Annotated in this window: 42 protein-coding genes, 5 tRNA genes and 2 pseudogenes; 29 read left to right on the top strand and 20 right to left on the bottom strand. The window is 74.1% G+C overall.

The window, feature by feature from the left end:
- Nucleotides 1-47: 47 nt before the first annotated feature.
- Complete coding sequence (locus tag ACIGZJ_RS32460; protein ID WP_396460642.1) at nt 48-1,226, top strand: HAD-IA family hydrolase; 1,179 nt, start codon at nt 48-50, stop codon at nt 1,224-1,226.
- 70 nt (nt 1,227-1,296) lie between these two features.
- Here ACIGZJ_RS32460 and ACIGZJ_RS32455 read toward each other — a convergent pair whose 3' ends face one another.
- Nucleotides 1,297-2,070 carry a GNAT family N-acetyltransferase gene (locus tag ACIGZJ_RS32455; RefSeq protein ID WP_396460641.1) on the bottom strand — a complete coding sequence of 258 codons (774 nt, stop codon included), beginning with the start codon at nt 2,068-2,070 and terminating at the stop codon, nt 1,297-1,299.
- Between the two features lie 989 nt (nt 2,071-3,059).
- Between ACIGZJ_RS32455 and ACIGZJ_RS32450 the strand changes: the two are divergent.
- The 5 genes and pseudogenes from ACIGZJ_RS32450 to ACIGZJ_RS32430 all read left to right on the top strand — a co-directional run.
- Nucleotides 3,060-4,055: pseudogene (locus ACIGZJ_RS32450) on the top strand (helix-turn-helix domain-containing protein); the annotation flags it as partial.
- Nucleotides 4,056-4,864: 809 nt separating this feature from the next.
- Nucleotides 4,865-5,467 carry an oligoribonuclease gene (orn, locus tag ACIGZJ_RS32445; protein WP_392938980.1) on the top strand — a complete coding sequence of 201 codons (603 nt, stop codon included), beginning with the start codon at nt 4,865-4,867 and terminating at the stop codon, nt 5,465-5,467.
- A gap of 174 nt (nt 5,468-5,641) precedes the next feature.
- Nucleotides 5,642-5,717: transfer RNA gene (locus ACIGZJ_RS32440), tRNA-His, on the top strand.
- Between the two features lie 199 nt (nt 5,718-5,916).
- Entirely contained in the window at nt 5,917-6,363 is a 447-nt protein-coding gene (locus ACIGZJ_RS32435; protein WP_392938978.1) for a DUF4442 domain-containing protein, read from the top strand.
- A gap of 181 nt (nt 6,364-6,544) precedes the next feature.
- Entirely contained in the window at nt 6,545-7,522 is a 978-nt protein-coding gene (locus tag ACIGZJ_RS32430) for a hypothetical protein (protein WP_396460640.1), read from the top strand.
- 52 nt (nt 7,523-7,574) lie between these two features.
- Here the strand turns inward: ACIGZJ_RS32430 and ACIGZJ_RS32425 are convergent, their stop codons facing one another.
- Nucleotides 7,575-8,504 (bottom strand): spermidine synthase, encoded by a 930-nt coding sequence (locus tag ACIGZJ_RS32425; RefSeq protein WP_396460639.1) that lies wholly within the window; start codon nt 8,502-8,504, stop codon nt 7,575-7,577.
- 73 nt (nt 8,505-8,577) lie between these two features.
- Nucleotides 8,578-9,084: a hypothetical protein gene (locus ACIGZJ_RS32420; RefSeq protein WP_396460638.1), complete on the bottom strand. Its 507-nt coding sequence runs from the start codon at nt 9,082-9,084 to the stop codon at nt 8,578-8,580.
- Nucleotides 9,085-9,528: 444 nt separating this feature from the next.
- Between ACIGZJ_RS32420 and ACIGZJ_RS32415 the strand changes: the two genes are divergently transcribed.
- Complete coding sequence (locus ACIGZJ_RS32415; RefSeq protein WP_396460637.1) at nt 9,529-11,139, top strand: tetratricopeptide repeat protein; 1,611 nt, start codon at nt 9,529-9,531, stop codon at nt 11,137-11,139.
- 41 nt (nt 11,140-11,180) lie between these two features.
- On the opposite strand, the gene ACIGZJ_RS32410 is transcribed toward ACIGZJ_RS32415, so the two are convergent.
- Nucleotides 11,181-11,831: a histidine phosphatase family protein gene (locus ACIGZJ_RS32410; protein WP_392938970.1), complete on the bottom strand. Its 651-nt coding sequence runs from the start codon at nt 11,829-11,831 to the stop codon at nt 11,181-11,183.
- Between the two features lie 254 nt (nt 11,832-12,085).
- Between ACIGZJ_RS32410 and ACIGZJ_RS32405 the strand changes: the two genes are divergently transcribed.
- The 6 genes from ACIGZJ_RS32405 to ACIGZJ_RS32380 all read left to right on the top strand — a co-directional run bounded on the left by ACIGZJ_RS32405 (nt 12,086) and on the right by ACIGZJ_RS32380 (nt 17,827).
- A complete protein-coding gene (locus tag ACIGZJ_RS32405) occupies nt 12,086-13,342 on the top strand; it encodes a hypothetical protein (RefSeq protein ID WP_396460636.1) in 1,257 nt (418 codons plus the stop codon).
- On the top strand, nt 13,339-14,934 hold the full coding sequence (locus ACIGZJ_RS32400; RefSeq protein ID WP_396460635.1) for a hypothetical protein: 1,596 nt from the start codon (nt 13,339-13,341) through the stop codon (nt 14,932-14,934). The genes ACIGZJ_RS32405 and ACIGZJ_RS32400 overlap by 4 nt, the downstream gene beginning before the upstream one ends.
- A gap of 8 nt (nt 14,935-14,942) precedes the next feature.
- A complete protein-coding gene (locus ACIGZJ_RS32395) occupies nt 14,943-16,292 on the top strand; it encodes an AAA domain-containing protein (protein WP_396460656.1) in 1,350 nt (449 codons plus the stop codon).
- A gap of 213 nt (nt 16,293-16,505) precedes the next feature.
- Complete coding sequence (locus tag ACIGZJ_RS32390; RefSeq protein WP_392938964.1) at nt 16,506-16,916, top strand: hypothetical protein; 411 nt, start codon at nt 16,506-16,508, stop codon at nt 16,914-16,916.
- Nucleotides 16,917-17,115: 199 nt separating this feature from the next.
- Nucleotides 17,116-17,667, top strand: coding sequence for a bifunctional DNA primase/polymerase (locus tag ACIGZJ_RS32385; protein ID WP_396460634.1), 552 nt, complete (start codon nt 17,116-17,118; stop codon nt 17,665-17,667).
- An 86-nt stretch (nt 17,668-17,753) separates the two neighbouring features.
- Nucleotides 17,754-17,827: transfer RNA gene (locus tag ACIGZJ_RS32380), tRNA-Lys, on the top strand.
- A 135-nt stretch (nt 17,828-17,962) separates the two neighbouring features.
- On the opposite strand, the gene pgi is transcribed toward ACIGZJ_RS32380, so the two are convergent.
- Both pgi and ACIGZJ_RS32370 read right to left on the bottom strand, forming a co-directional pair.
- Nucleotides 17,963-19,624 carry a glucose-6-phosphate isomerase gene (gene pgi, locus ACIGZJ_RS32375; RefSeq protein WP_396460633.1) on the bottom strand — a complete coding sequence of 554 codons (1,662 nt, stop codon included), beginning with the start codon at nt 19,622-19,624 and terminating at the stop codon, nt 17,963-17,965.
- 201 nt (nt 19,625-19,825) lie between these two features.
- Nucleotides 19,826-21,409, bottom strand: a complete 1,584-nt coding sequence (locus ACIGZJ_RS32370; RefSeq protein ID WP_396460632.1) for a Na+/H+ antiporter — start codon at nt 21,407-21,409, stop codon at nt 19,826-19,828.
- 185 nt (nt 21,410-21,594) lie between these two features.
- Here ACIGZJ_RS32370 and ACIGZJ_RS32365 point away from each other — a divergent pair, with 185 nt between their 5' ends.
- Both ACIGZJ_RS32365 and ACIGZJ_RS32360 read left to right on the top strand, forming a co-directional pair.
- Nucleotides 21,595-22,503, top strand: a complete 909-nt coding sequence (locus ACIGZJ_RS32365) for an NADP-dependent oxidoreductase (RefSeq protein ID WP_396460631.1) — start codon at nt 21,595-21,597, stop codon at nt 22,501-22,503.
- A 70-nt stretch (nt 22,504-22,573) separates the two neighbouring features.
- Nucleotides 22,574-22,647 (top strand) — tRNA-Lys (locus tag ACIGZJ_RS32360).
- Between the two features lie 85 nt (nt 22,648-22,732).
- Here ACIGZJ_RS32360 and hemC read toward each other — a convergent pair.
- The gene (gene hemC / locus ACIGZJ_RS32355) at nt 22,733-23,668 is read right to left on the bottom strand and encodes a hydroxymethylbilane synthase (protein ID WP_396460630.1); all 936 of its coding nucleotides are present in this window, start codon (nt 23,666-23,668) and stop codon (nt 22,733-22,735) included.
- A 99-nt stretch (nt 23,669-23,767) separates the two neighbouring features.
- On the bottom strand, nt 23,768-24,964 hold the full coding sequence (locus tag ACIGZJ_RS32350) for an MFS transporter (protein ID WP_396460629.1): 1,197 nt from the start codon (nt 24,962-24,964) through the stop codon (nt 23,768-23,770).
- A gap of 65 nt (nt 24,965-25,029) precedes the next feature.
- On the opposite strand from ACIGZJ_RS32350, the gene ACIGZJ_RS32345 reads away from it, so the two are divergent.
- Entirely contained in the window at nt 25,030-25,392 is a 363-nt protein-coding gene (locus ACIGZJ_RS32345; RefSeq protein ID WP_396460628.1) for a MerR family transcriptional regulator, read from the top strand.
- 63 nt (nt 25,393-25,455) lie between these two features.
- Here the strand turns inward: ACIGZJ_RS32345 and ACIGZJ_RS32340 are convergent, their stop codons facing one another.
- On the bottom strand, nt 25,456-27,063 hold the full coding sequence (locus ACIGZJ_RS32340) for a chitinase (protein WP_396460655.1): 1,608 nt from the start codon (nt 27,061-27,063) through the stop codon (nt 25,456-25,458).
- A gap of 332 nt (nt 27,064-27,395) precedes the next feature.
- Here ACIGZJ_RS32340 and ACIGZJ_RS32335 point away from each other — a divergent pair, with 332 nt between their 5' ends.
- Entirely contained in the window at nt 27,396-30,614 is a 3,219-nt protein-coding gene (locus ACIGZJ_RS32335) for a S41 family peptidase (protein ID WP_396460627.1), read from the top strand.
- Between the two features lie 83 nt (nt 30,615-30,697).
- Here the strand turns inward: ACIGZJ_RS32335 and ACIGZJ_RS32330 are convergent, their stop codons facing one another.
- From ACIGZJ_RS32330 to snpA, 4 genes are all read right to left on the bottom strand, one after another.
- Nucleotides 30,698-30,964 (bottom strand): hypothetical protein, encoded by a 267-nt coding sequence (locus ACIGZJ_RS32330; protein ID WP_392938949.1) that lies wholly within the window; start codon nt 30,962-30,964, stop codon nt 30,698-30,700.
- A 185-nt stretch (nt 30,965-31,149) separates the two neighbouring features.
- On the bottom strand, nt 31,150-33,228 hold the full coding sequence (locus tag ACIGZJ_RS32325; protein WP_396460626.1) for a phosphocholine-specific phospholipase C: 2,079 nt from the start codon (nt 33,226-33,228) through the stop codon (nt 31,150-31,152).
- A gap of 190 nt (nt 33,229-33,418) precedes the next feature.
- Nucleotides 33,419-34,078 (bottom strand): pentapeptide repeat-containing protein, encoded by a 660-nt coding sequence (locus ACIGZJ_RS32320; RefSeq protein ID WP_396460625.1) that lies wholly within the window; start codon nt 34,076-34,078, stop codon nt 33,419-33,421.
- A 116-nt stretch (nt 34,079-34,194) separates the two neighbouring features.
- Complete coding sequence (snpA, locus tag ACIGZJ_RS32315; RefSeq protein WP_392938945.1) at nt 34,195-34,812, bottom strand: snapalysin; 618 nt, start codon at nt 34,810-34,812, stop codon at nt 34,195-34,197.
- A 196-nt stretch (nt 34,813-35,008) separates the two neighbouring features.
- Here snpA and ACIGZJ_RS32310 point away from each other — a divergent pair.
- A pseudogene (locus tag ACIGZJ_RS32310) lies at nt 35,009-35,860 on the top strand (LysR family transcriptional regulator); the annotation flags it as partial.
- 251 nt (nt 35,861-36,111) lie between these two features.
- On the opposite strand, the gene ACIGZJ_RS32305 reads toward ACIGZJ_RS32310, so the two are convergent.
- Entirely contained in the window at nt 36,112-37,305 is a 1,194-nt protein-coding gene (locus tag ACIGZJ_RS32305; protein WP_396460624.1) for a low temperature requirement protein A, read from the bottom strand.
- Nucleotides 37,306-37,833: 528 nt separating this feature from the next.
- Nucleotides 37,834-39,540: an ABC transporter family substrate-binding protein gene (locus tag ACIGZJ_RS32300; RefSeq protein ID WP_396460623.1), complete on the bottom strand. Its 1,707-nt coding sequence runs from the start codon at nt 39,538-39,540 to the stop codon at nt 37,834-37,836.
- A gap of 339 nt (nt 39,541-39,879) precedes the next feature.
- Between ACIGZJ_RS32300 and ACIGZJ_RS32295 the strand changes: the two genes are divergently transcribed.
- The 5 genes from ACIGZJ_RS32295 (at nt 39,880) to ACIGZJ_RS32275 (ending at nt 44,953) form a co-directional block, all read left to right on the top strand.
- Nucleotides 39,880-40,863, top strand: a complete 984-nt coding sequence (locus tag ACIGZJ_RS32295; protein ID WP_396460622.1) for an ABC transporter permease — start codon at nt 39,880-39,882, stop codon at nt 40,861-40,863.
- A gap of 67 nt (nt 40,864-40,930) precedes the next feature.
- Nucleotides 40,931-41,866, top strand: a complete 936-nt coding sequence (locus tag ACIGZJ_RS32290; protein ID WP_396460621.1) for an ABC transporter permease — start codon at nt 40,931-40,933, stop codon at nt 41,864-41,866.
- Nucleotides 41,863-43,962: a dipeptide ABC transporter ATP-binding protein gene (locus ACIGZJ_RS32285; RefSeq protein ID WP_396460620.1), complete on the top strand. Its 2,100-nt coding sequence runs from the start codon at nt 41,863-41,865 to the stop codon at nt 43,960-43,962. Before ACIGZJ_RS32290 ends, ACIGZJ_RS32285 begins: the two co-directional genes overlap by 4 nt.
- Nucleotides 43,963-44,098: 136 nt before the next feature.
- Nucleotides 44,099-44,172 (top strand) — tRNA-Lys (locus tag ACIGZJ_RS32280).
- A gap of 139 nt (nt 44,173-44,311) precedes the next feature.
- Nucleotides 44,312-44,953 carry a GPP34 family phosphoprotein gene (locus tag ACIGZJ_RS32275; protein WP_396460619.1) on the top strand — a complete coding sequence of 214 codons (642 nt, stop codon included), beginning with the start codon at nt 44,312-44,314 and terminating at the stop codon, nt 44,951-44,953.
- Between the two features lie 63 nt (nt 44,954-45,016).
- Here ACIGZJ_RS32275 and ACIGZJ_RS32270 read toward each other — a convergent pair whose 3' ends face one another.
- Together ACIGZJ_RS32270 and ACIGZJ_RS32265 are read right to left on the bottom strand one after the other, a co-directional pair.
- Nucleotides 45,017-45,871: an alpha/beta fold hydrolase gene (locus ACIGZJ_RS32270; protein ID WP_396460618.1), complete on the bottom strand. Its 855-nt coding sequence runs from the start codon at nt 45,869-45,871 to the stop codon at nt 45,017-45,019.
- Entirely contained in the window at nt 45,868-46,185 is a 318-nt protein-coding gene (locus ACIGZJ_RS32265) for a hypothetical protein (RefSeq protein WP_396460617.1), read from the bottom strand. The genes ACIGZJ_RS32270 and ACIGZJ_RS32265 overlap by 4 nt, the downstream gene beginning before the upstream one ends.
- Before the next feature lie 123 nt (nt 46,186-46,308).
- Between ACIGZJ_RS32265 and ACIGZJ_RS32260 the strand changes: the two genes are divergently transcribed.
- The 3 genes from ACIGZJ_RS32260 (at nt 46,309) to ACIGZJ_RS32250 (ending at nt 50,462) form a co-directional block, all read left to right on the top strand.
- Nucleotides 46,309-46,382 (top strand) — tRNA-Lys (locus tag ACIGZJ_RS32260).
- Nucleotides 46,383-46,643: 261 nt separating this feature from the next.
- Nucleotides 46,644-49,127: a transglycosylase domain-containing protein gene (locus tag ACIGZJ_RS32255; RefSeq protein WP_396460616.1), complete on the top strand. Its 2,484-nt coding sequence runs from the start codon at nt 46,644-46,646 to the stop codon at nt 49,125-49,127.
- Nucleotides 49,128-49,340: 213 nt separating this feature from the next.
- Nucleotides 49,341-50,462, top strand: a complete 1,122-nt coding sequence (locus tag ACIGZJ_RS32250; RefSeq protein WP_396460615.1) for an EamA family transporter — start codon at nt 49,341-49,343, stop codon at nt 50,460-50,462.
- Here ACIGZJ_RS32250 and lepB read toward each other — a convergent pair.
- A complete protein-coding gene (gene lepB, locus ACIGZJ_RS32245; RefSeq protein WP_396460614.1) occupies nt 50,425-51,033 on the bottom strand; it encodes a signal peptidase I in 609 nt (202 codons plus the stop codon). The genes ACIGZJ_RS32250 and lepB overlap by 38 nt on opposite strands.
- A gap of 542 nt (nt 51,034-51,575) precedes the next feature.
- A complete protein-coding gene (locus tag ACIGZJ_RS32240) occupies nt 51,576-51,911 on the bottom strand; it encodes a chorismate mutase (protein WP_387946456.1) in 336 nt (111 codons plus the stop codon).
- A 316-nt stretch (nt 51,912-52,227) separates the two neighbouring features.
- On the opposite strand from ACIGZJ_RS32240, the gene ACIGZJ_RS32235 reads away from it, so the two are divergent.
- A complete protein-coding gene (locus ACIGZJ_RS32235) occupies nt 52,228-52,653 on the top strand; it encodes an OsmC family protein (RefSeq protein ID WP_396460613.1) in 426 nt (141 codons plus the stop codon).
- Between the two features lie 374 nt (nt 52,654-53,027).
- The gene (locus ACIGZJ_RS32230; RefSeq protein WP_396460612.1) at nt 53,028-55,238 is read left to right on the top strand and encodes a putative bifunctional diguanylate cyclase/phosphodiesterase; all 2,211 of its coding nucleotides are present in this window, start codon (nt 53,028-53,030) and stop codon (nt 55,236-55,238) included.
- Between the two features lie 115 nt (nt 55,239-55,353).
- Here ACIGZJ_RS32230 and ACIGZJ_RS32225 read toward each other — a convergent pair whose 3' ends face one another.
- The gene (locus ACIGZJ_RS32225) at nt 55,354-56,454 is read right to left on the bottom strand and encodes an LLM class flavin-dependent oxidoreductase (RefSeq protein ID WP_396460611.1); all 1,101 of its coding nucleotides are present in this window, start codon (nt 56,452-56,454) and stop codon (nt 55,354-55,356) included.
- Between the two features lie 526 nt (nt 56,455-56,980).
- Between ACIGZJ_RS32225 and ACIGZJ_RS32220 the strand changes: the two genes are divergently transcribed.
- Entirely contained in the window at nt 56,981-57,580 is a 600-nt protein-coding gene (locus ACIGZJ_RS32220; protein ID WP_396460610.1) for a DedA family protein, read from the top strand.
- Nucleotides 57,581-57,671 lie beyond the last annotated feature (91 nt).

Below are 57,671 nucleotides of genomic sequence, written 5' to 3'. Positions count from 1 at the left end.
TGGCATTTGCCAGATGCATAGGCGCGGCCGCTGGCACCATGCTCGGCATGCCCCTGCTCCTGATGGACCTCGACAACACGCTGCTCCCCAGGGATGCCGCTTTCCGGGCCTGGGCTCAGGATTTTCTGGCCGAACGAAGGCTGCCGCCCGGCGACCTCGACTGGCTCGTCACCATCGACGGCGGCGGCTACGTGCCGCGCAGCACCGTACTGTCCGCCGCCCAGCGCCGCTACGGGTTGGACGAGTCCATGGAGTTCCTGATCGCGCACTACCGACGCGGCATCAACTCCCACATCCACTGCCCCTCCCGACACATCGACGCGCTGCGGGCGGCGCGGGCCGCCGGCTGGACGCTCGGCATCGTCAGCAACGGCAGCACCCGGCCGCAGTTGGAGAAGATCCGGCGCACCGGACTCGGCCCGCTGGTCGACGGCTGGGTGATCTCGGAGGAGGCCGAGTGCCTCAAGCCCGACCCCCTGATCTTCGAGATCGCCGCCCAGCGCTGCGGCGTCGCGCCCACCGGAGACTGGACCTCGCACACCTGGATGGTCGGGGACCACGCCCCCGCCGACATCGCGGGCGCGGAGCTGGCCGGCCTGCGCAGCGTCTGGCTGCACCACGGGCGGCCCTGGGCCGAGCCGGGCTATCGGCCGACCCTGAAGGCGGCCGGGCTGCCCGAGGCCGTCGGACAGGTGCTCTCCGCTCGCAATGCCCCCGGCCCCCGCCCAGGGGTCCGGGCAGGCGGGCCGCTCCAGCGCAGGGCGGCCTGTGCCATGCCGGCCGGCCCCTGGAGCAGGAGCGGCGCGGCGGCGCCCGGCAGCGCACGTCCCAGCGCGCGGATCGCGCTGTCCGCCCCGGACGGCCCGCGCGCGCCTTCACCCGCGCAGGGGCCAGGCGGCGGTGCACCCGGTGCCTCGACAAGATCCGCTGTCCGAAACCGGTCCGGCGAAGTTGCCGAGTCGGGCGACGGGCCACCCGCGGGGAGCATCCGGTCCGCCACTCCGCCCGCACCCGAACACCCCGAGCACTCTGAACGCCCTGCACACCCCGAGCGTCCTGCACACCCTGCACGCCCCGAGTACCTCGAGTACCCCGAGTTGCCGGGGTACCCCGCGCGCACCCGGTTCGCCATGCCTCCCACGTCACCGGTGTCGCCGGCGCGTCCGGGCCCGGTCCTGCGCCCGGCCGTGCCCGCACCGATCGTCGGAGCGGCGGCGGCCGGTTAGCCGGGCTCAGCCAGGGCCGGCCCCACCAGCCCCGCCAGCCCCACCGATCCAATTCCGCCAGGGCGCCCGATCAGCGGGTCCACCACGTGGTGCGCCCCTGCTCGGTGAAGCCGAGCTTGAGGTAGAGCGGCTCACCGATCGCGGTGGCGACCAGGGTCGCCGGGCGGTCGGGGTGCGCCGCGGCCAGCGCCGCCTCCAGGACGGCACGCGCCACACCCCGGGAGCGGTGGTCGGGGAGCGTCGCGACCCAGTACACCCCGGTGGCGTGGCCGTCGTCGTACGTCAGGCAGGCCCCGGCGGTCACGCCGTCGATGCGGCCGCGCCAGGCGCGCAGGCCCGGTTGGCGCAGCAGCGGCTCCGGCAGCATCACGCCCCTGCTCCAGGGCCGGCGGGCCGGGATCGGGAAGCCCTCGACCACCGCCCGCTCGACCTCGGCGAACCCGTCCCCGTCCAGCACCTCATCGACCGTCAGGGAGCGGTCGCCGCGGTCGGCCTCCCCCCGTGCGCGGTCGTCGAGCGGGCCGGGCTCGCGGACCATGACCGCCATCGCCGGGCCGTGGGTGCAGCCGAACCGCTCCAGGTCGAGCCCGCCGTACGGGTCCTCAACGGTGAGTCCGGCGGTGGACCACTCCTTGAACAGGGCCGCCAACTCATCTTCCAGCACGGCAGGTTCGCCGTACGGGCCGGTGACCACGACGCGGTGGGAGTCGGTCGGGGTGCGGGCGCAGCGAGCGGCGGTGAACCCGGGGCGGACGAGTTGCCGCCAGCCGTGCGCTCGGGACTGGGCGAGCCAGAACGCGGCGGCGTTGTCGTTGGCCAGTTCGAGCCGGCTGCGAGTGTTCACAGCAGGACGGTAGCGCGCCGGACCGACAGCCGGTCACCGGCCGCGGCACTGGCCGGATGAAGCCAGGGCGGCGCACACTTCGCCCGCGTGCGCCCTCCCGTGCACCGCCGATTTTCGGTCAATCTCGCGCGGCTCCCTCGCCCTTGGGCAAACCCGCAGCCCAGACGCGCCGGCCGGGTCCGCCGAAGCCGGGCGCCCCAGGACCAGTCCCGCGACAACCAGCCACCGTTGTACCGGCCCCCTTCCCAGAAGGGTCGACGGGTGCCACGCTTCGTGATCGAATGCATCACGCCAAATTGCCATGTCGACATAGCGTCGGATGGTGAACTTGTCACAACGGCAACGGTCCACCCGATAGATTCGATCTTGGCCAGCAGTGCCGCACCACCACACCACACCACCGAGGGGGCTTGAGCGCCTTGAGCAGGGTGAGCAGGAGCGACGCGGGTCCTGACAGCGGCCAGGCCGCGACCGGCATCACGGGTCGTCCCGCGAGAAGCACCGGCGCCCCGGCCATCGCTGCCACCCCCCGCACCTCCGGCAACTCCAGCGCCGCCTCTTACACCTCTGCGGCACCATCCGTCCCATCCGTCACAGGGGTTCCCGGCGGCTTCGGGGCGTCCTCATTCTCCGGCTCTCCGGAACACGGCGGACGGCCCGTCAACCGACCATTCGTCAATCCCGGATCCGGCCAGGGAGTCGGTGCGGGGCCGGGCGGCGGTCCGTCGGTTACCGGCCAACCTGTGGCGCACGCGGGACCGGGCGCGGGCTACCCGGCCTTCGCCGGCGGTCCGGTCGGCGCCTCGGCGCTCGGCACTCCGTCCGTCGGCGTGACGGCCGGCGGCGTCCCGGCGAATCCGCTCGGGCTCGGCGCCCCCGGACTCGGCACCCCCGGCCACAACCCGACCGGCCACGGCGCAACGGGTCACGGCGCAGCGGGCCATAGCGCGACGGCCGGCTCCGGCGCGAACGGCCCGTCCGCCCCCGTGATGGCGGCCGCGCCCCGGAAGCTCTCGGGCCGGCGCCGACGGGAGACCGTCGCGGTGCTGATCTTCGGCGGTGCCCCGATCTTCGAGAGCTCGATCCCGCTCTCCGTCTTCGGCGTCGACCGCCAGGACGCCGGAGTGCCGCGCTACCGCCTGCTGGTCTGCGCCGGGGAGGAGGGCCCGCTGGCCACCACCGGCGGCCTCACCCTCTCCGCCCCGTACGGGCTGGAGGCGCTCGCCCGGGCCGGCACCATCGTCGTCCCGGCCTGGCGCTCGATCTCGCAGCCGCCGCCGGTCGAGGCCATCACCGCCCTGCGCAAGGCCCACCACGAGGGCGCGCGGATCATCGGGCTCTGTACCGGTGCGTTCGTGCTCGCCGCCGCCGGCCTGCTGGACGGACGCCCGGCGACCACGCACTGGATGTACGCGCCGACCCTCGCCAAGCGCTACCCCCGGGTCCACGTCGACCCCCGGGAGCTGTTCGTCGACGACGGCGACGTCCTGACCTCGGCCGGCACCGCTGCCGGGATCGACCTCTGCCTGCACGTGGTGCGCAGCGACCACGGCGCCGAGGCCGCCAACGCGCTGGCCCGCCGGCTCGTGGTGCCCAGCCGCCGCAGCGGCGGAGGACAGGCCCAGTACATCGATCAGTCTTTACCTGAGGAGATCGGCAACGACCCGCTGGCCGAGGTGGTCACCTGGGCGCTGGAGAACCTCAACCAGCAGTTCGACGTCGAGGTGCTGGCGGCCCGCGCCTACATGAGCCGGCGCACCTTCGACCGGCGGTTCCGCACGCTCACCGGCAGCGCCCCGCTGCAGTGGCTGATCACCCAGCGGGTGCTCCAGGCACAGCGGCTGCTGGAGACCTCGGAACTGTCGGTGGACGATGTCGCCCGCCGCTGCGGCTTCCGGTCCCCGGTGGCGCTGCGCGGGCACTTCCGGCGCCAGCTCGGGGTCTCGCCGGCCGCGTACCGGACCAGCTACCGGGCACGTCGCCCCGGGCCGCAGACCGCGGCCCCGGCGGCGTACCCCGGTGACCTCCGGTTGGCGGGCGCGGTGCCGCAGTCGGCCGGTTCGCACGCGGCGGCCGCCGCGGCGGGTGGAGCAGTGCCCGGCCAGTCCGGGCATCCGGGGTACCCGGGGCCGGGCGGGCAGCACGGCCAGCACGCGCTCCAGCCGCCGTCCGGCAACCCCGCGCACGCCGGCCAGCAGCCCTCGCAGGCGTTCCACGCCCGCGCGGCGCAGCCGTACCCGCACCAGCCGGCGGCGCACCAGCCGCACCCCGGCCAGCCGGGATCGGGCCGCGGTCCGGCCCGGCCGCCGCTGGTCCCGGCGCAGGCCGGTCCGGGAGCCGGGCGTCCGCCGCGCACGGCGGAGCACGCCGCGGCGGAGGACGGCCATCCGCAGCCGGGTGCGCGCGGCCAGGGCCAGGGGCACCGCAGTACGCCCGAGCGCCCGGTGGACGAACCCGGTTCCGGTGGTGCGGCCAACGGCGGCGGCCGCGGGCACGGTGCGCCCGGCGCCCGCTTGCCGGCCCCGTCGTCCCCCGCGACCCCGGAGGGCCGGGCCCGTCAGGGCCGCGGCGCCCAGGTCCGCCCGCAGGGCGGCCGTACCGGGGCCCCGGAGACCGCCCGGGAGGCCCGGGACGGCCGGTCCGCGCGGGACGGCCACCCGGTCCGCGCGCCGCACGAGGGCCACGAGGCGGAGGGGCACGACCAGGACGAGCACGCGCCGGAGAGCCGTACCGCGACACCTCGCTCGGCTCCACCGGTGCCCGCGGCGCGTGATCGCGCCGTAGGGTGAGTGGCGTGAATGACCGTTTGGTATGGATCGACTGTGAAATGACAGGCCTCGACCTCGACCGGGACGCCCTGGTCGAGGTCGCGGCACTGGTGACGGACTCCGAGCTGAACATCCTCGGCGAGGGTGTCGACGTCATCATCCGACCGCCCGCCGAGGCGCTGGAGAACATGCCCGAGGTGGTGCGCGCGATGCACACCTCCTCCGGTCTGCTCGACGAGCTGGAGCACGGTGTGACGCTCGCCGAGGCCGAGGCGCTGGTGCTCGCCTACATCCGCGAGCAGGTGCCGGAGGCCGGCAAGACGCCGCTGTGCGGGAACTCGGTGGCCACCGACCGCGGCTTCCTCGCCCGGGACATGCCGGCCCTGGAGGGCCACCTGCACTACCGGATCGTGGACGTCTCCTCGATCAAGGAGCTGGCCCGCCGCTGGTACCCGAGGGCGTACTACAACAGCCCGCAGAAGGGCGGCAACCACCGGGCGCTCGCGGACATCCGCGAGAGCATCGACGAACTGCGGTACTACCGCGAGGCGGTGTTCGTCGCCCAGCCGGGCCCGGACACCGACACCGCGCGGGCGATCGCCGAGAAGTACCAGGCGCCGACGGACTGACCCCTCCAGCCGCCCTGCCCGGGCTCGTCCGGAGCCGTCCGGACGGGCCCGGGCAGGGCGGCTGAGCCTCCTCGCCCGCCCGATCGAAACCCTGGCGCGAGCACCCTCTCGGATCCTGTAGAGTTCTTCCTGTCGGAACGGGAACGCGAAGAGCGGGAACGGACCAGACACATGGTGGGTGTAGCTCAGTTGGTAGAGCACCTGGTTGTGGTCCAGGTGGCCGCGGGTTCAAGTCCCGTCACTCACCCCAGAGCCTGAGGGGCCGATCTCTTCAAGAGATCGGCCCCTCAGGCGTTTCGGCGTTCCCTCAGATCCCGGCGGCCCACGGGCCCGCCCGGCCCCGAGTCCGGCTTCGGGTCGGCTTCGGGCCGGCCCCGGTTCGGGCCCGGTTCGGGCGGGGGACTCCGAGGAGGTTCCCTCGGAAGCTACCCACTAGTAACATCGTTGCCATGACCACACCTTCGATCGGCCAGCTGCTCGACTCGACCGTGCCGATGGCGCGCACGCTCAAGCTGCAGTACCTGGAGACCACCCCGGAGCGGGCCGTCCTGCAGCTGCCCGACCAGCCCGAGTACCACAACCACGTCGGCGGACCGCACGCCGGCGCGATGTTCACGCTCGCCGAGTCGGCCAGTGGCTGCATCGTCCTGAGCGCCTTCGGCGACCAGCTCTCGCGCGCCGTGCCGCTCGCGGTGAGCGCCGAGATCTCGTACAAGAAGCTGGCGATGGGCGTGGTCACCGCGACCGCCGTGCTGGGCCGCCCGGCCGCCGACATCGTCGCGGAGCTGGACAAGGGCGAGCGCCCGGAGTTCCCCGTCACGGTCGAGATCACCCGCGCCGACGGCGCTGTGACCGGCGTCATGACCGTCATCTGGACGCTGCGCCCCAACTCCTGATCACCCGGGGGCCCGCAGGACCGGAGCCGGGCCGGGCGGCCGCGGATCGACGCCGCCCCCGGCCCGCCTCCCCCGGGCTTTCCGATGCGCCGCGCCCCGACCCTCGGTGCGGCTCCCCGTGTCGCGACAGTCCGAGGCGGCGGCCGTGACCTCGGGTACCGTCCGCTCGTTCTCAACTCACGTGCGAGCCAATCACGCGACCAAGGCCCTGGAAGCCGCCCGACGCGGTGTCGGCGGTACGAGCGGCGCGAGCGGGACCAGGCGTGCGGCCGGGCGGTGGCTGCCCCACCCGCACACCCTCGCGGTCGGCGGGGCACTGCTCGCACAGCTCTGGGGCTTGGGGGCGGCCGGGGCGTACGCGGCGGCGACCGACCCGCTCCCGGAGCCGGTGAGCCGTGCCGTCGGCCGCACCCTGGGCAGCGGGCGTCCCCTCGACGGCGAATCGGCCGAACGCGTCGGCGCAGCGGGCGGCCACGGATCCTCGGCCCCGGCGAGCCCCGCCGGACAACCGCCCTCGACCGCCCCCGGCCAGGCCGGCGCCCCCGGACTGCTCGGGCAGCTGACCGACTCCGCGACCGGCGCCTCCCCCGCTGCCGTCCCCGTCCCCGGCCTGGAGGACGCGACCGCGCCGGTGGACGACCTGCTGCAGGACCGGATCCGGGCGGGCGGGCTCCCGCTGCCCGGCCAACGGGCCGCCGTCCCGGACGCGTTCGCGATCGCCTCCGGACTGTTGGGCACCACTGCGGACCAGGCCCGCGGCACGGAGCCCCGTGCCTCCCGGGACGACGACCCGAGCGGAGCGCCCGAGGCCCCTGGGCGGACCGGCCCCGGCCCGGCTCGACCCGCTCCCTCCCCCGGTGGACAGCGCGGCCCGGCCGCTCCGCCGCCCGTCCAGGAGGCCGCCGACCGAACGGGCCGCACCGCCGACGGGCGCCCTGCCCCGGGCGGTTCCCGCGGCCCGGGCCCGGGGGCGGCACCGAACCGTCCGGCGGCGCCGGAGGACCTCACGCTCACCGGCGCAGCGGCCGTCGCGGCCACCGCGACGGCCGCACACGGCACTTCGGGCACCGGCACGGCCGTCCTCGCCCCCATCGCGGCCGGCCTGCTGCTCACCGGCGCCGCGATGTGCAAGCACCGGGGCCTGCCCCGCGGACACTGAGCCGATCGGACGCTGAGCAGGCCGGACACCGAGAACTCCAGGCTTGGGACCCCTACCGGAAGGTACCCGGGGGCGGGGTCGGGGAGGGGGCCGCGCCGGCGTCCGTGGCGGGGGTAGCGCCGGCGGCGAAGTCGGCCAGGGCGCGGCCGTGTTCGACCCGGCCGAGGGCGGCGTCGGTGGCCACCTTGCGACCCAGGTCGGCCAGCGGGAACGGGGTGTGGGCGCCCGCCAGGATGAGGTTGCCGAAGCGCTTGCCGCGCAGCACGGCCGGGTCCGCGACCAGGCACAGCTCGGGGAAGACCGCACCGAGGGTGGCGATCTGCGAACGGGCGAACGGCAGGGCCGCACCGTCGGCGATGTTCACCGCGTACCAGCCGCCGGGAGCGAGGGCCCGGTCGGCCAGCGCCGTGAACTCGACGGTCGTGCAGTGGGCCGGCACCCGGGCGCCGGAGAAGACGTCGGTGATCACCAGGTCGACGCTGCCCTCGGGGGTCCGCTCCAGGACGCTGCGGGCGTCGGAGCCGCGGACCTTGATCTGCCAGCCGCGCTCCAACGGGAGTTCGGTGCGGACGAGTTCGGTGAGCGCGGTGTCGATCTCGGCGACCTGCTGGCGGGAGCGGGGCCGCGTGGCCGCGACGTAGCGGGCCAGCGTGAGGGCGCCGCCGCCGAGGTGCAGCACGGTCAGGGGCCGGCCGGCCGGGGCGACCAGGTCGACCAGGTGGCCGAGGCGGCGCTGGTACTCGAAGCCCAGGTGGGTCGGGTCGGCGAGGTCGACCATCGACTGCGGGGCGCCGTCGACCAGCAGCGACCAGGCGCCGGGCCGGTCGCGGTCGGGGCGCAGCTCCGCCAGTCCGGACTCGACGGGGTGGGTGAGCGGGCCCTGCGCGTGCGTGCGGCCGCCGGGACCGGTGAGCGCGGATGGCGGTTCCGCGGTCGTACGTGCTCGGTCCGCGCCGCGATCGGCTCTGCTCTTCCGTCCCATACCGACCATTATCGCCGCAGGCCGCGAAGGCCCTCTCGGCTCGGCCGGGGTGGCGCGGAGGCCGGGGCGGGGCTCAGAACGGGCCGAGGCCGCCTGCGGTCAGGGTGCAGGCGGCCTCGCAGAGGGCCGAGCGGAGGACCCAGGAGTCGGTGGGGCGGACCGCGAGCCCGGCTCCGGTGGGGGGCATCACCCAGCGCGGGTCGGTGGCGGGCGGCATCAGGGCGCCCGCGGTACAGGAGCTGCCGGGCAGGTGCCAGCTCTCGAAGGTGCCGGCCGGGACGAGGAAGGAGACGGTGCTGCCGTTCCTGCTCTGCAGCACCGCCCCGCAGGCCCGGCGCAGCCGCAGGATGTCGACCGCCTCCAGGCCGTGCCGCAGCGCGACCGTGACCGTGTCGTAGGCGGCCACGACCCCGCCGGCGTCACCGGGCGCCGGCAGCCCGGCAGCCCCGCCGGGGCGGCGGACCGCGCCGCCGCCGCACGGGGAGCGGTCGTCGGCGGACTCGGGCAGGAGGGCCGGAACGGCGGCGGCGAGCACCCCTCCGGCGACCAGGCGGTGGTACTGCGGCACTCCGGTGGCCATCACAGGCACTCCTGTCACCTCGTCGGATCGGAAGCGGGGCCGCCCCGGCGGTGGGGGCGCCGCGACGGGCGGCAGGCCTGGGCGACGACGGGGGCTTCCACGTATCAGGACAACGCGGCGACCACTCCACAGGCCACGGGGCGCCTTACAGCAAGGCATGGCATTTCATGGCAGATCCCGGCAACAGCGCCCGGTTTGCACCGAATTGACAGCACATCCACCAAGAACAGGCTGCGGCCGGACGGTGACTGCGGGTACTGTCGGTGGCGCATCCGGAGCCCCATCCGGCCCCATCGGACGCACCCGTGGCCCGGTACGCACCCCACTCCCCCGGACCGCGTCGGCCCCACCCGCACCACGCAGCACCCGCCCCCACGCCAGCACCACCCGACACCCGCACCGCACCGCACCCCGCAGCACCCCCGCACGACCACGGAGCGCACCATGGCAGCCACCCCACCGGCCGAGCCGAACCGCCCGTCACCCAACACCGTGATGCGCGCCCTGCGCGGCGACCGCTCGCCGGGCGAGTTCGCCCTGGCCGTCCGCCGGGCCGCCCGCGAGATCGGCGAGCACGTGTCCTGCGACGCCCGCTACGTCGGCCGGGTCGAGGCCGGCGAGATCCGCTGCCCCAACTACGCCTACGAGCGCGTCTTCCGGCATATGTGGCCAGATCGCTCGCTCGCCGACCTGGGCTTCGCCCCCCGCACCGCCGTCCGCCGCCGCCCGGCGGAGGGCGGCCCGGACGCCCCGACACCCCTGCTCCACCCGCAGTTCCCGTCCCTGCCCGCCCCGCGCTCACCGTTCTCCACGCAACTCCCGTACGCTGCCTCGCCGTACGCGGAACCGCCCCCACCCGGCGGGCCACCCCCGCCGAGGCCCGTGGCGCCCCGGGGGCCCGACGGATCGCACCATTTCGACGAGGAGAACGACGACGTGCGTCGCCGTACGTTCCTGGCCGGCGGCTCGGCCGCGCTGGCCACCGTGATCGGCATCGACCGGTCGGCCGAGGCCGCCGAGCGGCCCGCCCCGAGCGGGCTCATCCCGGCCCAACCCGGCACCTTGGCACACCGGTTCGGACCGGGCGCCACCCTGTTCGACCCGGGGACGGCCTTCGTGCCCGGTCGGCCCGGGCCGGTGCCGCCACCCCGCCGCATCGGCACCGCCGAGGTGCTCGGCGTCGAGCAGGCCGTCCGGGACATCCGGCTGGCCGACGACGCACGCGGCGCCGACGCGCTGTTCGAGCGGGCCGGACAGTCGCTGCGCACCGCCTACGTGCTGCTCGACGAGGGCGAGTACAGCACCGAGACCGAGCGCAGGCTCCAGGCCGGCGCCGGTGAACTGGCCATCTCGGTCGGCTGGTTGGCACACGACTCGAACCGGCTGGCGGAGGCCCGCTCGCTCTACGCCGAGGCGCTCGCCACCGCCCGGATGGCGGGCGACGCCGCCCTGGAGGCGCACGTCTTCTGCAACAGCGCCTTCCTCGCCCGGGACGCCGGCCGCCCCCGCGAGGCCCTGCGGGCCGCCCAGGCGGGGCAGGCCGCCGCCCGGGGGCTCGACTCCGAACGGCTGCTCTCGCTGCTCGCCATGCGCGAGGCCGGCGGCTGGGCGCTGCTGCAGGACCGCACCGCCTGCGAGCGGGCACTCGCCCGTGCGTACCGGCTGTTCGACCACGGCCCGTCCGAGGCGGACCCGGAGTGGATGTCCTTCTTCGGCCGGGCGGAGATCGCCGGGCTGGAGTCGCAGTGCTGGTCCGCCCTCGGGGACTGGGACCGCGCCAGCGAACGGGCCGGGCTGGCCATAGCGCTCCAGGAGCCGCACTTCGTCCGCAACCGGGTGCTCTACACCGCCGAGTTGGCCCACGACCGGCTCGGCCGGGGGGACCTGGCCGGCGCGGCGGGCCACGGCGCGGCCGCCGTCGCCCTGTTCGGCGAGGTCCGCTCGGCCCGGATCCGGAGCATGCTCGCGGACACCGCCGAGCGGCTGCGCGGCCACGCCGCCGTGCCGGAGGTCGGCCGGTTCCTGGCCGAGTACGACCTGGCGGCGGCCGCCTGAGCGGTCGGCCCCGACACCCGGGTACCGGGGCCGACCGGCCGTCAGTGCTTCAGGCCCTCCAGGTGGCCGAGGTCGTTCCAGACCTCGACCGCCGGGGCGCCGTACTCCCAGGAGAGCACACAGAGCGCCGCCGTCCCGAGCTTGAAGCGCTGGGCGTACTCGGGCGGCAGCCCCAGCCAGCGCGCGGTGAGAATGCGCAGCAGGTGGCCGTGGGCGAAGAGCAGCACGTCGCGGTCGGCGCCGTGCATGACGGTGGTGTCCGCTTCGGGCACCCCGTGCTCGTCGTTGAGGCCGGCCAGGAAGGCGTCGACCCGGGCGGCCACCTCGCCGAGCTTCTCGCCGCCCGGCACGCCGTCCCGCCAGATCAGCCAGCCGGGCTGGTCGGTGGCGCGGATGTCCGAGCCGGTGCGGCCCTCGTAGCTGCCGTAGTCCCACTCCAGCAGCTCGGGGCGGTCCACCGCACGGTCGCCGAAGCCGGCCAGTGCGCAGGTCTCCTTGGCGCGGTCGAGCGGGCTGGTGTAGACCAGCGCGTCCGGCAGGCCGTTCCAGGGGGCCTCGGCCAGCCGGGCACCGAGCGCCCGGGCCATCGCCCGGCCCTCCTCGGTGAGCGGGATGTCGGTGCGGCCGGTGTGGCGGCCGGTGGCCGACCATTCGGTCTCGCCGTGGCGGACCAGCACGATTCGGGCGGGCATGGGAAGGCTCCTCGCAACGGGGCGGTGGCAACGGTCGGTCTCACCCTTGAGCACCGGGCTCCATGATCCCTCACCCGGGGGCGCCCCACGATCCCGCACCGGGCCGGGCCCGGCCCGCGGCACCCCGCCCCACCCGTCCCAGGCACGGCACCCCCGCCCCGGGTACCGCACCACCCCGCCCCCGGGCCGGAGATCGCCCGATCCGGCCGGTCCGGACCGGATTGTCGGACCCGGGTGCGACACTGGGCCGCACCATGAACGCCTCGACGAATGTCCCGCCCGGCGGACACCTTGAGCCGATCGCCCAGCGGCTCGCCGAGCTGCGCGGTCCGGCGCCGCAGCGCAGCCTGAACGCCCGTTCCCTCGCCGCGCTCGCCGCCAACCCGGGCTGCCACCGCCGCGCCGTGCTCGACGCCGCGGGGGTCGACAAGTCGGCGCTGGCCGCCCGGCTCGGCCGCCCCGCCCCGTTCGGGCAGTCGCCGTTCGCCATCGCGCGCGGCGTGATCTTCGAGTCCCGGCTGAAGGCGGACGGGTACACGGCCCTGCTGGAGCCGCTCCGCCGCCACCTCGGCCTCCCGGTGGACGGCGGCGCCCCGCTCGTCGTACCCGATCTGCTGCGCCGCTCGGGGCCGGCGGTCCGGGCCGAGCGCACGGCCGCCGCGCTGGCCGAGGCCGCCGCCGATCCGGACGCCTGGACGCTGCTGGACCACCCGCTGCTGCGCCTGACGGTGGCCGGGAGCTCCGCCTACCTGGAGCCGGACGCCGTGGTGGTGCACGGCGGGCGGTGCACCGTGGTCGAGATCAAGTCCTTCCCGGTCCTGGACGGCAGCGCGGACCCGGCCAAGGTCGGCGCCGCCGCCCGGCAGGCCGCCGTGTACGTGCTGGCGCTCCAGGAGACCGCCGCCGCACTGGCCAGCCGCCCGGTCGACCCGGACCCGTACCGGGAGCAGCGGCTGCCGGGCAGCCCGCGGCTGAGCGTGCTGCTGGTCTGCCCGAAGGACTTCGGCAACCGGCCCACCGCCGTCGCCGTCGACGTCCGCCGCGAGCTGGCCACCACCCGCCGCCAGCTGAGCCGGATGACCGGCATCGACCGGCTGCTGGACGCCCTGCCCCCGGGCGCCACCTTCGACCTCGCACCCGGCCGGGACGGCGCGCCGACCCGCCCCGCCGAGGCGCTGGCCGAGGCGGTCGAGGCGGTGCCCGCCGCCTACAGCCCGGACTGCCTCTCCACCTGCGAACTGGGCTTCCACTGCCGCTCCCGGGCCCGCTGCGACGACCGGGTCGAGCAGCTGGGCCGGGGCGTGCGCGGCGAGCTCGGCAGCATCCGGACGGTCACCGCGGCGCTGGCCGCCAGCACCGGCGACGGCACCGAGGAGGCCGCCGCACGCCTGGCGTACGCGGCCGCGCTGCGCGCCGAGGCGCTGGGCCGCACCGTGCGGATGGACACCGTGCCGACGGACACCGTACGAACGGACACCGTGGGGGCGAGCACCGCCGGGGCCGTCCGATGAGCCTGCTCGGCACCCTCGCCCGGCTGGAGGCCGTCCGCAGCGGCCGGGCCGAGCCGCTGGCCACCGTCCGCCACCGCCACCTCTCCGACCGCCCGATGGTCCTCGTCCCGCTGACGGCGGCCGGCGAGGCCGGTGCACCACTGGCCGTGCTGCTCGGCACCGACCGGTCCGCACCCCGGCTGCACCTCGTCCCGCAACCGCTCAACCGCACGTTGCGCTTCGACTTCCTGGCCGAGCTGGCCGCCGACCTGCTGCCGTACCTGGAGTCCTTCGGCGCCGAGGTCGAGCAGATCGAGGGCTCCGAGAAGGACCCGGAGACGGGCGAGAAGACCCAGGTCCTGCGCGAGCTGTGCGCCGACGCGCCGCAGCTGGTCGTCCCCAACAGCGCCGGCGTGCAGCACCTGGCCCTGCTCGGCCGCTCCACCCGGTTCCGCCGCACCATCGAGGACGACGATCCGGGCCCGTACCCGGCGCCGGCCCGGGTGCCGCTGCTCGGCCGCTGGCTGACCCACCTCACCGACCGGGCCCAGGTGCCGGGCACCAGCCTGCTGCTGCCGATGACCGGCCTGCTCGCCCGGCACTGGGCGACCGGCCAGAGCCACCTGGAGGACCAGCACCTGGCCGCCCAGCTCGCCTGGCACACCCCGCCGACCGGGCTGACCGGCGCCGAGGCGGCCGAGCGGGCCGAGGCCGCCCGCGACGCCCACGGCCAGCTGCTCCACCCGCCGGCCGGGCCGGCCACCGACCCGCGCTTCGACGAGCTGGTCCTCGGCCCGGCGATCGCCCGCTACGACGCCGCCGCCTCCGCCCTGGCGCACGCCGCCGGGGCCGGCGGGCCGCAGGACGCCGAGCGGGCCCGCGGCGCGGTCCGGGGCGCCGTCGAGCAGCTGCGCGCCGCGCTGGAGCAGGTGCTGCTGCCCACCTGGCACGACGTCTGGCAGGGCCTGGACCTGCTGCGCACCCTGCCGCCGGCCGGTCACCTGGAGGAGCGCTGGACGGGCGACCGCTGGTCGTACACCGGCCACCGGGACCGGCTGGCGGCCGGCGAGCCGCCGCAGCCCCGGCAGGACGACGCCGTGACGGCCGCCCGGAAGCTGGCACAGCGCGAGCGCGAGCAGGTCCGCCTGGACGTCCAGGAGGCGCTGGACGATCCGCTGGCGATGGCCGAGCACCGGCTGGCCGGCGAGGCCTTCGCGGGGGTGGTGACCGAGGTGGTGCCGGACTACGACACCTCCGGCCGCTCCCCCAAGCCGCGCCCGCTGGTGACGGTCCGCACCGAGGACCACCCGCACGCCGACCTCGGGCGCGAGGCGCACCGGGTGCACGGCCCGTCGGCGCAGAAGGCGCGGATCGCGGCGGTCGACCCGGCCGAGGGCACCATCACCCTGCGGGTGCTGTCCGGCATGGGCCGCAAGAAGGAGCCCGAGCCGGGGAGCCTGCCCGAGCCGGGTGAGCGGGTCGTCTTCACCCTGTTCGAGTTGACGGTCCGGCAGTCCGCACCGCTGCCCGATCCCGACGACACCCCGTGGACGCACGGTGGCCCGCCCGGCGCCGCCGAACCCGTGGCCCCAGCCACCGAGGAGTGGGAGTGACCCGGCAGATGAGCACCGAGCACTCCCCCGGCGCGGCCGCCGACGCCGCCGTGGCCCGGATCCTGGCGGCCACCGTCAGCCCGGCACCGGGCGCCCCGCGCGGCGTGGTGGTGGACTCGCCGCCCGGCGCCGGCAAGTCCACCCTGGTGGTGCGCGCCGCCCGGGAGCTGGTCGGGGCCGGCGAGCGGCTGATGATCGTCGCCCAGACCAACGGCCAGGTGGACGACCTGGTCGGCCGACTGGCGGAGAAGGCACCGGATCTGACCATCGGCCGGCTGCACGCGGCGGACTCCCGTCCCGGGCCCGAGGTGCTGCGGCACGCCAACGTCACGCCCTCCGACAAGGTGGCGGACCTCGCCGAACTCGACGTGGTCGTCTCGACCTCCGCCAAGTGGCAGTGGGTGAAGACCGAGGCGCCCTGGCGGCACGCGATCGTCGACGAGGCGTACCAGATGCGTTCGGACGCGCTGCTGGCCGTGGCCCGGCTGTTCGAGCGGGCGCTGTTCGTGGGGGATCCGGGCCAGTTGGACCCGTTCACCGTGGTCGGCACCGAGCAGTGGGCGGGCCTGTCCTACGACCCGTCGAGCAGTGCCGTGGTCACCCTGCTCGCGCACAACCCGCAGATCGAGCCGCACCGGCTGCCGGTCTCCTGGCGGCTGCCGGCCAGCGCGGCGCCCCTGATCTCCGGCGCGTTCTACCCGTACACGCCGTTCCGCTCCGGCACCGGCCCCCAGGACCGCCGGCTCACCGCCGCGGTGCGCCCGGACGGCTCCGCCCTGGACGCGGCCATCGACCGGGCCGCCGAACACGGCTGGTCGCTGCTGGAGCTGCCCGCCCGGCACACCGTCCGGACCGACCCGCAGGCCGTCGCCGCCGTCGCGGCCACCGTCCGGCGGCTGCTTGAGCGCGGCATCACCGCCCATTCCGAGCAGGGCTCGACCCCGCTGGCCCCGGGCCGGATCGCGGTCGGCACCGCCCACCGGGACCAGGCGGCGGCCGTCCGGGCGGCGCTGGTCAGCGCGGGTGTCCCGGTCGATCCGACGGCCGGCCCCGCGGTCACCGTCGACACCGCGAACCGGCTGCAGGGCCGTGAGTACGACGTGACGGTGGTGCTGCACCCGCTCTCCGGGCGGCCGGACGCCACCGCCTTCCACCTGGAGACCGGCCGGCTCTGCGTGCTCGCCTCCCGCCACCGGCACGCCTGCATCGTGGTGGCCCGGGCCGGCATCGCCGAGCTGCTGGACGAGCATCCGTCCACCGAGCCGGTGCAGTTGGGCGTCACGGTCAAGTTCCCCGACGGCTGGGAGGCCAACCACCAGGTGCTGCACCACCTGGCCGGGCACCGCGTACGGCTGTGACACCCCGGGCTCCGGGGGCGCCTGCGGGGTCACCGCGCGGGGGCGCGCCCCCGGCGCACCGAACGGGGCGGGCGCCGGGCGGGAATAGCGTCCTCGATCGCACCGTTCCGTTACCGGCTACCGCCGCGAGACAATGGACGACGGTCACGACCGGGCGGCGCCGTCCCCAGGAGCCGTCGTCCGCCCTCATCGATCACCCGGAGGTGTCCGTCCATGCCCGACTCCCACGCGAAGGCGTCCGACCAGAGCGGCTCGACCGCGCAGGCCGGCCCGGGCCGGGGCGCCGAGGAGGCGCCCGCCCGGCGCCTGCGCCCGGCGCAGCTGCTGTTCGAGCCGCAGGCCGCCGAGCCGGAGCCGGAGCGCTTCTTCGACCTGGAGTCGATCGACGACCCCTCCGAGCTGCTGCGCCGCTCCACCGAGCTGGCGCTGGCGTTCCGGGCGGCCGCCGAGCGGGCCACCGACTTCCAGGCGGTGGCCGCCGCGCAGCTCGCGGACACCCGCCGGTTCGACGCGCTCTCCGACGCCGAGATCGCCGACCGGGTGGACTGGACCCCGGACTACGCGGCCAGGATGATCGAGTACGGACGCAGCCTGCTCCAGCCCCGCCGCCACGACGACGGCTGACGGCTGACGGCCGACGCCCCCGGCCGGGACCGGGGAGCGGGGGATCCGGGGGGGCAGGGGGCAGAGCGGCGGGGATCCAGGGGGCACAGACCTCGCCGCTGGCATATGCGCCGGGGAGGGTACTCCGCCATCGGGCGCGTTGTCCGGCAAACCGCGCTTTCCCTCCCGGCCACCCCGGGTACACCGCAGTCTGCTGTGCGTGGACATCTGGACGTATCAATCCGTGGAGTACGTCACCGTGGCCGGGGAGGCCTGGCTCGCCTCCGCCAGTGAGTACCCGCGCAGTATGCGCGCCCTGTGGGAGTCACGCCCGTGGGCGCCCTCGGTGCTGCCCTGCGGGCGCGCCTTCGACGTGATCAGCATGCCGTCGCTGTTCGGCCGCCGGGTGCTGGACGAGCTGTGGACCTCCGGCCCCGGCTGCGGACCGGTCGCCACCTACCGCGGCCGCACGCTGCTGTTCGTCCAGCCCGGCGCGGCCGCCCGGCTTCGCCGGCTGCTGGCCTGGGAGGAGTGGGCCCGGGACGTGCCGCCGCTGCTCTGCCACGGCCGGGGCGACGCGGTGACCGTCCCGCCGGTGCAGCGGATGGTGAACAGCCCGGACTCCCCCGGGCTCGGCTCCGGGCGCTGGATCGTCGCCCCGGACAGTCGGGAACCGTGGCTGCCGGGCGCCTCGGTGGTGCTCTGGGCCTGCGTCCGGGCGACGAGGGAGCCGCTGCCGCGGGCCGTACCGGCAGCGCTGCCGGCGGGCTGAGCGGGCCGGGACGCGACGGATCCGGGCGTCCGGTATTCGATTTTGGCGGGGCCGCGGGCCACTGCTAAAGTCTTCTCTGTCAGCAGGCGCCGCTAGCTCAGTTGGTTAGAGCAGCTGACTCTTAATCAGCGGGTCCGGGGTTCGAGTCCCTGGCGGCGCACAGACAGCCGGAAGGCCCCTTGCGAAAGCGAGGGGCCTTCCGGCGTTTCCCCACACACCGACGAGGGCCGAGGGCCCCCGGGCACGCGAAGGGCCGCCGACCGGGGGCGTTCCCCGGCCGACGGCCCCGCCGGGCTCAGCGGCCGCGCAGCGAGCGGTAGCGGGCGACCAGCTCGGCGGTGGAGCTGTCCAGCGCGTCGGCGCCCTCACCGGTCAGCAGCACCGGCTCGATCCGCTTGGCGAGCACCTTGCCGAGCTCCACGCCCCACTGGTCGAAGGAGTCGATGTTCCAGATCGCGCCCTGGACGAACACCTTGTGCTCGTACAGCGCGACCAGCTGGCCGAGCACCGACGGGGTCAGCCGGGCGGCCAGCAGCGTGGTGGTCGGGTGGTTGCCCTTGAAGGTCTTGTGCGGCACCAGCTCGGCCGGCACGCCCTCGGCCTCGACCTCCTGCGGCGTCTTGCCGAAGGCCAGCGCCTGGGTCTGGGCGAAGAAGTTCGCCAGCAGCAGGTCGTGCTGGGCGACCAGGCCGGCCGGCAGGTCGGCGACCGGCTCGGCGAAGCCGATGAAGTCCGCCGGGATGACCTTGGTGCCCTGGTGCAGCAGCTGGTAGTAGGCGTGCTGGCCGTTGGTGCCGGGGGTGCCCCAGACCACCGGGCCGGTCTGCCAGGTCACCGGGTTGCCCTCGCGGTCCACCGACTTGCCGTTGGACTCCATGTCCAGCTGCTGGAGGTAGGCGGTGAACTTCGACAGGTAGTGCGAGTACGGCAGCACGGCGTGCGCCTGGGCGTCGAAGAACGCGCCGTACCAGACCCCGAGCAGGCCGAGCAGCAGCGGGACGTTCTCTTCGGCGGGCGCGGTGCGGAAGTGCTCGTCGACCAGGTGGAAGCCGTCGAGCATCTCGCGGAAGGCCGCCGGGCCGATGGCGATCATCAGCGAGAGGCCGATCGCCGAGTCGTAGGAGTAGCGGCCGCCCACCCAGTCCCAGAACTCGAACATGTTGGCGGTGTCGATGCCGAAGTCCGAGACGCCCTCGGCGTTGGTGGACAGGGCGACGAAGTGCTTCGCCACCGCCTCGGTGCCGGCGCCGAGGCCGGTGAGCAGCCAGTCGCGGGCCGAGACCGCGTTGGTGATGGTCTCGATCGTGGTGAAGGTCTTGGAGGCGACGATGAACAGCGTCTCGGCCGGGTCCAGGTCGCGGACGGCCTCGTGCAGGTCGGCGCCGTCCACGTTGGAGACGAAGCGGACGTCGAGGTCGCGCGCGGTGTAGGAGCGCAGCACCTCGTAGGCCATCGCGGGGCCGAGGTCCGAGCCGCCGATGCCGATGTTGACGACCGCCGTGATCCGCCTGCCGGTGTGGCCGCGCCACTCGCCGCCGCGGACCTGCTCGGCGAAGGCCGCCATCCGGTCGAGGACGGCGTGCACCGCGGGCACCACGTTCTCGCCGTCGACCTCGACGACGGCGCCGCGGGGGGCGCGCAGCGCGGTGTGCAGCACGGCGCGCTGCTCGGTGGTGTTGATCCTCTCGCCGCGGAACATCGCGTCCCGCAGCCTGGCCACGCCGGTGGCCTCGGCGAGCTCGCGCAGCAGCGCGAGGGTCTCGTCCGTCACCAGGTGCTTGGCGTAGTCCACGTGCAGGTCGCCGACCTGGAGGGTGAAGCGGCGGCCGCGTTCCGGGTCGGCGGCGAACAGCTCGCGCAGGTGCGTCTCGCCGAGCTCCGCCCGGTGCTTGCCGAGGGCGGCCCACTGCGGGGTGCGGTCCAGCGGGGTACGGGAGTCGGCACGGGTCTCCGACATCGGTGGCTCCTCGATTCATCTGGGTGCAGATACCGGCAGGGCCAGGCGGGAGGGTTTTCGCGAGGTCGTGCGGGTACTGGCTGGTGCGCCGACTCCGTTGACGGCCTGCCCGGGGTCAGCCTATGCAACGCGGGGACCGGGTGCGCACATTCCGTTCGGTCACGTCCGGTCGCGGCTCGCCGGCCCGGTCCGGACGGCCCGTCACTTCCGTTCGGAGCGCAGGTCGAGCCCGCGGAGCACCTGGTCGACAAGCTCCGGGTCGGCCCCGAGCTCGCTGCGGGCGGCCAGCATCTCGCGCCGGGAGGCGGCGATCATCTCCTGCTCGACGGTGTACGCGGCGCGCCACTGGCCGAGCCGCAGCTTCGCCTCGGAGGCCTCCTCCTCGGCGTACTTCTCCGGGCAGAGCCGGGCCAGCCGGTCGTGCTGACGGTCCCGCAGGCGGTCGGCCACCTCGGCGGGCAGGTTGTCCTGCTCCTCCAGTTCGCCGAGCCGGGTCAGTCCGGCCTTGGCGGCCCGCCACCAGAGCTGGCGCACCGCCTGTTCGTGCTTGTCCTGGTCGATGTCCAGGTGCAGCCGCTTGGCCAGCCAGGGCAGCGTGAGGCCTTGGACCAGCAGGGTGAACAGGACGACGCTGAAGGCGATGAAGACCAGTCGGCCGCGCTCGGGGAAGCCCTCGCCGGAGTGGTCGGTCAGCGGGATGGCCAGGGCGAGGGCGACGGTGGCCACCCCGCGCATCCCGGACCACCAGAGCACCACGCTCTCCTGCCAGCTGATCGGGGTGTCCTCCTCGGAGCCGGCCCGCAGCCGCTTGGAGAGCCAGCCGGCCGGCAGCAGCCAGAGCAGCCGGACCACGACCACGACGGCGATGACGGTGGCCGCGTCGCCGAGCATGCCGGTCCAGCCGGTGCCGGCCTCCTTGAGGACGGTGGCCAGCTCCAGGCCGATCAGGCCGAAGGCGACGCCGGTGATCAGGATCTCGACGATCTCCCAGAAGGCGTTGCCGACCAGCCGGTAGGAGACCGCGTCGGCCTCGGCGGCCCGTTCGGCGAGGTAGAGCGCGCAGACCACGACGGCGAGCACGCCGGAGCCGTGGATCTCCTCGGCCAGGGTGTAGGCCGCGAAGGGCACCAGCAGGTTGAGCGCGACCTGCTGGGTCGGGTCCTCCAGGAAGGAGGCGAGCCTGGCGTTGAGCCAGCCGAGGGCGACACCGACGGCGACGGCGACCACAGCCGAGAGCACGAAGCGCAGGACGGCGTGGTCGATGGAGAAGTCGTCGGAGACCACCGCGTCGATGGCCAGCGAGTAGATCACGATCGCGGTGACGTCGTTGAACAGGCCCTCGCTCTCCAGGATCGACACCAGTCGGCGGGGCAGCCCGACGCTGCCGGCCACCGCGACGGCGGCGACCGGGTCGGGCGGCGAGACCAGCGCGCCGACGGCGATGGCGGCCGCGACGGGCAGCGCGGGCAGCAGCCAGTGGACGGTGCCGGCCACCGCGATCGTGGTGACCACGACGAGGGCGACGGCGAGCAGCAGGATGGAGCGGACGTTCGCCCGGAAGTAGCGGACCGAGGAGCGCCGGGCGACGGCGAAGATCAGCGGCGGCAGGACCAGCGGCAGGATCAGGTCGGGGTCGATGGCGATGTCGGGGATCTGCGGGATCACCGCCATGACGATGCCGAGCAGGGTCATCAGCACGGGTTGCGGTACGCCGGTCCGGCGGGCCAGCGGCATGGTCACCACGGAGGCGAGCAGCACCAGGAAGAGCAGGGGCAGCTGGCCCACGGGGAGGTTCCTCTCGGTGGCGATCAGACGTGCGCGGCCGGACGAGGTCCGGACCGCCGCCAAGGATAAATCTGACAATGCACCCGACTGTCGCAACACGCCGAGTAGGGGTTGACCTCAAGCCCACTTCAAATCCGATCATCACGGGAGCGGATCACGTCCCGGCAGAGAGGCAGGAACTTCCCATGAAGGCAGTCACCGTTCCCGAGTTCGGCGGCCCGGAGGTACTGCGGGTCGCCGAGGTGCCCACGCCCTCGGCCGGGCCCGGCGAGGTGCGGGTGCGGGTCTACGCGGCCGGGGTGCAGCCCGCCGACCTCGCCGTCCGGGAGGGCCGGACCCCGCCGGGCGTCGTGGTCGAGCCGCCGGTCGTCCCGGGCAACGAGTTCGCCGGGGTGGTCGACCAGGTCGGCCCCGGCGGCGCCGGCTGGAAGGTCGGCGACGAGGTGCTGGGCTTCCGGCTGCTCCGCAGCTACGCCGAGTTCGTCACGGTGGACGGCACCCAGCTGGTCGCCAAGCCGTCCGGCATGCCCTGGGAGCAGGCCGGATCGCTCTCCGCCTCGGGCCAGACCGCCCACACCGGGCTCACCGCGCTGAAGGTCGGCAAGGGCGACACCGTACTGGTCCACGGCGCCGCCGGCGGCGTCGGCACGGTCGCCGTCCAGCTCGCCCGGGCGTGGGGCGCCACGGTGATCGGCACGGCGAGCGAGCGCAACCACGACTACCTGCGCGAGCTGGGCGCGATACCGGTGGTCTACGGCGAGGGTCTGGTCGAGCGGGTGCGCGCGGTGGCGCCGCAGGGTGTGGACGCGGCCTTCGACGCCGCCGGGCGCGGCGCCCTGGAGGCCTCCGTCGAGCTGGTCGCCGACCGCGACCGGATCGCCACCATCACCGACTTCCCCACCGCCGGCCGGCTCGGACTGCGCGCCCTGCGCGCCGAGCGGAACGCCGCCCGGCTGGCCGAGCTGGTCGGGCTCTGGGAGAACGGCGGGCTGCGGCTGGAGATCGCCGACACCTTCCCGCTGGGGCGCGCCGCCGACGCGCACCGCCTGGTCGCCGGCGGGCACGTCCGGGGCAAGGTCGTGCTGGTGCCCTGAGGGCCGGCCCCCGACCCGGCCCGATTTCGAGTTTCAGCCGCTGACCAGGTAATGTCTTCCTCGTCAGCAGGCGCCGCTAGCTCAGTTGGTTAGAGCAGCTGACTCTTAATCAGCGGGTCCGGGGTTCGAGTCCCTGGCGGCGCACAGACAGCCGGAAGGCCCCTTGCGAAAGCGAGGGGCCTTCCGGCGTTTCCCCGCGCCCCCGCGGGGGCGCGGGGCGGCGAACCGGTCAGTGCGGGATGGCGGCGATCAGTTCGGACGCCCCCTGCCGCTTCAGCGCGAGGGCCGTCGCGGTGCCGAGGTCCTCGGGGGTGAGCGAGCCGGCCCACTCGTGGGCGTCCAGGATCCGCTTGCCGTCCGGGGAGAACACCCGGCCGCGCAGCGAGAGCCGGCCGTCCGGCTCGGCCTTGGCGTAGCCGGCGATGGGCGAGTTGCAGTGGCCCTGGAGGACGTGCAGGAACATCCGCTCGGCGCTCGCCTCGCGCCAGGTCTCGTGGTGGCCGAGGCCGGTCACGGCCTCGATGGTGGCGGTGTCCTCCTCCCGGCACTGGAGGGCGAGGACGCCCGCGCCGATCGGCGGGCACATCGTCTCGACCGGGAGGATCTCGGTGATCCGCGCCTGCTCCCCGATCCGCTCCAGGCCGGAGGCGGCCAGCAGCAGCGCGTCGGCGTCCCCGGCGGCCAGCTTGGCCAGCCGGCTGTTGGCGTTGCCGCGGATCGGCACGCAGGCCAGATGCGGGTGCGAGGCGGCGAGCTGGGCCTGGCGGCGGACCGAGGAGGTGCCGATCCGGGAGCCGCCCGGGAGCTCGTCGAGGGTGAGCCCGCCCGGGTGGACGACCGCGTCGCGGATGTCGTCGCGCCGCAGGTAGGCCGCGAAGACCGTCCCGGCGGGCAGCGGGCGGTCGGCGGGCACGTCCTTGAGGCAGTGCACCGCGAGGTCCGCCTCCCCGGCGAGCAGCGCCTCGTCCACCTCCTTGGTGAAGGCGCCCTTCCCGCCGAGTCGCGCCAGATCGCCCATCCAGCGGTCCCCGGAGGTGGTCACCGGGACGACCTCCGTCCGCAGCCCCGGGTGCAGGGCGGCGAGCTCGGCCCGGACGCGCTCGACCTGCGCGAGCGCCATCGGCGAGGAACGGGAGACGATGCGGATCAACTGAGCTGAGGCCATGGATGGATGATAGGTCGTCATTTCGCGGCGGATTGCTTCGGGCTTGCTGGACACGCCGGTCCCCGGGGCGCGGCGGCCGCCCCGGGGACCGGACGGTGTTCACCGGGTGGCGCGCACGGCCGGGAAGCCGTGCCGGCGGGCGGCGACGACCACCGCGAGGACCGGGGCCATCAGCGCCAGCACCGTCCAGGGGAAGGTGTCCGAGCCGAAGCGGTCGAGGAGCAGGCCGCCGACCACCCCGCCGCCCGCCATCGCCGCGTTCCAGAGCGTGACCAGCATCGCCTGGGCGGCGTCGGCGTGCTCGGCGCCCGCGTCACCGACGGCCGTCTGCAGCAGGGTGGGGATCCCGCCCCAGCCGAGGCCCCAGAGCACCGCCGCGAGGTGGACCAGCAGCGGGCTGCCGGCCGTGACCGCCAGCACCGCGGCCGCCGCCGCGACCAGCAGGGTGCTCGCGACGGTGAGCGTGCGCAGCCGGCGGTGGATGTGGGCACCGGTGAACCAGATGCCCACCAGCGAGGCGACGCCGAAGGCCAGCAGGACGGCGTCGGTGGAGCCGCCCATCCCGAGCCGGTCCAGGAACGGGGCTATGTAGGTGTAGAGGACGGTGTGGGCCAGCACGAAGACGAAGGTGGTGAACAGCACCGGCAGCACCCCCGGAACGGCGAGGGCCCGCAGGACCGGGGTCCGTTCGGCCCGCTCCTGGCCGGGGTGGTCGGGCACCGCCGCCGCGATCCAGGCGATCACGCCGACGGCCAGCACGGTCATGATCAGGAACGCCACCCACCAGCCGAGCAGCTTGCCGAGGAAGGTCCCGGCCGGGACGCCCAGGGACAGCGCGAGCGGTGCGCCGGTCATCGCGATGGCGATCGCCTTGCCCTGGAGCGGCACCGGGGCCAGTCGGCGGGCGTACCCGGCGAGCAGCGCCCAGGCGAGGCCGGCCGCGACCCCGGCGACGAACCGGGCGGCCATGGTCAGCGGGTAGCTGCCGGAGAGGGCGGTGACGGTGTTGGCCGCGGCGAACCCGGCCATCGCGCTGAGCAGCAGCCGCTTGCGGGGCCACCCCGCGGTGGCCGCGGTGAGCGGGATGGCGGTGGCCGCCGTGCCGATCGCGTAGATGGTGACCGACTGACCGGCGGCGGACTCGCTCACCCCGAGGTCGGCGCTCATCGCGGGCAGGACGCCGGCGGGCAGGGTCTCGGTGAGGGCCGTGATGAAGACGGCGGTGGCCAGCGCCAGCAGGGCCGGCACGGGAAGTCCCCGCTGGTCTACGGTGGTTGGTAGCTCTGTGGTCCGCATGGCGACTATGCTCGAACCCTCACATTGATGTGAGGGTCAACGTGCTCGGCTGTGGGGTGGGTCACATGCGGATCGGGGAGCTGTCCGAGCGGACCGGGACGTCCCGGCGACTGCTGCGCTACTACGAGGAGCAGGGCCTGATCCTGGCCGACCGCTCCCCCAACGGCTACCGCGAGTACGACGGGCCCTCGGTCGACCGGGTGCTGCAGATCCGCGGGCTGCTCGACTCCGGCCTGCCGACCCGCATCATCAAACAGATCCTGCCCTGTCTGGACAAGCCCCGGATCATCCACTTCCCGGACGCCACCCCGGAGATGATCGCCACCCTGGAGCACGAGCTGGCCGGGATGAGCGAGCGGATCCGGTTCCTCACCCGCAACCGGGACGCGATCGCCGAGTACCTGGAGGCGGTCCGGGTGGACCGCTGACCGGTGCCGGGACGACACCGGGCGCCGGAGGGGGCGGGCCCCGTCCGGCGCCCGGCGCGGCGGTCAGCGGTGGAAGTAGCCGTCGAAGTTCTTCGAGAACTCCCGGCCGCCGAACTGGTCCCAGTTGATCGACCAGGTCATCAGGCCGCGCAGGCCGGGCTGGGCGCCCGACTTGGGCACGTAGGTACCGCAGTTGGCGAGCCTGGTGAGGCAGTCCAGGGTCTTGTTGACCTCTGCGGGGGCCACGTAGCCGTTGCCGGCGTTGGTGGTGGCGGGCATGCCGATGGCGAGCTTGGAGGCGGGGATCGCGGGGAACACGTTGTTGGTGTTGCCCGCGACCGGGAAGCCCTTGAGCAGCATGTCGGTCATGGCGACGTGGAAGTCGGCGCCGCCCATCGAGTGGTACTGGTTGTCCAGGCCCATGATGGAGCCGGAGTTGTAGTCCTGGACGTGCAGCAGGGTGAGGTCGTCCCGCAGGGCGTAGATGACCGGCAGGTAGGCGCCGGCCCGCGGGTCCTGGCCGCCCCAGGGGCCGGATCCGTAGTACTGGTAGCCGAGTTGGACGAAGAAGGTCTCCGGGGCCATGGTGAGGACGAAGCCCGCGCCGTACTTGGCCTTCAGGGTCTTCACCGCGGAGATCAGGTTGACGACGACCGGGCTGGTCGGGTTCTTGAAGTCGTTGTCGCCGGTGTTGAGGGAGAGCGAGTGGCCCTCGAAGTCGATGTCGAGGCCGTCCAGGCCCCACTTGTCGATGATCGCCGAGACCGAGCTGACGAAGGTGTCGCGGGCGGCCGCGGTGGTGAGCTGGACCTGGCCGTTCTGGCCGCCGATCGAGATCAGGACCTTCTTGCCCTGGGCCCGCTTGGCCGCGATGGCGGCCTTGAAGTCGGCGTCGGACTCGACGGTCGGGCACTCGGTGGCCGGGCAGCGGTTGAACCGGATGTCGCCGGAGGTGACGGAGGTCGGCTCGCCGAAGGAGAGGTTGATGAAGTCCCACGAGGCCGGGACGTCGGCCATCCGGGTGTAGCCGGCGCCGTTGGCGAAGCTGGCGTGCAGGTATCCGACCAGGGAGTGGCCGCCGGGGGGCGGCGCGGTCGGGGAGACGGTGGCCGTCGGGGATGAGGTCGCGGTGGCGGTCGCCGTCGGGGAGGCCGTCCCGGTGGGCGTCACGGTCGGGGAGGCCGTGGCGGTGGGCGACTGGGTCGCCGTGGGGGTGGCGGTCGGCGAGGGCGCGCCCGGGCCGTCCAGCGAGACGTCGTCCGCGTAGTAGGTTCCCTGCCCGTACCAGCCGTGCGTGTACACGGTGGCGCTGGTCTGGTTGGCGCCGGTGGTGAAGGCGACGCTGAGCTTCTGGTACGCGCCGCCGGTGCCGGGCGTCCAGGTGCTGGTGCCGCCGTCCACGCCGAGGTAGACGTACGAGCCCTTGAGGTACGCGCTAAGCGTGTAGGTGGTGTTGGGGGCGACCGCGACGGTCTGGGCGCACCGGGCGCTGTCGCTCGCCGAGGCGGCCGCGGCCAGCGCGTAACCGCCGCCGTGCGACTGGCCGGTGACGACGCTGCCGGTGCCTCCGGTGCAGCTCCAGGGGTTCAGGGCGCCGCTCTCGAAGCCGCCGTTGACCAGGAACTCCCCGGCCGAGGCGGTGGGCGCGAGGCCCAGGGTGAGGCCGACCATGGTGGCGGCGGCGACGGCCGAGGCGGTTCCGGCCGCGAGCAGCGTACGGGGGCGGCGGGCCGGGGCGGCGGCGGGTACGGGTGCTGTTCTGCGCATGCGGGGGACTCCTGCGGGGGCGCGAATCGTGGGGGACGTCCGAGGGCGCGCCGAAGGTACGTGCCAGTGGGGGTTCGGCCCGACCGCGCACCCTATTTGGACTAGACCACTGAAGTGGATTCGGTCGGGCGGTGTCAATGGTCCAGACCGGTGGGCGTGTTCGGGACACCCCGGCGACCGGCCCGCCAGCACCGCGTCCGGTTGCCGGACGTGACACCCCGTCGAACCATGGAGGGGTGACGTCACCCGGCTACCTCCGCTACCCCCACCTGTGCGGGGACCTGCTGGCGTTCACCGCCGAGGACGACGTCTGGATCGCGCCGCTCGCCCCCGACGGCTCCGCCGGGCGGGCCTGGCGGGTCGGCTGCGACCGCACCCGGGTCAGCCACCCCCGGTTCTCCCCCGACGGGCGGACCCTCGCCTGGACCAGCTGGCAGAGCCTGACCCCCGAGGTGTGGACGGCCCCCGTCGAGGGCGGCGCGGCCGCCCGGCTCAGCCACTGGGGCAGCCAGGACACCCGGGTCCGCGGCTGGCTGCCGGACGGCGAGGTGCTCGCCGTCACCTCGCGCCACGAGCCCTTCGGCCACTACACCTGGGCGCACGCGCTGCCGCCGGACGGCTCACCCGGGCGCCGGATGCCCTGGGGGCCGGTCGGCGACGCCCAGATGAGCCGGGCGCACACCGTGCTGCTCACCGGCTCGGCACCGCACGAACCCGCCGCCTGGAAGCGCTACCGGGGCGGCGCCACCGGGCGGCTCTGGGTGGACGGCGAGCGGATCCTCCCCGACCACCGCGGCCACCTCGCCTCCCCGATGCCCGTCGGCGGGCCCGGCGGGTCCAGGATCGCCTTCCTCTCGGACCACGAGGGCATCGGCAACCTCTACTCCTGCCGCCCCGACGGCACCGACCTGCGCCGGCACACCGACCACGCCTCCTACTACGCCCGCGAGGCCGCCACCGACGGCACCCGGATCGTCTACCAGCACGCCGGCGACCTCTGGCTGCTGGACGGCCTGGACGCCCCCGCGCCCCGCCGGCTGCGGGTGCCGCTCGGCGGCGCCCGGGCCGGGCGCCGGCCCTACCAGGTGAGCGCCGCCTCCCACGTCAAGGACCTCGCCTGCGACCAGACCGGCCGCGCCGGGGTGATCACCATCCGCGGCAGCCAGTACTGGCTGACCCACCGGGACGGCCCGGCCCGGGCGCTCGCCGACACCCCGGGCGTGCGCACCCGGCTGCCGGTCGTGCTCGGCCACACCGGCGAGGCCGCCTGGATCACCGACGCGCAGGGCGCGGACGCGGTCGAGATCGTCCCGCTGCCCGGCCACGAGGGCGCCCCCGCCCAGCACGGGCACCGGCTGCTCGCCGGCGGGCGGCTCGGCCGGGTCCTGGAGCTCACCGCCTCCCCCGACGGCGCGCGGCTGGCCGTCGCCGCCTCCGACGGACGGCTGCTGCTGGTCGGCGCCGCCGACGGCGAGGTCCGCGAACTGGCCGCCTCCGGCCACGGCCCGGTCTCCGCCGCCCGCTTCTCCCCCGACTCGCGGTGGATCGCCTGGTCGCAGCCGGTGGCCGGGCGCTCGCTGCGCCGGATCCGGCTCACCCGCACCGACGGGCCCGCGGCGATCACCGAGGTCACCGACGGCCGGTTCGAGGACGAGCAGCCGGTGTTCACCCGGGACGGCCGCTACCTGGCCTTCCTCTCCTGGCGGGGCTTCGACCCCGTCCACGACGTGCACACCGGCGACCTCTCCTTCCCGCTCGGCTGCCGCCCCTACCTCGTCCCGCTGACCGCCGACACCCCGTCGCCGTTCGCCGCCCCGGCCGAGGACGGCGCCCCGCGCGGCGACGGCGGCGGCGACGGCACCGTCGAGGTGGAGCCGCAGGGCATCGCCGAGCGGCTGGTGCAGTTCCCGGTGATCGCCTCCAAGTACTCGGCCACCGATGCGGTGCGCGGCGGCCTGGTCTGGCTGCGCTGGCCGATCTCCGGCACCCTCGGGCAGACCTTCGCCAGTCCGGACGACACCTCCGGGCGCCCCTCGCTGGAGTACTTCGACCTGGCCCGGGGCACCCGCTCCACGCTGGTCGACAAGCTGGACGGCTACGCGGTCTCCGGCGACGGCGGCTCCGTCGCGGTCTACTCCAGCGGCACGCTGCGGATCGTCCCGGTCTCCGCCCCCTCCGCCGCGACCACCGTCGACCTGCGGCGGATCACCCACACCGTGCACCCGGCCGCCGAATGGCGCCAGGCGTACGGGGAGGCGGCCCGGATCGTCCGCGACCAGTTCTGGGACGCCGGCATGTCCGGGCTGGACTGGCCCGCGCTGGTCGAGCAGTACGAGCCGCTGCTGGAGCGCGTCGCCGGACCGGACGACTTCGCCGACCTGCTGCGCGAGCTGCTCGGCGAACTCGGCACCTCGCACGCCTACGTCACACCGTCCCGGCGCGGTGAGGGGCCCGCGCTCACCCAGCAGCCGCTGGGGCTGCTCGGCGCCAACGCCCACCGCTCCCCCGACGGGCGCTGGCTGGTCGACCGGGTGCTGCCCGGCGAGTCCTCCGACCCGCGCGCCCGCGCCCCGCTGGCCACCCACGGCGTGCAGGACGGCGACGAGCTGCTGGCGGTCGCCGGGCGCCCGGTGGACCCGCTGCGCGGTCCGGAGCCGCTGCTGGTCGGCACCGGCGGCACCACCGTCGAGCTCACCCTGCGCAGCGGGCCCGAGGGCCGGATCCGGCGGATCGCCGTCACCCCGCTGACCGACGAGCGGGCCATCCGCTACCAGGACTGGGTGGCCAAACGCCGGACCCTGGTCCGGGAGTTCAGCGACGGCCGGTGCGGCTACCTGCACATCCCGGACCTCGGCGGCTCCGGCTGGGCGCAGTTCAACCGGGACCTGCGGCGGGAGCTGGACAAGCCCGCGCTGGTCCTGGACGTGCGCGGCAACGCCGGGGGCAACGTCTCGGAGCTGGTCCTGGAGAAGCTCACCCGGCGGGTGCTCGCCTGGGACTTCAGCCGGGGGCGGCAGCCGGTGCGGTGGCCGCGGGACGCGCCGCGCGGGCCGGTGGTGGCGCTCGCCGACGAGGCCACCAGCTCGGACGGCGACGTGGTCATCGCGGCGATCAGACTGCTGGGGCTGGGCCCGGTGGTGGGCAACCGCACCTGGGGCGGGGTGGTCGGGATGACCGGGCGGCACACGCTCGGCGACGGGACGCAGATCTCGGTGCCGAAGAACGCCTCCTGGTTCACCGGCGGGCTCGGCTGGTCGGTGGAGAACCACGGGGTGGAGCCGGACGTGCACGTGCTGCGGACCCCGCAGGACTGGGCGCGCGGGCGGCACATCGAACTGGTCACGGCGGTGCGGCTTGCGCTGGAGCTGCTGGAGGACGCCCCGGCCGCCGTCCCGCCCCCGGACGACACCCCGCGTCCGGACCTGCGGCGCCCGCCGCTGCCGCCGCGGGCGTGACGCCGGGCCCGGGCCCGGGCCCGCGGACGTGACGACGGGGCGCGCCCGGCCTGCGGGCGCGCCCTACGGCGTCACGGTGCGGGTCAGTCCCAGGGGTCGCCCTCGGCGGTCATCTCCTCGCGGGCCCGCTCCTCCGCGTCGTGTTCGGCCAGGTCGGCGGCCTGGGCCGCCTCGCGGGCCTTCTCCGTGTCGACGCTGAACGCGTCGGCGGCCTCGTCGTGGGCGAGGGCGGCGCGCTGTGCGGCGTCCGTCATCGCGGTGGTGTCCTGCTCGGCTCCCCCGCCGAGCGAGGACCTGGCCTCCTCGGCGCCGCCGTGCGCCTTGTGGCGGAACCTGTCGAAGATGCCCATGACTCCTCCTCCGGACGACTTCCGGGCTGCCCCCACTCTCACACCGGGGGCGGCGGACCGCATCCGCTGCGCGGGGCGCACGGTCGGGGCGCGTGGTCGGGCACGGTCGTGGCCGACGACGGCGGGGCCCCGGGAGGTCCACGATCCGTGGTCCCCGGGGCCCCGCCGGCCGTCCGCCCCCGGTGTCAGCCGCTGATGCTGGCCGTACCGGTCTCCAGGTGGCCGGTGAACCGCTGCGACCAGGTCGCGTCCGCGTCCACCGTGACGGTGAAGTCGTACCAGCCGTTGGTGTAGGCGACCGCGTTGAAGAAGTCGCTGACGTTGCCGCCGGCCGGGACCTGGTACGTCCAGGGGCCGTCCGTCCGGTAGTTGTTGGAGGCGATGGTGAAGGTCAGCGGCGTACCGCCGGTGTTGGCGAGCCGGAGGTAGAGCGCCTGCTTCCCGGTGCCCGGCTCGACCGCGTACGAGGCGGTGACGGCCGCGTTCTTGCCCGCCTTGGTGGCGTCGCCCTTGAAGCGGCGCAGGAAGCGGTTGGGGCCGACCACCGAGAGGTCGTACTGGCCGTTGCCGTAGCCGGTACCGCAGTTGAAGAAGTCGCTCTGGTTGCCGCCGGGGTCGACGGTGTACTGCCAGGGGCCGCCGCTGCGGTAGGCGTTGGCGTAGGCCGCGAAGTGCGCCGACTTCCGGGCCTCGGCGCCCTCGTTGGCCATCTTCAGCCAGACCTTGATGACGCCGCCGGAGCCGAACTCCAGGTGGTCCAGGTTGGCGTTCGGCTGGTACGGCAGGGCGCGGGCCTGGCGGGTGCCGGACTCCTGCACGGGCAGCCGGTTGTCGACCGGCGCCGGGTTGGGCAGCGGGCCGCAGCTGGACATGCCGATCACCGCGTCGGTGTTGGGCAGGGCGGGCAGGCCGTAGACCGGGTGGGCGAAGTCGAAGGCGCTGGTGAGGTCACCGCACACCCGGCGGCGCCAGTCGCTGATGTTGGGGCAGGTGGCGGGCTTGCCGATGGCGGCGGTCCACTGCTCCATGAAGCGCAGCACCGAGGTGTGGTCGAAGACCTCGGAGTTCACCCAGCCGCCGCGGGTCCAGGGCGAGATGGCGATCATCGGGACGCGGAAGCCGAGGCCGATGTTGGTGCCGTTGTAGAACTCGCCGGGGGTGCCGGCCGGGGCGGTGGGCGGCGGGACGTGGTCGAAGAAGCCGTCGTTCTCGTCGTAGTTGAGGAAGAGGACGGTGGAGTTGAAGACGTCCGGGTTGGCGTTCAGCGCGTCGATCACGTTGTGGACGAAGTGCGCGCCGTCGGCGGGCGTGGAGTACGGGTGCTCGGAGGAGCCCTGGTCGGGGACGATCCAGGAGACCTGCGGGAGCGTGCCGTTCACGACGTCGGCCCGGATCGCGGCGACGATGTCGTCCGGCGTCCGGCCGGTCGCCCTGGGGACGGAGCCCATGCCCTTGACGGCGAGCGGGCTTCCCGCGGGCGCGCCGGAGAACTGGGTGAAGTACGCCAGCGCGTTGTCGCCGTAGTTGTCGGCCGCGTTCTGGTAGAGCTTCCAGCTCACCCCGGCGTTCTCCAGCGCCTCGGCGTAGGTCTGCCAGCGCAGGCCCTTCTCGTCGCCGCCGTCGTAGGCGGGGCCGCCCGCGCTGCCGGCCGGGTCGATCTGGCCGCTCCAGTGATAGGTGCGGTTGGGGCCGGTGGCGCTGAGGACGGAGCAGAAGTACGCGTCGCAGATGGTCCAGTTCTCGGCGAGCGCGTAGTGGAACGGGATGTCCTGGCGGGTGAGGTAGCCGAGCGTGCGGACGTTGCCCTTGGCGGCGACCCAGGAGTCCATCTTCCCGCTGTTCCAGGCCTTGTGCTGGTCGGACCAGCCGTGCGCGAGGTCGCCGTTGCACTGGGCCAGGCGCTCGGGGTCGGCGCCGCCGGCCGGCTTGGTGGCGCTGAACTGCCACGGGTACTGCCGGCCGAGCAGTCCGTTGGGCTGGTTGAAGACGCTGTTGCCGCCCGCGATCTGGATCGCGCTGCGGTCGGCGAAGCCGCGCACGCCCCGCAGCATCCCGAAGTAGTGGTCGAAGCTGCGGTTCTCCTGCATCAGGATGACGATGTGCTGCGCGTCCGCGATGGTGCCGGTCTGCGACAGCGCCGCCGACGGCGCCACCGCGGTGGGCGCGCTCTGCGCCTGGCCGGCGCCGAGGGTGCCGGCTACCGCCACCCCCGCCGCGGCGGCGCCCGACAACGTCACGAACTTCCTACGACTCAGCTCGGCCATCAGTGCGGCCCGTCCCTTCGCTGGCGATGTTGTGCACACAAGTTGGGGCTCATCGATCGCGCAGCATCCTCCACCCCGCCGGAGCGGGCCCACCAGGGGGCCGGGTCAGGGTTGGCGGACTGTTCGCCCCGCCGTCACCAGGCGACCGGGGGCTTAACGGGGGGTCGGTGCGGACACCTGCACAGACCGTTCACCGGTCCTGCACGGTGATGCCCAGGGCCTGGGCGAACTGCGGCGCCAGCTCCAGGAGTTGGGGGGAGCTGATCAGCGCCCCGCGCAGCCCCTCCGGACCGTCGGTGAGACCGAGGGCGACCGCCCCGCGCAGGTCCGTCCTGGCCAGTTTCGCCCCGCGCAGCCGGACCTCCTCCAGGGTGGAGCCGGGGAAGGAGACGTCGGTCAGTTTGGCGTCGCCGAAGTCCACGTCGCGCAGCAGGCAGTCCTCGAAGACCACGTCCCGCAGGACGGCGGCGCGCAGGTTGACCGCCTCCAGCTTGCAGCCGCGGAACACCACCCGGCGCAGCGCCGAGCCGTGCGCCGCCACCCCGGCCAGCACCCCGCCGACGAACGCGCTGTCCTGCCACTCGCTCTCCACCAGTTCGCAGGCCACCCAGCGGCCGGCCTGCGCCCAGACCTCGTTGAAGCGGGCCCGGCGGAGCTTGAGCCCGCTCAGCGAGACGCCGGTGAAGGCGCACTCCAGGAAGGTCGCGCCGCCCGCCGCCTGGTCGAGGTACTCCCCGCCCTCGAAGTGGACGGTGTCGTAGCGCTCGTCGGTGCGCAGCGGGCCGGTGTGGGTCCGCAGCAGGTGGGCGTACGGCAGGTCGGCCAGGCGGTCGGGGACGGACAGCGGCATGGCGGTGGCACCTCGTGGTCGGCGGGTCGGTCTTCGCCCGCATGCTCGCACGCGGCACCGACAGGTCCGGCCCGGCCGCTCCGGGGAGCGGCCGGGCCGGACCGGCTTTCAGCGGATCAGCCGCGGGCCCAGAGGGAGTTCACCCGGCTGCGCTCGGTGGAGTTCGGGTAGGGGTTGGTGCAGGAGGTGCCGGGGCCGCCGCCGGACATCAGCTCGCTGCAGGGGCCGGAGTAGTGGTCCGGCAGGCCGAGCACGTGACCGGTCTCGTGCGCGGTGACCCGGGTGGAGTTGTACTGACGGTTCTGGGCGTAGTCGAGGAAGATGTAGCCCCCGCCGTGCCCGTTGGTGCTCGCGTAGGAGCCGCGCGAGTCGTTGCCCTCGTAGTAGCGGAAGTCGGCGGCGGAGCCGGAACGCAGCTGGACGTTGGAGACCGAGCCGTTCCAGATCTGCGCGCTCTGGGCTATCTGGGTGCGGAAGGTCGGGGCGCTGCTGGCGTCGTAGGTCACGGTGACGACCTTCAGGTACGGGGTCGCCGCCTGCTTGGCCCGCGCCGACTTCATCACGGCCTCGTAGAACGCCTGGTTGTCGGCGTCCTCGGCGGCCGAGCCGGCGTAGGTGTTGGTGGCGGTGTAGCCCTGGACGGGCGCGGCGGCGGCCGTCGTGGGCAGGGCGGCCACACCGGCGGCGAGGGCCAGGCCGAGGGCAGCGGACAGCGTACGCGTGATGCGGTTCATGTGGGGGCTCCGTGTATGCGAATGCCGCGGCCGGTGGGGGCCGGTCGCGGGGCACCGGATGATTCCTGCTGCCCCAGAGCTTCGGTCAGCGCGCGGGCCCGGCGGATGATGTCAACCGGTGATAGCACCAGCCAATAGGGCCCTGCCCGTCCGGCCGGGCCATTCCCGCACGTGTCATGTCCTTGGCGAGACCGGGATGCGCCGTTATGCTCCCAAGGTGGAGCTCGACGTGAGACACCTCCGGGTGCTGTGCGCGATCGCCGACACCGGCAGCCTCCGCAAGGCCGCGCTGCACCTCGGCATGACCCAGCCCTCGCTCACCACCCAGCTGCACCGGATCGAACGGGCCATCGGCGGAACGCTGTTCACCCGCGAGCAGACCGGCAGCCGGCCCACCGCGCTCGGCCACTCGGTGCTGTCCCGGGCCCGGCCGGTGATCGCCGAGATGGCCGCGCTGGTCGCCGCCGCCCGCCAGGAGGCCCGGGAGGCCGGGAGCACCGAGCGCAAGCGTCGGCTGCGGATCGGCAGCGTCGGCAGCCGCGCGGTGGCGGCCTGGCTGCGCCGGGTGCACGAGCGGCTGCCGGAGACGGACACCACCATCCACGTGGACATCTCCGCCAACGCCCTGCTGCGGATGGTCGCCGCCGACCAGTTGGACGTCGCCTTCGTGCACGAGAGCGAGGGCTTCCCGCTGAAGGTCCCGCCGGACGCCGAGCACCGCGTCCTGATGGCCCGTGAGCCGCAGTTCGTCGCGCTCGCCCACGACCACCCGGCCGCCGGCTCGCCCGTCGTCCACCTGGCCGACCTGGCCGAGGACACCTGGATGGTGGACCCGACCGCCGACCACGAGTACGCGGCGATGCGCCGGGTCTTCACCGAGGCCGGGCTCAACCCGCGGGTGGTCCAGGTCCGTGACAACGCGACCGCCGCCGAGCTGGTCGCCTCCGGCGAGGCCGTCCGCCCCTGCCAGCCGACCTCCGTCCCCGGGCCCGGCACGGTCGTCCGGCCGGTGCACGGCGACCCGCTGGCCGTGCGGCTGCTGCTCGCCTGGCGGCCGCGCGCACTCAGCCCGCCCGCGCTCGACGCGCTGTACGGCGAGCTGCGCGCCGCCTACCTGGACCTGGCCCGGGTCAACCCGACCTATCTGGCCTGGCTGGGGCAGCACGAGGGCGTGCTGCACCACCTGCTGGGCCCGCACCCCCGGGAGACCCCGCCGGTCCACGGGGTCCAACCGGTGCGCGCGGTCACGCCGATGCGCGACGTCCAGCCGACCCGTGAGGCCCCGCCGGTGCGCGAGGCTCAGCCGCCCTCGCGGGCGTGCAGCGCCACGCCGGTCGCCACCGTCGCCGCGCACACCAGGCCCGCCACCAGCACCCCGGACCCGCCCGCCGCGGTGCAGGCCAGCACCGCCACCGAGGCGATCGGCAGCAGCGCCTGCGAGGCGCCGCTCTTGACGTGCCGGGCGTGCAGCAGCCACACCGTGAACAGGTAGACCGCGGTCGGCACGGTCACCGTCGCGGTGGCCGCCGTCGGCGAGATGTGCGCCTTGTGCACAGCCGACTCCACCGCCACCTCCAGGCCCGAGCCGATCGCGGCCGCCGAGCCGAACACCACGTAGTGGCCGTAACCCCACAGGAACGCCTGCCGGTTGGAGCGCAGGTGCTCGTGGACGGACCGGGCGAAGTAGATCCACCAGGCCGAGAAGCAGATCAGCAGGCCGCCGGCCGCCACCGGGAGCAGCCGGGCCAGCCCCTCGTGCTCGTCCACCGCCGACTGCACGGCCACGGTGGCCGCCGCCACCGTCTCGCCGAGCACGATCAGCGTGAACAGGCCGTACCGCTCGGCGATGTGGTGCGGGTGCCAGCTGGTCCGGGTGCGCAGCTCGGCGATCACCGGCACCGACAGCTCGGCCAGGATCCCGAGCGGGATGGCGTACGGCCGGACGCTGTGCGGCAGCGCCAGCACCACCACCCAGGCGATCTGGCAGCAGGTGATGCCGGCCGCGTACCGCAGCGCGACCGTGCGCGCCGGGCCCTCCTCGCCGGCCGCCGCGCGCAGCCACTGGGTGACCATGGCCAGGCGCATCACCACGTACCCGACCACCGAGAGCACCAGGTCCTGGTCGGCGAACATCCGGGGCACCCCGGCGGCGAGGATCAGCACGCCGGCGATCTGGACCAGGGTGGTGACCCGGTACGGGACGTCGTCGCAGTCGTACGCGGAGGCGAACCAGGTGAAGTTCATCCAGGCCCACCAGATGGCGAAGAAGGCGAAGACGTAGCCGGTCAGGCCGTCCCCGTAGTGCCCGGCGGCGAGGTCGTGCGCGAGCGCCCGGCCCGCCTGGCCGACCGCGACCACGAAGCAGAGGTCGAAGAAGAGTTCCAGCGGGGTGGCCACCCGGTGCGGCTCGTCCCGGCTGCGCGGGGTCATCCGCTGCACCGGGCGCGAATCGACGTGGTGCGGGCGGGGTGCCGCGGCGGAATCGCTGGTCATGGGCGGGGCTCCGGGACTTGGGAGGGGGCGGCTGCACTGTCCCCGCGAATCCTGGCAGCGGCCCGGCCCCGGTGCACGCACCCTCGGCGGTCTGGCGCGGCACGCCGAACGCGCCGGTTTCGCCCGTTTTGCCGTGCCGTCAGCGCCAGTTGACGCCGTGGTGCGCGAACCGGGTGACAGCTCGGCGGGTTTCCGGGCGCGCCCCGCGCCGCGGGACGCGCCCGGGTGGATCGCACCGCTAGATTCGTCCCCGGTTGGAAGCGGTCGGAAGCGGTCGGAGCGAGCGGATCCGGCCCGGCCCGAGTCGGCCCGGGCGGATCCGGAGGGCCCCGGCGACAAGGGCGGCCTGCGGGCAACGCGGAAGGTCAAGGCCGGTGGCGGGACACAGGGGGCGGCGCAGCCGTCCCGACCGTGTCCGCACCACCGGCCCCGTGATCACCGCGCTGCTCGCCAGAGCCCGCCGTGCCGCCGCGCCCCCGCATTCCGCCGCGCCCCCGGGCGCCGCCGCACGGCGTGCCGCCGGGCCGGCTACTTCTCCCAGCCCACCTTGGCGTAGTCCACGCCCGCCAGGCCGAACGCGCCGTAGTTGGCCAGGCCCTTGCGGGCCGCCACCACCGTCGGCCGCTGGTAGAGCTCGACGGTGTGGCCCAGCTCCCAGATCCTGGCGTCGGCCTGGTTGTACAGCTTCGCGGCCTCCACCGGGTCGACCGTCCCCGCGGCCTGCTTCAGCAGGGCGTCGATCTCGGGGGTGCCGAGCTTGGAGTAGTTGCCGAAGACGTTGTCGCCCTGCGGCAGCCGGAAGTTCGCGAGGCTGCTGGAGAGCGGGAACGAGTCGGTGTTGCGCCAGCTGGCGATCTCGAACTTGCCCGGGTTCACGTACTTGGTGAAGAAGTCGCTGCTCGGGACCTTGTCGATCTCGACCTTGACCCCGGCCGCCAGCCACATCGACTGGGCGGCGGTCGCGAGGTCCAGCTGGGCCTGCGGGGTGGCGTCGTTGACCACCCAGTGCAGGGTCAGCGACTGGCCGTCCCTGGTACGCGGCTGGCCGGCGCCCGCCTCCTTCCAGCCCGCCTCGTCCAGCGTCTTCTTCGCGGCGGCCAGGTCGAACCTGGCCCACTCGCCGGAGTTGTCCTGGTAGCCGGTCTGGTTGGGCATGAGGATGTGGTTGCCGAGCGGCTTGAACTCCACCGGCACACCGTTGTTGGCGATCTTGATCAGCGAGGAGCGGTCCAGCGCCTTGCCGAGCGCCTGGCGCACCTTCTGGTCGGCCAGCGGGCCGCCGGCACCGAAGGAGATGTGCACCTCGTCCCACGGGCTGGCGGTCCGGATCACCGTGTCCTTGGCGTCCTTGAGCTGCCCGTACGCGGTCGCCGTCCCGGCCGTGGCGTAGTCGATCTCGTTGTTGAGGAAGGCCTGGGTGGTCGCCGACTGGGACATCACCCGGAAGGTGACCTTGTCCGCCTTGGGCTTCTCGCCCCACCAGTTGGGGTCGGGCACCAGCGTGACGGTCTGCGCGGTCTTGTCCGCCGTGCCGATCTTCAGCGCGCCGGCGGTGATCGGGATCTTCTCCACCCAGCCCTTGTTGAAGTCGTCCGCGGAGCCGATCCCGGCCGCCGGGATCAGCGGGCGGAACAGGTTCTGCCAGTCCGCGTACGGCTCCGAGAAGGTCACCTTGACCTCGCTCGGGTCCGCGCCCTGCTCGACGCCGGAGATCAGCTCGTAGCCGGAGGAGTCGGCGATGTTGTAGCCGTCCTTCCTGCCGTTGGAAGCCTCCCAGTCCGCCTTGAAGTCCAGGTAGCCGAGCGCCTTGCCGTCCGACCACCTGGCCTTCGGGTTGAGCTTGTAGGTGACCACCTGCGGGGAGGTCGAGGTGACCTTCGCCTCCAGCAGGTAGTCGGTGACCGGCTTGAAGGTGCCGCTCTCGTCGGTGGTGAAGAGCTCGGGCTCCAGGGCCCGCATGATCTCCACCGCGTCGCCGTAGCGGCCGTCCACCTGGAGCGGGTTCCACTGGGTGATCCACTGGTAGAGCGGGAACCGCACCTCGCCGCCGTCGCGCAGCTGGTCCGCCGGCTTGGCGTTGATGTCGATCGCCCCCTGCCGCGGCGGCTCGCTCTTGGCCACCTTGTCGGCCGAACCACCACCGCCCGAACTGCAGGCGGTCGCCGCCAGCGCGACGGCGAGGGTGAGCACGACGGCCCGGCCGAGGCGGCGGGGCGTGCTGGTGGATGCGTCCATGAGGGTTCTCCCCGTGAAATCCGACAGATGGTGAGGCGGGTGTGGGACGAGAGGTGACGCTTGGGCATCGCGAGGTGTGGCGAGGCTTGAGCGTGGGCAGCCAAGTCGGTGCCGAGCGAGCAGAACGTAACAGCCGATCAGTTCCAGTACCAGGGGGTGGAGTTCACACCTGATCCAAACGAAACAGGCCGCAACACTGTGGCAACACCCCGGCCGCGCGCCGGTGCAACACTCTGACCTGCAGCTTCCCCACACCGCCCGACCAGGGCCCCCGACCGAAGGCCACCACCCGATGCCCACCAGACGCGTCGGCCCCGCCCCCACCCCGGGCGGCCGCTGATGCTCCACTACCTGGCGAAGCGGCTCGGCTACTACGCGATCCTGCTGACAGCCGCCGTGTTCCTGGCGTACGCGCTCTCCGCCGCCGCCCTCCAGCCGCGCACCTACTTCGAGTCCAAGGTGCCCCGTCCGGCCGCCGCCTCGGTCGAACGGCAGCTCACCGAGCTCAACATCAACGACCACACCCCGGTCGTCGAACGCTTCGGCCACTGGGCCGGCGGCCTGCTGCTCCACGGCGACCTCGGCCGCACCATCCACGACACCCCGGTGCTCGACGACTTCCGCCGCCGGGTCTGGGTCTCGCTGCGCCTGCTGCTGATCGGCAGCCTGCTCGGCATGGCCCTCGGCGTCGCCGCCGGGGCGTGGAGCGCGGTCCGCCAGTACCGGATATCCGACCGACTGCTCACCGTCTTCTCCTTCGTCATGCTCTCCACCCCCGTCTTCCTGGTGGCGCTGCTCCTGAAGAACGGCGCCATCGCCGCCAAGGACGTGGCCGGCCACGAGGTCGTCCCCTTCACCGGGTACGAGACCCCCGGCCTGAGCGGCGGGTTCGGCGCCCACCTCGGCGACTGGGCGCTGCACCTGCTGCTGCCCACCCTGTCGCTCGCGCTCGGCGGCCTCGCCACCTACAGCCGCTACCAGCGCGGCACCATGCTCGACGTGCTCGGCTCCGACTACCTGCGCACCGCCGAGGCCAAGGGCCTCACCCGCGGTCGCGCGCTGGTCAGGCACGGTCTGCGCACCGCGGTCATCCCGATGTCGACGATGTTCGCCTACAGCTTCCTGGGCATCTTCACCGGCGCCGCCTTCACCGAGACCATCTTCGGCTGGCACGGCATGGGCGAGTGGTTCATCCAGTCCATCAACGAACAGGACGTCAACTCGGTGGTCGCCGTGAACCTGTTCGCCGCCGTGGTGGTGCTCGCCTCCGGCTTCCTCGCCGACACCCTGCACGCCGCCCTCGACCCGCGCGTGCGGTCCTGACCGGAGGAGGAGCCGTGATGACCTTCATGCCCCCGAGGGGAACCGCCGCGATCGGAGGCGAGGCACCGTGACCGCCGTCGTCGCACAGCCCGCCGAGGCCGCCGCCTCCGGCCGGCCCCCCGAGGCGGCCGGCCGGGGCCGGCTCGTCCTCGCCCGACTGCTGGCCGCCCGCTGGGCGGTGGCCGGCACCGTCGTCGTCCTGCTGCTGTTCGCCCTCGCCTTCGGCGGCCAGTACCTCACCCCCTGGGACTACGCCACCCCCGACTACACCGCACTGCGCCAACCCCCTTCCGGGACCCACTGGTTCGGCACCAACGGGATCGGCCAGGACGTCTTCGCCCAGACCGTCCGCGGACTGCAGAAGTCGCTGGTGATCGGCCTGCTGGTGGCACTGTTCTCGACCGTGCTGGCCTCCCTGTTCGGGGCCTGCGCCGGCTACTTCGGCGGCTGGACGGACCGGGTGCTGATGTTCGTGGTGGACCTGATGCTGGTGTTCCCCAGCTTCCTGATCATCACCATCATCTCGCCGCGGCTGAAGGGCACCGGCTGGCTGGCCTTCGTCCTGCTGCTCGCCCTCTTCAACTGGATGATCACCGCCCGGGTGGTCCGCTCGATGACCCTCTCGCTGCGCGACCGGGAGTTCGTCCGCGCCGCACGGTTCATGGGCGTCCACCCGCTGCGGATCATCACCCGGCACATCCTGCCGAACGTCGCCTCCTTCCTGATCATCGACGCCACCATCGCCGTCGGCGGCGCCGTGATGAGCGAGACCGCGCTCTCCTACTTCGGCTTCGGCGTCAAGGCGCCCGACGTCTCGCTCGGCACCCTGCTCGCCGCCGGCACCTCCGACGCACCCGTCTTCCCCTGGCTGTTCTACTTCGCCGCCGGGCTGCTGGTGCTGTTCGTCCTGGCCGTCAACCTGATCGGCGACGGGCTGCGCGACGCGCTCGACCCCACCGCCGAGGCGGCCCGCCCCCCTCGTAGGAAGCGCGAAGGAAAGTGACCACCACCGTCGAAACCCCGCTGCTGGCCGTCCGCGACCTGCGGGTCGACTTCGCCGGACCGCGCGGCACCGAAGTCCCCGCCGTCCGGGGCGTGGACCTCACCCTGCGGCGCGGCGAGACCCTCGGCATCGTCGGCGAGTCCGGCTCCGGCAAGTCCGTCACGGCGCTGGCCGTCCTCGGACTGCTGCCCGCAACGGCCGGCGTCCGCGGCTCGGTCGCCCTGGACGGGCGGGAGCTGGTCGGCCTGCCCGGCCGCGAACTCGCCGCCATCCGCGGCAGCCGGATCGCCATGGTCTTCCAGGACCCGCTCTCCGCGTTCACGCCGGTCTACCGGATCGGCGAGCAGATCGTCGAGGCGCTGCGCATCCACCAGCGACTGGACAAGCCCGCCGCGCGCAGACGGGCCGCCGAACTGCTCGACCTGGTCGGCATCCCGGCCCCCGAGCGCGCCCTGGACGCCTTCCCGCACGAGTTCTCCGGCGGCATGCGTCAGCGCGCCATGATCGCCATGGCCATCGCCAACGACCCCGACATCCTGCTCGCCGACGAACCGACCACCGCCCTGGACGTCACCATCCAGGCCCAGGTGCTCGACGTGCTGCGCACCGCGCAGCGGGAGACCGGCGCCGCGCTCGTCCTGGTCAGCCACGACCTCGGCGTCATCGCCGGGATGGCCGACCGGGTCGCCGTGATGTACGCCGGCCGGGTGGTCGAGACGGCCGACGTGGACGAGCTGTTCGCCGCTCCGCGCCACCCGTACACGCTCGGCCTGATCGGTGCGGTGCCGAGGCTGGACGCCCGGGGCGGGCCGCTGGTGCCGATCCCCGGCGCGCCCGCGCCGATGGCGGACCTGCCGGCCGGCTGCCCGTTCGCCGCCCGCTGCCCGCTGGTGGAGGAGCGGTGCCGGACGGCCGAGCCCGGACTGGAGGGCCCGGGCTCGCACACCGCGGCCTGTGTCCGCAGCGGGGAGCTGGCCGAACGGCGGCCGGCGCCGGCCGAGGTCTACCCGGTGCCGGCGGTGCCTACGGTGTCGGCCGGGGCGGCCGGGGCGCTTGAGCCGCCCCGGGAGGAGCGCCCGGTCGTGCTCTCCGTGAGCGGGCTCGGAAAAACCTTTCCGCTGCTCAAGGGCGCCGTCTTCAAGCGCCGGGTCGGCGAGGTGTACGCGGTGGACGGCGTCGACCTGGACATCCGCCAGGGCGAGACGCTCGGCCTGGTCGGCGAGTCCGGCTCCGGCAAGTCCACGACGCTGTTCGAACTGCTGCAACTCGCCGCGCCCGAAGCCGGCCGGATCGAACTGCTCGGACAGGACACCTCGCGGCTCTCCAGGGCGCAGGCCCACCGGCTCCGGGCCGAACTGCAGATCGTCTTCCAGGACCCGATGGCCAGCCTCGACCCCCGGATGCCGGTCGGCGACATCGTCGCCGAGCCGCTGCGCGCCCAGCACGCCGCCCGCACCGAGATCGCCCGGCGGGTACCCGAACTGCTCCGCCAGGTCGGCCTCGACCCGGCGCACGCCGTCCGCTATCCGCACCAGTTCTCCGGCGGGCAGCGCCAGCGGATCTCGATCGCCCGCGCGCTCGCCGTCCGACCGAAGCTGCTGGTGCTGGACGAGCCGGTCTCCGCGCTGGACGTCTCCATCCAGGCGGGCGTGCTCAACCTGCTCCAGTCGCTCAAGGCGGAGCTGGGCCTCTCCTATCTCTTCGTCTCGCACGACCTGTCGGTGATCCGGCACCTCGCCGACCGGGTCAGCGTGATGTACCTCGGGCGGACGGTCGAGCAGGGCGAGGTCTCCGCGGTCTTCGACCGCCCCCGCCACCCCTACACCCGCGCGCTGCTCTCGGCCGTCCCGCTGCCCGACCCGGCCGCCGAGCGGGCCCGCACCCGGATCCTGCTCGCCGGGGATCCGCCCTCCCCAACCGCCCGCCGCACCGGCTGCCCGTTCCGCACCCGCTGCCCCGTCTACGCCGGGCTGGCCGCCGACGCGCGGACGCGCTGCGAGCAGCAGGCCCCGCCACTGACCGGTCCCGCGCCGGGTGTGGACCACGAGGCGGCCTGCCACTTCCCCGAGCTCGCGGGGGCGCAGGGGGCGCAGTAGGGCGCCGGCCGGTTCGCCGCTTGCTCCGCCGCCACCGTGCCGGCCGCTCCGCTCCGCCGGTCGTGACGCAACGTGGCGGGGCGGTGGCGATTCGGCGGATCGGCCCCGCCCCGTGTAATGTTCTCCAGGTCAGCAGGCGCCGCTAGCTCAGTTGGTTAGAGCAGCTGACTCTTAATCAGCGGGTCCGGGGTTCGAGTCCCTGGCGGCGCACATGCAGGTCTCAGGCCGTCCACCTCAGGTGGGCGGCCTGAGGCGTTTCCGGGGCGGGTAGGTTGCAGGGGCGCGACCGTCCACCGCCGTGGCGGCACTCTGCCGCCACTCGCCGACCGACCGCCGGAGGTGCCCGCCCGTGGCCCCGCTCGACACCCGTTCGATCCCCGAGGAAGTCCTGCTGCTCTGCGTCGACCCGGAGTACGGCCGCCTGCGGATCCCGGCCACCACCTTCCACCGGGTGATCGCGGGCGCCGTCCTGGCCGAACTGCTGGTGACCGGCGCGATCAGCGTCGACGGGCGGCGGATCACCGGATACCGGCCGCTGGGCCCCGCAGACGAGGTCGCGGCCGGCGTGCTCGCCCGGCTGGAGGACGCCGGGAAGCGCCAGAGCCCGCGCGGACTGGACATCGCCCTGCGCCGGATCCCGCGCAAGCCCGGGCACCGGCCGTACCTCGACCGGCTGGTCGCCGCCGGGCTGGTCACCGCCGAGACCCGACGGGTCCTCGGAATCCCCTACCGGCGCTACGTGGCGGTCCGGCCGGACATCGGGACGGTGACCGCCGCGAGGGTGGCCGCCACGCTCGAACGCCCGGCCGACGGCTCTCCGGCCGACGAGCGCGACCGGCAGCTGGCCGGTCTGGTGGCCGCGGCCCGGCTGGACCGCCGGCTCTACCCGGGCCCGGCGGGCGCCGCGACCCGGCGGGCCGCCCGGCAGCTCGGCAAGGAACTGCCGGTCGCCCAGGCGGTGCGGCGGGCGGTCAACGCGGACGCCGGGTAGCGGCGCCGGCTGGGGGAGCCGCAGTCTGGGTCTGGGCCGGATTCTGAAGCGGGGTCGGACCGGTCAGCCGGTGTCCAGGATCGCCGAGGCCACCGCGTCCGGGCGGTCGAACATCAGCAGGTGCCCGGCCGGGGCGGTGGTCCGGAAGTCGGCGCCGAGCAGCCCGGCGAGCGCGCGCTGGTCGTCCAGCCAGTCGCGGGTCCGGCGGGTGTCGCAGCCGTCGTCCGCGGCCAGCACGGTGACCGCCAGCCCGTCGGCCAGCGGCGTGGTGCGGCGCAGCCCGTCCAGCTCGGCGGCCATGTCGAGGTAGCGGGAGTTCTCCCGGAGCAGCGCGCGCAGCGCCCGCCCGGTGCGGTAGCAGTGCCGGACCAGCGGCGCCGGTGCGAGCTCCTCGCCCCGGACGGTCGTCGCCCTGACCGTCAGCCGCCGCACGGCGGGCCCGAACAGGTACGGCACCGCGACGGCGGTGGCCGCACCCGCGGCGGCCCGGGCCGCGAGGTCGCGCAGTCCGGGGGCGGGGCGCGCCCTGGCACCCGGCTCGGTGCTGCCGTCCACCAGGACCAGCCCGGCCGCCCGTTCCGGATGGAGCCGGGCGAAGGCCTCGACGTGGAACCCCGCCAGCGAGTGGCCCGCCACCGTGCACGGATCGCGCAGCCCGAGGGCGTCCAGCACCCCCCGGATGCGCTCCGCCTCCCCGGCCGCCGTCGACACCGGCCGGGCCGCGGGTTCGGGCGCGCTCAGCCCGTACCCGGGCCGGTCGAAGCGGACCACCGTGCGATAGGGGGTGAGGAAGGGGACGACGAGGTCCCAGTCGAACCAGCTGCTGCCGAGCCCCCCGCTGAGCAAACAGACCGGGCCGCGGCCCTCGGCCCGGACGTGCAGCGGCGTGCCGTCGATACGCAGGAACACCGTGGTCATACCGGCTCCCGCCGCCCGCCCTCGGCCCGCGCCCCGGCCGGGGCGCCGGACTGGGTGGCGGCCGCACCGTCCGGCCGCGCGACGGCGAGCGCCAGCAGGGCCAGCCAGAGCGCGACCAGGAGGACCTGTAGGCGCTGGCCCGCGCCCAGCGACCAGGTGCCGTGGCCCGCCTCGAACGCGGCGATCGCGGCGAGGCTCCAGCCGGTGGCCAGCAGCTCCGCCAGCACCCACGCGGTGTACGCCACCGCGCTGAGCAGCAGCAGGGCGGCAACGGCGGACCGGGCGCTCCGGCGGCCGGGGTGGGGGCTGGGCACGGTTCCACCCTAACCGTCGGCAAACTCCTCCCCAACCGGGTGGAAACGGACAGCTCCGACCGCCCTCCGGGCTTTGCGGTGGGAGGTGCTCCCGGGACCGTGTATTGTTCTCCAGGTCAGCAGGCGCCGCTAGCTCAGTTGGTTAGAGCAGCTGACTCTTAATCAGCGGGTCCGGGGTTCGAGTCCCTGGCGGCGCACAGACATTGGGGAGCCTCTCGCAGCAGCGAGGGGCTCTCCGATTTTTTTGCCCATCAGCGCCCGTTTTGCGTGTGATGTCGGTCTCGATCGCCGCTTCGGTGGAGCCAACCGGCACGTTCCACGCGTATTGCGCTGTACACCGGAAAGCGGACATAAGTCCCCTCCCCGATCCGCTTCGCCAGTACTTCGCCAGTTCACTCACCGTCGACGATCCCGGCTGTGCAGGCCGGCACGGTCCACCCGCAGGAAAGGCCGCCGTTTTGTCCAGAAACATGTCCTCGGGCGGCCGGTCCTCGGACGGTGGCCGGAAGTCGCGCCGTCCGAAGCGCACCGGCTGGCGTCGGCTGATCCCCACCTGGCGGATGTCCCTGCTCGGCCTCGTGGTCGCGGTGCTGCTCGGCGTGGGCCTGTTCGCGCTCGGGATCACCCTGGTGAAGGTGCCGGACGCGCACGCCGCCGCGACCGCCCAGAGCAACACCTGGCTCTACCAGGACGGCTCGGTGATCGCCCGGACCGGCCAGACCAACCGACAGAACGTGGGCCTGGACAAGGTCTCCCCCGCCGCGCAGCACGCCGCGCTGGCCGCCGAGGACCGCAACTTCTACCACGAGGGCGCCGTCAACGTGTCCGGCCTGGTCCGCGCCGCCGTCAACACCGCCAAGGGCGAGGGCACCCAGGGCGGCTCCACGATCACCCAGCAGTACGTGAAGAACACCTACCTGAGCCAGAAGCAGTCCGTCACCCGCAAGGTGAAGGAGCTCTTCATAGCGATCAAGGTGGACGCCACCGAGACCAAGGACGACATCCTCTCCGGCTACCTCAACACCTCCTACTACGGGCGCGGCGCCTACGGCATCCAGGCCGCCGCCCAGCAGTACTTCGGCGTCGACGCGGCCGCGCTCGACCCCGCCCAGGGCGCCTACCTGGCCACCCTGCTGAACGCGCCGAGCGCCTACGACGTGGCCACCGCGACCGCGGCGGGCAAGCAGAACGCCGTTAACCGCTGGAACTACGTCCTGGACGGCATGGTGAAGGAGGGCTGGCTCTCCGCCGAGGAGCGCGCCGCCACCGCCTTCCCCGAGGTCAGGGACCCGCAGACCCAGCTCGGCCTCTCCGGCCAGGCCGGCTACCTGGTCAACGCGGCGACGGACTACCTCACCGCGAACCGGATCATCACCGAGTCCGAGCTGGCCAAGGGCGGCTACACCGTCAAGCTGACGGTGGACCCGGCCCGCCAGCAGGCGCTCCAGGACTCGGTCCAGGTGCAGCTGCACGACACCCTGAACCCGGACAAGCGGAAGGCGGACGCCGCCGCCCAGGCCGGCGCCGTCTCCGTCGACCCGAAGACCGGTGCCGTGGTCGCCCTGTACGGCGGGGTCGACTACACCAAGCACTACATCGACAACGCCACCCGGCGCGACTACCAGGCCGGCTCCACCTTCAAGGCGATCGCGCTGGCCGCGGCCCTGGAGAACGACGCCAAGACCCAGTCCGGCCAGACCATCACGCCGCGCACGGTGTACGACGGGACCAGCGGCCGCAAGGTCCGCGGCGGCAAGGGCATCCCGTACGCGCCGCCGAACGAGGGCGAGAAGAGCTACGGCCAGGTCACCCTCCAGCAGGCCACCGACTGGTCGGTGAACTCGGTGTTCGCCCAGCTCGCCCAGGACACCGGGCTGCAGCGGGTCCGGGACACCTCGATCGCGCTGGGCCTGCCCAGCAACACCCCCGGTCTGGACCTGGTGTCCTCCATCCCGCTGGGCACCGCCAACCCGAGCGTGCTCGACATGGCGGGCGTGTACGCCACCCTGGACAACGGCGGCAGGCAGATCACCCCGTGGCTGGTGCAGTCGGTGGACCGCGAGGGCGAGCAGCTGCCGCTGCCGGCCCACAAGACCACGCAGGCGATCAGCGAGGAGACCGCCCAGCAGGTGACCTCGATGCTGCAGGGCGTGGTGTCCGACCCGGGCGGTACCGGCTGGCGCGCGAAGGCGCTGGGCCGCCCGGTGGCAGGCAAGACCGGGACCACCGACGACCAGAAGTCGGTCTGGTTCGTCGGGTACACCCCGGAGCTGGTGACCTCCGTGGCACTGTTCGGCCAGGACCCGGCCAGCGGTGCCCAGGTCAGCCTCAGCGGCACCGGCGGGATCGACGGCGCGGCGGGCGGCCAGTACCCCGCGCAGATCTGGACCGCCTACATGAAGGCGGCACTGAAGGGGCAGCCGGTCTCGGACTTCCCCTCGCCCTCGGACACCGACGACTCCTGGCCGAGCGGCAGCGGCGCCTCAAGCGGCCCCGCGACCCCGTCCGCGCCGACCTCGACCCCGGCGGCCCCGGGCGGTTCGACCGGCGGCGCGGGCGGCGGCTCCGGCGCCTCGCCGGGGGCGGGCGGGTCCTCGGGCTCGTCCGGGTCCTCGGGCTCGTCCGGTTCGGGCGGCTCGTCCGGGTCCTCGGGGGGTTCGGGGTCGTCCGGCGGGCAGGACGGTTCGGGCTCCGGCGGTGGAGCGACCACCGCGCCCACCCAGGAACCGACCCGGCAGCCGACCGCACCGCCGACCAGCCGACCCACCCGGACCCCCGCGCCCACCACGGGGCCCACCACCGCTCCGACCACGGGCCCGACCACCGCACCCCAGCCCACAGGGGGCACGGGCGGCGGCACGGGGTCGGGCACGGATTCCGCCTCGGGCTCCGGTGCGGGCTCCGGTTCGGCCGCGCTGGCAGGGGCGGGCGCGGGCCAGTAGCCGCACCGCCGGCTGGTCTGGCGCGCCGCCCCGGCTCGCACCGCCTCGACCTGCTCCGCCTCGGCCGTGTTCGTCGGACACCGCCGAGGCGGGGCGGGGTTCCGGCCCCGGTTCCGGTGCTCCGTGAATCTGCCATCGCGCACAGTTGCAGGCAGGACCAAATGCCGAAATGGCGCCTTACAGAATCACCGGTATGACTGTCACAATTCGTCAGTGCACAGCTCAAACCCCCCGCTCGGCAGCTCATCGGGCAGAACCCTCGGCCTCTCCCTCGCGCTGGTCTCCGCCGTCTCCTTCGGCGGCTCCGGCACCGCGGCCAAACCGCTGATCGAGGCCGGCCTCTCGCCGCTCCACGCGGTCTGGCTCCGGGTCACCGGCGCCGCCGTGGTCCTCATCCCCCTCGCCTACCGCCACCGCGCGGCCGTGCTGCGGCGGCCCGGGCTGCTCCTCGGCTTCGGTCTGCTCGCCGTGGCCGGCGTCCAGGCCTGCTACTTCGCCTCGATCTCACGGATCCCGGTCGGCGTCGCCCTGCTCATCGAGTACCTCGGTCCGCCGCTGCTCATCGGGTACGTCAAGTTCGTCCAGCGCAAACCGATCAGCCGGGGTGCGGCCATCGGCGCCGGCGTCGCGGTGGCCGGGCTGGCCTGTGTGGTGGAGGTCTGGAACGGCCTGAGCTTCGACGCGCTGGGCGTCCTGTTCGCCCTCGGCGCGGCCTGCTGCCAGGTCGGCTACTTCGTCATGGCCGACGCCGCCGGCCAGGGCGACCGCCCGGTCGACCCGCTCGCCGTCAGCGCCTACGGCCTGCTGATCGGCTCGGTCGTCCTCACCGTCGCCACCCGCCCCTGGCAGGCCGACTGGAGCCTGCTCGGCGGGGACGTCGTGATGAACGGGCACGCGCTGCCCGCCCTGATCCCGGCCGCCTGGATGATCCTGGTCGCGACCGTGCTGGCCTACCTGACCGGTGTGATCGCCGTCCGGCACCTCTCTCCCCCGGTCGCGGGGGTGGTGGCCAACCTGGAGGCGGTCGTCGCCACCGTGACCGCCTGGGTGCTGCTCGGCGAGCACCTGGGCCTGCCGCAGATGGCCGGCGGCCTGCTCGTCCTGGCCGGCGCCTTCGCGGCCCAGTCCAGCAAGCCGACCGCGGTGGGCGAACCGGCCCCCGTGGGCGAACCGGCCCTCGTCGGCGGGTCCGGCGCGGTGGGCGGGGCTACCGGTTCAGGCAGGTCGGGCAGGTCGGGCGGGTCGGGGGATCAGCGGCCGACCGCGGGACCGGACGGGGCACCCGCCGAGCACGCGGTCAGTGGCCGACCCAGCCGAACCAGTCGAAGTGATTGAGCGGCCACACCACGGCCGACACCGGTCCCACCACGTTCTCCACCGGCACCGCGCCGCCACCCGGGCCGCGCTGGTGGTAGCGCGAGTCCGCGGAGTCGCTGCGATGGTCTCCCTCCACCCAGACGTGGCCCGCGGGGACCGTCACCGGGCCGAAGTCCAGCCCGGCGCAGGAGTCGTCGCCGGGGTGAAGGTAGGGCTCGACCACCTTCGCCCCGTCGACGGTCAGCGTGCTGCCTGAGCACTGCACGGTCTGGCCGCCCGTCGCGATGACCCGCTTGACCAGGTAGTTGTCGTCCTTCGGCGGCACCAGGCCGACGAAGCCGAGCACCGAGCCCACGGCGTTGGCGACCGGGTTCCCGCCGGTCGGCTGCGGCGGCAGCCAGTCCCCCGGGTCCTTGAAGACGACCGGCTCGCCGGGCTTCGGCTCCCAGCCGGTGAGCGGCGCGAGCTTGTTGACCCCGACGCGGTCGCCGATCCGCAGGGTGTTCTCCATCGACCCGGACGGGATGGTGAACACCTGGAACAGACAGGTCTTGATCAGCAGGGCGACCAGCAGGCCGACCGCCGCCATCGCGGGGATCTCGATCCACCACGGCCGGTGTCGGCGCCCCGCCCGCCTGGACTTCGACGACCGGCGGCCGCGCGCCCGACGGGCCTCGGCGCGGCCGCCGGGGGCGCGGTGACCGCTGCCGGCGCTCCGACTGCCGCTCCGACCAGCGCTCTGACCGCCGCTCTGACCTCCGCCGGCAGCGGGGTCCGGACCGGCCCCGGCGTCGGGGTGCGTTTCGGGCAGGTTCACCACCATCGTCGCTGCTCCACCTCTCCGGCTGGGGGAACTGCACGCTACGCCAACCGTGAAGCCACGCGAAATCGGGCATTTAGCTCAGTCCGACGCGGGGGGCCGGGTACAGAGGGGCGACCCGCCCGGACGCGGGCCCCGACGCAAGCCCTTGCGCGGGCCCCCGCTCCGGCCCGTCCGCCGCCTTCAGGCCCGTCGCCGGCCCGGCCCCGGTCGGCCCCGGTCGGCCCCGGTCGGGCTCAGTCGGGCTCAGTCGGGCTCGGTCCGTCTTCGGCCCGCCGCCGGGCCGCCGCCGGTCCGCCGCCGGTCCGTCCTCAGGCGCGGGCGATGGCCTCGTGGTGCCTGATGACCTCGGCGATGATGAAGTTGAGGAACTTCTCCGCGAACACCGGATCCAGGTGCGCCCCGGCGGCCAGCTCCCGCAGACGCCGGATCTGGTCGCGCTCCCGAGCCGGATCGGCCGGCGGCAGCTTGTGCTCGGCCTTGAGCCGGCCGACCCGCTGGGTCGCCTTGAAGCGCTCGGCCAGCATGTGGACCACCGCGGCGTCGATGTTGTCGATGCTCTCGCGCAGGCTGGTCAGCTCGGCCCGGACAGAATCGGCGATCCCCTCGGGCAGTCCGGCATCGGGGGTCGTGGGGTGATCCGTCATCGGGGCGGCTCCGCGGCTGTCTGGTGGTGGGCGCCCGACCGTCCTGGCGGCCGGGCTCGGGCCCGGGCAAATCTAACAGGGCACCCGGCACGGTTCCGCACCATTTGGCGCATCTGTCCACGATCCGGACGGCATACGGACCGCTGGGCGACCGAGGCCGCCACCGGGTCCACGGCTTCGACGCCTCCCCGGCGGCCGACGGGCGGCGGGGGGCCCGCAGCGCCACTTGTGACCGGCCCCCGGCCTGCCCGTAGTCTGGTGCGCGGCATGACCGGAAGTGACGACTCAGCAGTCCTCAGTACTGGAGGTACCGATCGTGGCAACCACCCGCACCGCACACACCGCGTGGGAAGGCAACCTGCTCGAAGGAAAGGGCCAGGTGACCTTCGACTCCTCCGGCATCGGTGAGTTCCCGGTGTCCTGGCCGGCCCGGGCCGAGCAGCCCAATGGCAAGACCAGCCCGGAGGAGCTCATCGCAGCCGCTCACTCCGCGTGCTTCTCGATGGCCCTCTCGCACGGTCTGGCCGGCGCCGGCACCCCGCCGACCAAGCTGGACACCAAGGCCGACGTCACCTTCCAGCCCGGCACCGGCATCACCGGCATCCACCTGACCGTCATTGGCCAGGTGCCCGGACTCGACGAGGCCGGCTTTGTGAAGGCCGCCGAGGACGCGAAGGCGAACTGCCCGGTCAGCCAGGCCCTGACCGGCACGACCATCACCCTGACGGCCGAGCTGGCCTGACGCTCCGCCGGGCCCGCGCGGCCCGGTCCCGGCGCGGCACGCGCGGCGCTCAACAGGCGCCCGAGAGCGCGCGCTGGGCGCACACGCCCCTGGCGCACATCATGTGATGTGCACCAGGGGCGTCCGCATGTACCACCACAGTTGACCCGAAAGCGGGCGAATCACCCTGGCGGCGGTCACCGCGCGTTGCCGTCGCGTCCTATGATCGGCCGCAGCGCCCTGTTCTTCGCGCGAGTCCCCCGCCACCGCTCCGCGATGAGCGTTGCGCACCGGACTCCGCGGACCTCGACAGAGCGCGGGAGCCGGCCGCAGCAGTCCCGGGCAGTCGGCCGATCCAGCGTCAAGCATCAGGCGTCAGCGGACGGGAGCATGCCGTGCCGGGCCAGAACGAGGGGGCCGACGCACACCGCCCAGGGGTGCGGCACGAGGAACCACGACACCGTCACCGCCTGCTGTCACCGGCCCTCCACCCGGCCAACGGCGCCCTGGTCACCGCCCTGGACGACGCCCGCGAACCCTCGGCCGACACGGCGCTCGGCACCGCCCTCGCCCTCTGCCCGACCTGCTCGACCCCGCTGGCGGACGAACCGCACCGTGCGGACGACGGCGCCACCGCCCGGCCGCCCGGCGGAACGGACGGGTTGCTGGCCGCGCTGCAGGCCAGCGAGTCCCGGTTCCGGGCCGCCTTCTGCGACGCCGGGATCGGCATGGCGCTGATCGACCCCGAGGACCGGATCATCGAGGTCAACCCGGCCTTCGCCGCCCTGCTCGGCCGAGGCGTCGGAGAGCTGGTCGGCACCCACCTCCACGAGATCATCGACCCGGAGGGCATGCCGCAGCGCCTCTTCCCCGAGCTCGTCCGCAGCGAGCGCGACCGGCTCCGGGTGGAGAAGCAGCTCAGGCACCGCGAGGGCCGCACGGTGTGGAGCAAGGTGACCATCTCCCTGATCCGGGACGGTGCGGGCAGCCCGCTCTACACGCTGGCCCTGGTCGAGGACATCACCGAGCAGCGCCGGCTGGGCGACCGCCTGGAGTACCAGGCCCTGCACGACCCGCTGACCCGGCTGCCCAACCGGACCTTCTTCTTCGAGCGGCTCGACGCCGCCTGTCTGACCGGCGGCGCCCCGGAGGCGGGCGAGGCCCTGGACGGCGCCGGGGCCGGGAGCGGGGACGACGGGGACGGACTCGGGGACGGCGCCGGGGCCGGGCGCGAGGGGTTCGGCGGGGACGGGGAGTTCGGCGGGGAGGTGGAGCCCGGTGCGGGCGCGGTCCGGGTGCCGGCCGTACCGCTCGCAGCGTCCGACCCGCGGCGGGTGGGCCTGTGCTACCTGGACCTCGACGGCTTCGCCGCCATCAACGAGACCCTCGGCCACCACATCGGCGACCAGCTGCTCGTCGCCGTCGCCACCCGGCTGCGGCGCGGCTTCTCCGAGCACGGCGCCCGGCTGGTGGCCCGGATGGGCGGGGACGAGTTCGCCGTCCTGGTGACCGACAGCACCGGCAGCGACCAGCTGACCGCACTGGCCGCCCGGATCCTCGAATCGCTGGAGCGCCCCTTCGATGTCGCAGGACACCGCCTGGTGGTGACCGCCAGCGTGGGCGTCGTCGAGCGCCCCGTCCACGAGACCACGGCCACCGACCTGGTCAAGGACGCCGACGCCACCCTCTACTGGTCCAAGGCGGACGGCCGGGCCCGCTGGACCCTCCACGACCCGGACCGGGGTGCCCACCAGCTGACCCGTCAGCTGCTCTCCACCGCACTGCGGCCCGCGCTGGAACGCGGCGAGTTCACCATCGAGTACCAGCCACTGGTCGGTCTCGCCGACGGCGCGGTGCACGGCGCCGAGGCCCTCGTCCGGTGGCGCCACCCCCGCTACGGGACGCTCTCGCCGGACCGCTTCATCCCGCTGGCCGAGGAGTCCGGCGCGATCGTGCCGCTCGGCAAGTGGGTCCTGGAGGAGTCCTGCCGCCAGGCGCAGCGCTGGCTCACCGAGTTCCCCGACACCGAGACCTTCGTGAGCGTCAACCTGGCCGCCCGCCAGATCTGGGACTCCGACGTGGTCGCCGATGTGGCGGAGGTCCTCGACCGCACCGGTCTGCCCGCCCGGCTGCTGCAGCTGGAGATCACCGAGAGCGCCCTCCTCGGCCCCGGCGGGCGGCCCCTGCAGGCCCTGCAGGCGCTTGCCGACATGGGCATCCGGATCGCGATCGACGACTTCGGTACCGGCTACTCCAACCTGGCCTATCTCTCCCGGCTGCCGGTGCACGTGCTCAAGCTGGACGGCACGTTCATCGAGGGCTTCCGCGACCCGGCCCCCGCCGGGCGCGCGGACCGACCCGATCTCCCGGCGCTGCACTCCCGGCGGAGCGACGCCGACGAGCAGATCGTCGGGGCGATGGTGCAGCTGGCCCACACCCTCGGCCTGACCGTCACCGCCGAGGGCATCGAGAGCGCGGCCCAGGCGGAGCGGCTGCGGCTGACCGGTTGCGACACCGCGCAGGGCTGGTACTTCGCCCGGCCCGGCGAGGCCGAGCTCGTCGCGGCCATACTCCGTCAGGGCCGGCCCGGACCGGGCCCCCGGTAGACGCCCCGTCAGGCGCTCCCGGGCGGTCTCTGCCGTCTCCGGGACGTTCCGGGTCACGGCGGGGGCCGCCCGGGTCGGGCGGGCGTCAGCAGGGGGAGTCAGGGGGTCAGGCGGGTCAGACGGGGCCGCCCTCCCCGGTCAGTCCGTACGCCTGGGCGATGAGCCGGTACGAGCGGTACCGGGCCTCGTGGCCGTGGATGTGCGAGGTGACCATCAGCTCGTCCACACCGGTCCGCTTGCGCAGGGACTCCAGCCCGTCCGCGACCTCGCCCGGCGAGCCCAGGACCACGTTGCCCAGCCAGTCGTCGATGAAGTCCGCCTCGACCGGGCTGTACGGGTAGGACTCGGCCTCCTCCGGGGTCGGGATCGGGCCGGGGTTTCCCCTGCGCAGCCGGAGCATCCCGAGCGCCGCCGAGCGGGCCAGCCGGCGGGCGGTGGCCTCGTCCTGCGCGGCGACCGCGCTGACCCCGATCAGCGCATACGGCTCGCTGAGCACGGCCGAGGGACGGAAGGCCGAGCGGTAGAGGTCCAGGGCCGGGATGGTGTTGACGCTGCTGAAGTGGTGCGCGAACGCGAACGGCAGGCCCAGCCGACCGGCCAGCTGGGCGCTGAAGCCCGACGAGCCCAGCAGCCAGACGGGCGGTCGGCCCTCACCCTTGGGGACGGCCGTCAACCGGGCGTAGGGGTGGCCGTCGGGGAAGTCGCCGTCCAGGAAGTGGGTCAGCTCGGCGAGCTGCTGGGGGAAGTCGTCGGCCCCTTCGGCGAGGCCGCGCCGCAGGGCCCGGGCGGTGGCTTGATCGGTACCGGGGGCGCGGCCGAGCCCGAGGTCGATGCGGCCGGGGTGCAGGGCCTCCAGCAGTCCGAACTGCTCGGCGATCGCCAGCGGGGCGTGGTTGGGCAGCATCACGCCGCCCGAACCGAGCCGCAGCGTCTTCGTGTGGGCGCCGAGGTGGGCCAGCAGCACGGCGGGGGTGGAGCTGGCGACACCCGGCATGCCGTGGTGCTCGGCCACCCAGAAGCGGTGGTAGCCCCACTCCTCCGCGCTGCGCGCCAGGGTCGTGGTGGCGGTCAGCGCCTCGGCCGGGGTGTAGCCCACGCCGACGGTGGCCAGATCGAGGATCGAGAGCGGTGCGGGGGCCGAACCTCGGACGACGCCCCGGATCGCCGCGTGGGCCTGCGGGCTCGGCCCGTCCTGCTGCTGGTCCTCGGTGCTCATGCCGTCCGTCCTCCTGGCCGTCTCCGAACGACCGCGCCCATGGCCGGCGGTCGCATCTGCCGACGTGCACCAACCATCGCCCCGGCTCTGCTGTTCCCGGGCTGCTCCCTGGTTGTTCCCCGGCCGCTCCGGGTCGCGGTGCCGGACCCGGGCCGGCATGCCGAACACCTGCCGACCGCTCGGCTGACGCTCAGCCAGCAGACGCACACGCGTGGCGACTTCACGCCAGCGCGGGAAGTCGCCAGCCGCAGGGCTCGCGGTGGGCGGCCGACCTCCGGCAGGCTGGTGATCAGGAGCGGATCGCATGACCGGGGTCCGCACTCACCAGCAAGGTCGTCGGGCTGGACCAGCGCCGATCGATCCCCGCGAGCCCCTGGAGCGGCACCCCGCCCCGGGGGCTCGCGCCTTGTGACGGATCGCACACCCGTGGATACCCGGGGTCCTTCATGGCATGAAAAGTCGAGGCGCTAGCGTTGTCCCCTGCAGCCACCTGCTCCCCCTGGGCAGCCTGGAGGGAGTTTGGACCTTGGACATCGCGACGGTGATCGGATCCTCATGGATCTGCGCCCTGGCGCTCTGCGCCGTTCTGGGTGACGCCTTCCTCCCCTTCATCCCCAGCGGGACGCTGGTGATCCTGGCCGTGCTCAAGACGGCACAGATAGACGGCGCCCCGGTACTGCTGGGGCTCGGCGTGGCGGTGGCCTCCTTCCTCGGCGACCTGCTGCTGCTCCAGCTGGCCCAGCGGGGCGCCCCCTCCGTGCAGCGGCGGCTTGACCACCGCCCGAAGCTGGCGGCCAGCGTGGCCCGGGTCCAGCAGGCCCTGGACGGGCGGACCACCGGGGCGGCCGCCGCGATGGTGGTGATCGCGCGGTTCGTGCCGGCCGGGCGGACCATTCTCGACCTGGCCATCGGCCACTCCCCCGCCCACCACCCGCGCCGTTTCCTGCGCTGGTCGGCACTGGCGGGCCTGGTCTGGGCGGCCTACATCGTGACGCTGGGCTGGCTCAACAGCCACTGGTTCGACACCGCCTGGCTGAGCATGGCGGTGTCCTGCACCGCCGCCACCGTGGTCAGCACGGCCATCGCCCGGATCGTCCGCCGCAACCGCCGGCTCGTCGTCTCCTAGGGCGTTTCTTTCGGATCATCGGATCGTTGGTCTGGTCGTGCCGTTGACTGACGCGCAGTGGGCGCGAATAGAGCCGTTGTTGCCGGACCGG

The sequence above is a fragment of the Kitasatospora sp. NPDC052868 genome (assembly GCF_044547105.1).
GTDB lineage: Bacteria > Actinomycetota > Actinomycetes > Streptomycetales > Streptomycetaceae > Kitasatospora.
Note: the sequence above shows the minus strand (reverse complement) of the source record. Positions and strands in the feature narration are given on the sequence as shown.

What these genes read in the sequence shown, in the direction of transcription:
- ACIGZJ_RS32340 (WP_396460655.1), bottom strand. Translation starts at nt 27,063, where the DNA reads ATGGTCGGCCTCACCCTGGGCCTCGCGCCCACCGCCTCGGCCGGGGAG.
- ACIGZJ_RS32240 (WP_387946456.1), bottom strand. Translation starts at nt 51,911, where the DNA reads ATGACGGATCACCCCACGACCCCCGATGCCGGACTGCCCGAGGGGATC.
- ACIGZJ_RS32365 (WP_396460631.1), top strand. Translation starts at nt 21,595, where the DNA reads ATGAAGGCAGTCACCGTTCCCGAGTTCGGCGGCCCGGAGGTACTGCGG.
- ACIGZJ_RS32270 (WP_396460618.1), bottom strand. Translation starts at nt 45,871, where the DNA reads ATGACCACGGTGTTCCTGCGTATCGACGGCACGCCGCTGCACGTCCGG.
- ACIGZJ_RS32330 (WP_392938949.1), bottom strand. Translation starts at nt 30,964, where the DNA reads ATGGGCATCTTCGACAGGTTCCGCCACAAGGCGCACGGCGGCGCCGAG.
- ACIGZJ_RS32435 (WP_392938978.1), top strand. Translation starts at nt 5,917, where the DNA reads ATGACCACACCTTCGATCGGCCAGCTGCTCGACTCGACCGTGCCGATG.
- ACIGZJ_RS32295 (WP_396460622.1), top strand. Translation starts at nt 39,880, where the DNA reads ATGCTCCACTACCTGGCGAAGCGGCTCGGCTACTACGCGATCCTGCTG.
- ACIGZJ_RS32350 (WP_396460629.1), bottom strand. Translation starts at nt 24,964, where the DNA reads ATGCGGACCACAGAGCTACCAACCACCGTAGACCAGCGGGGACTTCCC.
- ACIGZJ_RS32390 (WP_392938964.1), top strand. Translation starts at nt 16,506, where the DNA reads ATGCCCGACTCCCACGCGAAGGCGTCCGACCAGAGCGGCTCGACCGCG.
- ACIGZJ_RS32305 (WP_396460624.1), bottom strand. Translation starts at nt 37,305, where the DNA reads ATGACCAGCGATTCCGCCGCGGCACCCCGCCCGCACCACGTCGATTCG.
- ACIGZJ_RS32420 (WP_396460638.1), bottom strand. Translation starts at nt 9,084, where the DNA reads ATGGCCACCGGAGTGCCGCAGTACCACCGCCTGGTCGCCGGAGGGGTG.
- hemC (WP_396460630.1), bottom strand. Translation starts at nt 23,668, where the DNA reads ATGGCCTCAGCTCAGTTGATCCGCATCGTCTCCCGTTCCTCGCCGATG.
- snpA (WP_392938945.1), bottom strand. Translation starts at nt 34,812, where the DNA reads ATGAACCGCATCACGCGTACGCTGTCCGCTGCCCTCGGCCTGGCCCTC.
- ACIGZJ_RS32405 (WP_396460636.1), top strand. Translation starts at nt 12,086, where the DNA reads ATGAACGCCTCGACGAATGTCCCGCCCGGCGGACACCTTGAGCCGATC.
- ACIGZJ_RS32460 (WP_396460642.1), top strand. Translation starts at nt 48, where the DNA reads ATGCCCCTGCTCCTGATGGACCTCGACAACACGCTGCTCCCCAGGGAT.
- ACIGZJ_RS32425 (WP_396460639.1), bottom strand. Translation starts at nt 8,504, where the DNA reads ATGGGACGGAAGAGCAGAGCCGATCGCGGCGCGGACCGAGCACGTACG.
- ACIGZJ_RS32415 (WP_396460637.1), top strand. Translation starts at nt 9,529, where the DNA reads ATGGCAGCCACCCCACCGGCCGAGCCGAACCGCCCGTCACCCAACACC.
- ACIGZJ_RS32410 (WP_392938970.1), bottom strand. Translation starts at nt 11,831, where the DNA reads ATGCCCGCCCGAATCGTGCTGGTCCGCCACGGCGAGACCGAATGGTCG.
- ACIGZJ_RS32345 (WP_396460628.1), top strand. Translation starts at nt 25,030, where the DNA reads ATGCGGATCGGGGAGCTGTCCGAGCGGACCGGGACGTCCCGGCGACTG.
- ACIGZJ_RS32325 (WP_396460626.1), bottom strand. Translation starts at nt 33,228, where the DNA reads ATGGCCGAGCTGAGTCGTAGGAAGTTCGTGACGTTGTCGGGCGCCGCC.
- ACIGZJ_RS32320 (WP_396460625.1), bottom strand. Translation starts at nt 34,078, where the DNA reads ATGCCGCTGTCCGTCCCCGACCGCCTGGCCGACCTGCCGTACGCCCAC.
- ACIGZJ_RS32300 (WP_396460623.1), bottom strand. Translation starts at nt 39,540, where the DNA reads ATGGACGCATCCACCAGCACGCCCCGCCGCCTCGGCCGGGCCGTCGTG.
- lepB (WP_396460614.1), bottom strand. Translation starts at nt 51,033, where the DNA reads ATGGCGGCGGTCGGCCTGCTGGTCGCCCTGCTGATCAAGACCTGTCTG.
- ACIGZJ_RS32395 (WP_396460656.1), top strand. Translation starts at nt 14,943, where the DNA reads ATGAGCACCGAGCACTCCCCCGGCGCGGCCGCCGACGCCGCCGTGGCC.
- ACIGZJ_RS32400 (WP_396460635.1), top strand. Translation starts at nt 13,339, where the DNA reads ATGAGCCTGCTCGGCACCCTCGCCCGGCTGGAGGCCGTCCGCAGCGGC.
- pgi (WP_396460633.1), bottom strand. Translation starts at nt 19,624, where the DNA reads ATGTCGGAGACCCGTGCCGACTCCCGTACCCCGCTGGACCGCACCCCG.
- ACIGZJ_RS32225 (WP_396460611.1), bottom strand. Translation starts at nt 56,454, where the DNA reads ATGAGCACCGAGGACCAGCAGCAGGACGGGCCGAGCCCGCAGGCCCAC.